Source organism: Streptomyces sp. UW30 (assembly GCF_008042075.1).
In the GTDB taxonomy this organism is placed as follows: domain Bacteria; phylum Actinomycetota; class Actinomycetes; order Streptomycetales; family Streptomycetaceae; genus Streptomyces.
In genome coordinates, this window is record NZ_RDBN01000037.1 from 425,256 (window position 1) to 482,674 (window position 57,419).

Below are 57,419 nucleotides of genomic sequence, written 5' to 3' on the forward strand. Positions count from 1 at the left end.
CTCAAGGCACTGCGCAAGGTCACCGAGGGCAAGGTGCACGTCGTGCTCGGCTGCGGTGGGGACCGCGACAAGACCAAGCGGGAGCCGATGGGCGCCGCCGCGGCCCGGCTCGCCGACACCGCCGTACTGACCTCCGACAACCCCCGCTCCGAGGCGGGTACGCCCGGTACGCTCACCGCCGTGCCACACGCTGATCAGTCCCAAACCACCCAGAAGGGGCATCCTGTGACGTATCCGGGACCGCCCAGGCCGGCGCAGGTCTCCGCCACACCCCTCGCGGAACTCGCCGACCAGTTGGGTGTCCCCGCGCCGCAGCCCACGGACGGTTCCGCCGAGGTCACGGGCATCACCCATGACTCGCGCGCCGTCCGCCCCGGCGACCTGTACGCCGCACTCCCAGGTGCCCGTATGCACGGCGCCGACTTCGTGACGCAGGCCGCGGGCCTTGGCGCGGCCGCCGTGCTGACCGACCCGACCGGCGCCGAGCGCGCCGCGCAGACCGGCCTGCCGGTCCTGGTCGTCGAGAACCCGCGCGGGCAAATGGGCGAACTGGCGGCCACGATCTACGGCCACCCCGGCCGCGATCTCCTCCAGATCGGCATCACCGGCACCTCCGGCAAGACGACGACGGCCTACCTCGTCGAGGGCGGCCTGAAGACGCTCCGGTCGACCGGGCTGATCGGCACGGTCGAGATGCGCATCGGCGACGAGCGCATCAAGTCCGAGCGCACCACCCCCGAGGCCACCGACCTCCAGGCCCTGTTCGCCGTCATGCGCGAACGCGGCGTCGAGGCGGTCGCCATGGAGGTCTCCAGCCACGCCCTGGTGCTCGGCCGGGTCGACGGCTGCGTCTTCGACGTCGCCGTCTTCACCAACCTCAGCCCGGAGCACATGGAGTTCCACTCCGACATGGAGGACTACTTCCGGGCCAAGGCGCAGCTGTTCACGCCGAAACGCAGCAGACTCGGCGTGGTCAACCTCGACGACGAGTACGGCCGCAGGCTCGCCAAGGAGGCCGCAGTCCCGGTCGTCACCTTCTCCGCAGAGGGCCACCCGGACGCCGACTGGCGCGCCGAGGACGTCGAGATCGGCCCCATGGACGCGACGTTCACGGTGATCGGCCCCAAGGACGAGCGCATCACCGCCACTTCGCCGCTGCCGGGCCCCTTCAACGTGGCGAACACCCTCGCCGCCATCGTCTCCCTGGCCGCCGCCGGCCTCGACGCGCAGACCGCCGCCGACGGCGTCGCCGCCGTGCCGGGCGTGCCGGGCCGTCTGGAGCGCGTGGACGCCGGGCAGCCGTATCTCGCGGTCGTGGACTACGCCCACAAGACCGACGCCGTCGAGTCGGTGCTCAAGGCACTGCGCAAGGTCACCGAGGGCAAGGTGCACGTCGTGCTCGGCTGCGGTGGGGACCGCGACAAGACCAAGCGGGAGCCGATGGGCGCCGCCGCGGCCCGGCTCGCCGACACCGCCGTACTGACCTCCGACAACCCCCGCTCCGAGGACCCCCTCGCGATCCTCGCAACCATGCTCCAGGGCGCGGCGTCCGTGCCAGTACACGAGCGTGGCGAGGTCCAGGTCTTCGAGGACCGGGCCGCCGCGATCGCCGCAGCCGTCGCGCGCGCCCAGCCCGGCGACACGGTGCTGGTCGCGGGCAAGGGCCATGAGCAGGGCCAGGACATCGCCGGAGTGGTCCGTCCCTTCGACGACCGCCAGGTGCTTCGCGAAGCTATCCAGAAGACCCAGGGATGAACTTGTGATCGCCCTCTCTCTCGCCGAGATCGCAGAAGTCGTCGGCGGGCAGACGCACGACATACCGGATCCGTCGGTCCGGGTCACCGGATCCGTCGTCCGGGACTCCCGTGAGGTGGAGTCCGGCAGCCTCTTCGTCGCCTTTGCCGGCGAGCGCGTGGACGGCCACGACTTCGCGGAGGCCGTCGTGGCGGCCGGCGCGGTCGCCGTACTGGGCTCGCGTCCCGTGGGTGTGCCCGCGATCGTCGTGCCGGACGTCCAGAAGGCTCTCGGCGCCCTCGCCCGGCACGTCGTACAGCGGCTCGGTACGACCCTCGTGGCGCTGACCGGCTCGGCGGGCAAGACCAGCACCAAGGACCTGATCGCCCAGGTGCTCCAGCGCAAGGCGCCGACGGTGTTCACGCCCGGCTCGCTCAACAACGAGATCGGGCTGCCGCTCACCGCCCTGACCGCCACCGAGGAGACGAAGTTCCTCGTGCTGGAGATGGGCGCCCGCGGCATCGGCCACATCCGCTACCTCACCGATCTGACGCCCCCGAAGATCGGCCTCGTGCTCAACGTCGGCACCGCCCACATCGGCGAGTTCGGCGGCCGCGAGCAGATCGCGCAGGCCAAGGGGGAGATCGTCGAGGCCCTCCCGTCGGCGAGTGAGGGCGGCGCGGCGATCCTCAACGCCGACGATCCCCTCGTACGCGCCATGGCGTCCCGTACGAAGGCGAAGGTGATCCTTTTCGGAGAGTCCGGCGAAGCGGACGTACGCGCCGAGAACGTCCGACTCACGGACAGCGGACAGCCTTCCTTCATGCTTCACACACCCTCCGGGTGCAGCGATGTGACCATGCGCCTGTACGGTGAGCACCACGTGTCGAACGCGCTCGCCGCGGCCGCCGTCGCCCATGAGCTGGGCATGTCCGTCGTTGAGATCGCCACCGCGCTCTCCGAGGCGGGCTCCCTCTCCCGCTGGCGTATGGAGGTCACCGAGCGCCCGGACGGCGTGACCATCGTCAACGACGCCTACAACGCGAACCCCGAGTCCATGCGGGCCGCCCTCAGGGCGCTGGCGGCCATGGGCCGGGGGCGGCGGACCTGGGCGGTGCTCGGCAAGATGGCCGAGCTCGGGGACGAGGCCCTCGCCGAGCACGACGCGGTCGGACGGCTCGCCGTCCGGCTCAACGTCAGCAAGCTCGTCGCGGTCGGGGACAGAGAAGCGTCCTGGCTGCAACTGGGCGCATATAACGAGGGTTCGTGGGGTGAGGAGTCGGTGCACGTGTCCGACGCACAGGCGGCGGTCGACCTGTTGCGCAGCGAGTTGCGCCCGGGGGACGTCGTACTCGTGAAGGCGTCCCGTTCGGTCGGTCTGGAGAGTGTCGCCGAGGCACTGCTCGCGGGCGGTACCGAGGGTGAGGTTGCCGCCCGATGATGAATCAGATCCTGTTCTCAGGAGTCATTGGTCTCTTCCTGACCCTGATCGGCACCCCGTTGCTGATCAAGCTGCTGGCCCGCAAGGGCTACGGCCAGTACATCCGGGACGACGGCCCGCGTGAGCATCACGCCAAGCGCGGTACGCCGACCATGGGTGGTATCGCCTTCATCCTGGCGACGATCGCCGCGTACTTCCTGTCCAAGCTGATCACCGGCAAGCCGCCGACGTTCTCCGGAATCCTGGTGATCGGTCTGATGGCCGGCATGGGTCTGGTCGGCTTCCTGGACGACTACATCAAGATCGTCAAGCGCCGCTCGCTGGGTCTGCGGGCCAAGGCCAAGATGGCCGGCCAGCTGTTCGGCGGTATCGCCTTCGCGGTGCTCTCGCTCCAGTTCGCGGACAACCGCGGCAACACCCCGGCGTCCACGAAGCTCTCCTTCGTGCAGGACTTCGGCTGGTCCATCGGCCCGGTGCTGTTCGTCGTCTGGGCGCTGTTCATGATCCTCGCCATGTCGAACGGCGTGAACCTGACGGACGGTCTGGACGGCCTCGCCACCGGCGCGTCCGTGCTGGTCTTCGGCGCCTACACCTTCATCGGCGTCTGGCAGTTCCAGGAGTCCTGCGCCAACGCGCAGATCCTGCCCAGCCCCAACGCCTGTTACGAGGTGCGGGATCCACTCGACCTCGCCGTCGTCTCTTCCGCGCTGATGGGCGCCTGCCTCGGCTTCCTCTGGTGGAACACGTCGCCCGCCAAGATCTTCATGGGTGACACCGGTTCGCTGGCCCTCGGTGGTGCGCTGGCGGGTCTCGCCATCTGCTCCCGCACCGAGCTGCTGCTCGCCATCCTCGGTGGCCTGTTCGTCCTGATCACCATGTCGGTGGTCATCCAGGTCGGCTCCTTCCGCCTCACCGGCAAGCGCGTCTTCCGAATGGCGCCACTCCAGCACCACTTCGAACTCAAGGGCTGGTCAGAAGTGCTCGTCGTGGTCCGATTCTGGATCATTCAGGGCATCTGTGTGATCGTCGGACTGGGTCTCTTCTACGCGGGATGGGCGGCGGAAAGGTGACCGACTGGCAGGGGAAGAACGTCACCGTCGCCGGACTCGGTGTCTCCGGGATCCCGGCGGCCAAGGTGCTGCACGGCCTCAGCGCGAAGGTCACCGTCGTCAACGACGGCGACGACGCACGCGCGCGTGCCCAGGCGGCCGAACTGGAGGCGCTGGGCATCGCCGTGCGCCTCGGTGACGGGGCGACCCTGCCCGAAGGCACCGAACTGATCGTCACCGCGCCCGGCTGGAAGCCGGACAAGCCGCTGTTCGCGGCGGCACGTGAAGCAGGCCTCGAGATCTGGGGCGACGTCGAACTCGCCTGGCGGCTGCGCGGCCCGGACGCCGCGCCCTGGCTCGCCGTCACCGGCACCAACGGCAAGACCACGACCGTCCAGATGCTGGCCTCGATCCTGAAGGCGGCGGGCCTGCGCACCGCCGCCGTGGGCAACATCGGCGTCTCGCTGCTGGACGCGGTGCTCGGCGAGGAGCAGTACGACGTCCTCGCCGTGGAGTTGTCCAGTTACCAGCTCCACTGGGCGCCCTCGCTGCGGGCACACTCGGCTGCCGTGCTGAACCTCGCGCCCGACCACCTCGACTGGCACGGCTCCATGGAGGCCTACGCCGCCGACAAGGGCCGCATCTACGAGGGCAACCGCGTCGCCTGTGTCTACAACGTCGCCGACAAGGCCACCGAGGACCTGGTGCGCGAGGCGGACGTCGAGGAGGGCTGCCGGGCCATCGGCTTCACGCTGGGCGCCCCGGCCCTGTCCCAACTGGGCGTCGTCGACGGCATCCTCGTCGACCGCGCCTTCGTCGAAAACCGGCAGAAGAACGCCCAGGAGCTCGCCGAGGTCTCCGACGTCAACCCGCCGGCCCCGCACAACATCGCCAACGCCCTTGCGGCGGCGGCCCTCGCCCGGGCCTTCGGGGTGCCCCCCACGGCCGTACGGGACGGCCTGCGGGCCTTCACCCCGGACGCCCACCGCATCGCGCACGTCGCGGACGTGGACGGGGTCGCCTACGTCGACGACTCCAAGGCCACCAACACGCACGCGGCGGAAGCCTCGTTGGCCGCCTACGAGTCCATCGTGTGGATCGCGGGCGGGCTCGCCAAGGGCGCCGTGTTCGAGGAGCTGGTCGCCAAGTCGGCGGGGCGCCTGCGCGCCGCCGTGCTCATCGGCGCGGATCGCGGCCTGATCCGGGAAGCCCTGGCGCGACACGCGCCGGAAGTACCCGTCGTCGACCTCGACCGGACCGACACTGGGGCGATGCTCGCGGCAGTCCAGGAGGCCCGGCGACTCGCTGTTGCCGGAGACACGGTGCTCTTGGCACCTGCTTGTGCCTCGATGGACATGTTCGCCAACTACAACCAGCGCGGTGACGCGTTCGCGGAGGCGGTTCGCGAACTCGGCGCGGGCGCCTGACGGCGGGTCTCGGCCACAGCGGGTGCTTCGGGACCCTTGGAGGGACGCGTGACTCGGATGTGGCTGGACGGTACGTACGCCCACGGCGGGGCGGTGAGCGCCGATGCCCGGTAGCCGTACGGGCCGGCCGCCCGTGCAGCGAACCGTTCGGCGGCCCGTCACCGCGGGACCGCCGCGCGACAACGCGGTACGCCGGCTCCACACGCGCCTGCAGCGGGCGTGGGACCGGCCGCTGACCGCGTACTACCTCATTCTCGGCGGCAGCCTGCTGATCACGGTGCTGGGTCTGGTGATGGTCTACTCGGCCTCGCAGGTCACCGCGCTGCAGATGTCGCTGCCCGGGTCGTACTTCTTCCGCAAGCAGGTGCTGGCCGCGCTGATCGGCGCCGGGCTGCTGTTCGCAGCCTCCCGGATGCCCGTGAAGCTGCACCGGGCGCTGGCCTATCCGATCCTCGCGGGCGCCGTCTTCATGATGGCGCTGGTGCAGGTGCCCGGGATAGGAGTCGCGGTCAACGGCAACCAGAACTGGATCGCCCTCGGCGGCTCCTTCCAGATCCAGCCCAGCGAGTTCGGCAAGCTCGCGCTGGTGCTGTGGGGCGCCGACCTGATCGCCCGCAAGCAGGACAAGAAGCTGCTGAACCAGTGGAAGCACATGCTGGTGCCGCTCGTGCCGGTCGCCTTCATGCTGCTCGGGCTGATCATGCTCGGCGGCGACATGGGCACGGCGATCATCCTGTCGGCGATCCTGTTCGGCCTGTTGTGGCTGGCGGGCGCGCCGACCAGGCTGTTCGTGGGGGTCCTGTCGGTCGCCGGTCTGATCGGACTCGTCCTGATCAAGACCAGCGAGAACCGCATGGCCCGACTGCAGTGCCTCGGCGCCACCGAGCCGCGCAGCGGCGCCGTCGACTGCTGGCAGGCCGTGCACGGGATCTACGCGCTGGCGTCCGGCGGAATCTTCGGATCCGGGCTGGGTGCGAGTGTGGAGAAATGGGGCCAACTCCCCGAAGCCCACACCGACTTCATCTTCGCCGTCACCGGTGAGGAACTGGGCCTGGCGGGGACGCTGTCGGTGCTCGCCCTCTTCGCGGCTCTAGGCTATGCGGGTATCCGCGTGGCCGGACGCACGGAGGACCCCTTCGTGAGGTACGCCGCGGGAGGCGTGACCACCTGGATCACCGCGCAAGCAGTGATCAACATCGGTGCGGTGCTCGGCCTGCTGCCGATCGCCGGCGTCCCCCTGCCGCTGTTCTCGTACGGAGGTTCCGCCCTGTTGCCGACCATGTTCGCCATCGGGCTGCTGATCGCCTTCGCACGCGACGAGCCCGCTGCGCGGGCAGCGCTTTCCGTGCGGCAACCCCGCTTTGGTAGAAAGCGTGCGGGAGGCGCCGTGCGTGACCGGGGGCCTCGGAGATGGAACACGATGCGACGGCGTGCCTCGGCGGCGCGTTCGTCCGGAGAGCGGTGAATTTCGGTGCATGTCGTACTCGCCGGTGGGGGGACCGCCGGCCACATCGAGCCCGCGCTCGCCCTCGCGGATGCCCTGCGCAGGCAGGACCCGACCGTGGGGATCACGGCCCTGGGCACGGAGCGCGGCCTGGAGACCAAGCTCGTACCGCAGCGGGGCTATGAGCTCGCGCTGATCCCTGCGGTACCGCTGCCGCGCAAGCCCACTCCCGAGCTGATCACCGTCCCGGGCCGGCTGCGCGGCACGATCAAGGCGACCGAGCAGATCCTGGAGCGCACCAAGGCGGACGCCGTCGTGGGCTTCGGCGGCTATGTCGCCCTGCCCGGCTACCTCGCCGCCAAGCGCCTCGGCGTGCCGATCATCATCCACGAGGCCAACGCCCGCCCGGGCCTGGCCAACAAGATCGGTTCGCGCTACGCCAGCCAGGTCGCCGTCTCCACGCCGGACAGCAAGCTGCGGGGCGCGCGTTACATCGGCATCCCGCTGCGCCGCACCATCGCCACCCTCGACCGGGCCGCCGTCCGCCCCGAGGCCCGCGCGATGTTCGGACTCGACCCGAACCTGCCCACGCTGCTGGTCTCCGGCGGCTCGCAGGGCGCCCGGCGGCTGAACGAGGTCGTCCAGCAGGTCGCGCCCTGGCTCCAGCAGGCCGGAATCCAGATCCTGCACGCGGTCGGTCCGAAGAACGAACTGCCGCAGGTTCATCAGATGCCGGGGATGCCCCCCTACATCCCGGTAAGTTACTTGGACCGGATGGACCTCGCGTACGCCGCGGCCGACCTGATGCTCTGCCGTGCGGGCGCGATGACCGYCGCCGAACTCTCCGCCGTCGGGCTCCCGGCCGCCTATGTCCCGCTGCCCATCGGCAACGGCGAACAGCGGCTGAACGCCCAGCCGGTGGTCAAGGCCGGCGGCGGTCTGCTGGTCGACGACGCGGAACTCACGCCCGAATGGGTGCAGCAGAACGTCCTGCCCGTGCTCGCCGACCCGCACCGGCTGTACGAGATGTCCCGCGCCGCAAGCGAGTTCGGCCGCCGGGACGCCGACGACCTGCTCGTCGGCATGGTGTACGAGGCGATCGCCTCGCAGCGCCGCAAGTAACCGTATGACGGAGGGCAGGGAGCGTGGCCGGACCGACGACCGCCGAGCGCGGTGAACGCCAGCAGGAGTCGTCCGACCCGCCCCTCGCCCGGCGGCGGTTGAGACTGCCACGCCTTCGTACGATCATCATCCTTACCGTGCTCCTCGTACTCCTGGCCGCGGGCTCCGTCTGGCTGCTGTACGGCTCCAAATACCTGCGCCTGGAGCGCGTATCGGTCGCCGGGACCCGGGTTCTGACGCCCGCGCAGGTCCGCGAGGCGGCCGATGTCCCCGTCGGGGCGCCACTGATTTCCGTCGACACGGATGCGATTGAGGCGCGACTGCGCCGGAAATTGCCCAGAATTGACGAGGTTGACGTGGTCCGTTCGTGGCCCCATGGAATCAGCCTGAAAGTGATGGAGCGCACTCCGGTTCTGGTGGTGCAAAAAGGCGGAAAGTTCATCGAAGTGGACGATGAAGGTGTCCGTTTCGCCACGGTTTCCGTGCCCCCGAAAGGTGTTCCCGCACTGGAATTGACGGTGTCCCGGTCTAGCTCCGCCGCCGCGAGCCTKCGCCGTTTCTCGGAGAGCCGTCTGGTGCGGGAGGCGGTGCGGGTCGCCGGCGCCATTCCGGCCGCCGTCGCCCGCGACACCCTGGTCGTCAAGGTCCGTTCCTACGACGACATCTCGCTGGAGTTGAGGGACGGCCGGATCGTCTCGTGGGGGAGTGGCGAGAAGGGGGCGGCGAAGGCTCGCACACTCACCGCTCTCATGAAAGCCTCGCCGCGTGCCCGGCACTTCGATGTCAGCGTTCCCACCGCCCCTGCGTCATCGGGGAGTTGACGCACATCTGCGCAGGCCAGCACCCTGGTTGGGCAGCGACATGGCTGATCACATAGGGTGAAAAGAAAAACGGGAGGTTCGGCGTGTTCGTTGAACGTGCGCCACTTGTCGACTTAGTGTCCTGTTCAGAAGACTTCAAGGAACAGACACACTGGTAACCCTAAACTTCAGGGTTAGGGTTCGGGTCGGCGCTACGGACCGTCCCATTCGGCATCAGTCGTCGGTTCACGAAGCAGAGAGCTTCCCGTGATCCGACGACCCGTAACTCGAGGCGAGAGGCCTTCGACGTGGCAGCACCGCAGAACTACCTCGCAGTCATCAAAGTCATCGGTGTCGGCGGCGGTGGTGTCAATGCCATCAACCGGATGATCGAGGTCGGTCTCAAGGGCGTCGAGTTCATCGCTATCAACACCGACGCGCAAGCTCTGTTGATGAGCGACGCCGACGTCAAGCTCGACGTCGGCCGTGAACTCACCCGCGGACTCGGCGCCGGAGCCAACCCGGCCGTCGGCCGCAAGGCCGCCGAGGACCACCGCGAGGAGATCGAGGAGGTCCTCAAGGGGGCCGACATGGTCTTCGTGACGGCCGGTGAAGGCGGCGGCACCGGCACCGGCGGCGCGCCGGTCGTGGCCAACATCGCCCGCTCCCTGGGTGCCCTCACCATCGGCGTGGTCACGCGGCCCTTCACCTTCGAGGGACGGCGCCGCGCCAACCAGGCCGAGGACGGCATCGCCGAGCTCCGCGAAGAGGTCGACACCCTCATCGTCATCCCGAACGACCGGCTGCTGTCCATCTCGGACCGCCAGGTCTCGGTGCTCGACGCCTTCAAGTCGGCCGACCAGGTCCTCCTCTCCGGTGTCCAGGGCATCACCGACCTCATCACCACCCCGGGCCTCATCAACCTCGACTTCGCCGACGTCAAGTCGGTCATGTCCGAGGCCGGTTCGGCCCTCATGGGCATCGGCTCGGCCCGCGGCGACGACCGCGCGGTCGCCGCGGCCGAGATGGCGATCTCCTCGCCGCTCCTGGAGGCGTCCATCGACGGCGCCCGGGGCGTGCTGCTCTCCATCTCCGGCGGCTCCGACCTCGGCCTGTTCGAGATCAACGAGGCCGCCCAGCTGGTCAGCGAGGCCGCCCACCCCGAGGCCAACATCATCTTCGGCGCGGTCATCGACGACGCCCTCGGCGACGAGGTCCGGGTCACCGTGATCGCCGCCGGCTTCGACGGCGGCCAGCCGCCGGCCCGCCGGGACAACGTCCTCGGCTCGACCTCTTCCTCGGCCCGCCGCGAGGAGCCCACTCCGGTACGCCAGCCCGAGTCCCGCCCGTCCTTCGGCTCGCTCGGCAGCGTCACGCCGAAGGAGGACCCGGAGCCCGCGCCGGAGCCGGTGGCCGACATCCCGGTCGCCCCGCCGGTCCCGCCGTCGCGGACCTACGCCGACAGCGCGGCGGAAGAGCTGGACGTCCCGGACTTCCTTAAGTGATCCTTCAGACGTGATAGGACAGCGCGACACCGTGAGCGGCGCGCACTTCGCTTTCACCGACCGGTGGGGCGGGGTGAGCGCCGCTCCGTATGAGGAGCTCAACCTCGGCGGAGCGGTCGGCGACGAAGCCGAGGCCGTACTGAGGAACCGAGAGCTCGCCGCCAAGTCGCTCGGGCTCGATCCGGGCGACGTCGTCTGGATGAACCAGGTGCACGGGACGGATGTCGCCGTGGTCGACGGACCATGGCGTGATCGTCCGGTGCCCGAGGTCGACGCGATCGTCACCGCGCGGCGGGGTCTCGCCCTCGCCGTTCTCACGGCCGACTGCGTACCGGTCCTGCTGGCCGACCCGGTCGCCGGGATCGCCGCCGCGGCCCACGCGGGCCGGCCGGGCATGACCGCCGGGGTCGTACCGGCCACGCTACGCGCGATGACGGAGCTCGGCGCCGACCCCGCACGGATCGTCGCCCGCACCGGCCCCGCCGTCTGCGGCCGGTGCTACGAGGTGCCGGAGGCGATGCGTGCCGAGGTGGCGGCCGGGGAGCCGACGGCGTACGCCGAAACCAGCTGGGGCACTCCGGCGGTGGACGTGGCTGCCGGGGTGCACGACCAGCTCGCGCGGCTCGGAGTGCGCGACCGGGAGCAGTCGCCGGTGTGCACGCTGGAGTCGGTCGACCACTTCTCGTACCGCCGCGACCGCACCACGGGGCGGCTCGCGGGCTATGTCTGGCTGGACTGAATGGACATGACGGACCGTAAGGACGAACTCGCCGCGAACCTGGCGAAGGTGGAGGAACGAATCGCCGCCGCCTGCGCGGCCGCCGGGCGCGCCCGCGAGGAGGTGACCCTGATCGTGGTCACCAAGACCTACCCCGCGGGCGATGTGCGGATCCTGTCGGAGCTCGGTGTGCGCCACGTCGCCGAGAACCGCGATCAGGACGCGGCACCGAAGGCCGCCGAATGTACGGATCTGCCCCTTGCGTGGCATTTCGTGGGCCAGTTGCAGACCAACAAGGTGCGGTCCGTGGTCGGTTACGCGGATCTCGTGCAGTCCGTCGATCGTTCCAAGCTGGTGACGGCCCTGTCGAAGGAGGCCGTGCAGCAGGAGCGCGAGGTGGGCTGTCTCATCCAGGTGGCCCTGGACGCGGGAGAGAGTGCGAGAGGTGAGAGGGGTGGCGTGGCGCCCGGCGGGATCGCGGAGTTGGCCGACCTCGTCGCGCAGGCTCCGGGGCTGCGGCTCGACGGGCTCATGACCGTCGCTCCGCTTACCGGGGAGTACGCAGGGCACCAACAGGCGGCGTTCGAGCGGTTGATGGATTTGTCGACCGACCTGCGCCGAGCCCATCCGACTGCGAACATGGTGTCGGCAGGGATGAGTGCGGATCTCGAAGAGGCGGTGGCGGCGGGTGCGACACATGTGCGCGTCGGCACTGCGGTACTCGGAGTCCGCCCCAGGCTCGGGTAACGTCGCCAAGAAGTCGGACCACAGCAGAAAATATGGTCAATGTCGCCGAAAGGCGGGCGTAACGACCGTGTGGATCACAGGCACTTGGCAGTCGCCGATCCACCACAGAGCGGAGGACTCAGAGCATGGCCGGCGCGATGCGCAAGATGGCGGTCTACCTCGGCCTCGTGGAGGACGATGGGTACGACGGCCGGGGGTTCGACCCCGATGACGACTTCGAGCCCGAACTGGACCCGGAGCCCGAGCGGGACCACCGACGGCACGAGCCGTCACACCAGTCGCACAGTGCACATCAGTCCCAAAGGGACGAAGAGGTGCGAATCGTCCAGCCGCCCGCGCCTCGTGAGCCTGTGGCCCGTGCGACTTCGCTACCCGCGGAATCCGGCCGTCCGGCGCGCATTGCGCCCGTGGCGTCCATCACACAAGAACGCGCAAGCCTGGAGAAGAACGCACCGGTGATCATGCCCAAGGTCGTGTCGGAACGAGAGCCGTACCGGATCACCACACTTCACCCGCGGACCTACAACGAGGCCCGTACCATCGGGGAACACTTCCGTGAAGGCACCCCGGTGATCATGAATCTGACTGAGATGGACGACACAGACGCGAAGCGACTTGTCGACTTTGCGGCTGGTTTGGTGTTTGGTCTTCACGGCAGCATCGAGCGGGTGACGCAGAAGGTGTTCCTGTTGTCGCCTGCTAACGTCGATGTCACGGCGGAGGACAAGGCCCGCATCGCAGAGGGCGGGTTCTTCAACCAGAGCTGAGACGCACCACCGGAAGAACAGCACGGAACTGGGAAACAGGGGAGAGGGACGCACCAGTCATGAGCGTGGTTATGCAGGTTCTCTACATCGCGCTGATGGTGTTCCTCATCGTGCTCATCTTCCGGTTGGTCATGGACTACGTCTTCCAGTTCGCCCGCTCATGGCAACCCGGCAAGGCGATGGTGGTCGTTCTGGAGGCCACCTACACTGTCACTGATCCACCGCTGAAGCTTCTGCGGCGGTTCATCCCGCCGCTGCGTCTCGGGGGCGTGGCGCTCGACCTGTCCTTCTTCGTACTGATGATCATCGTCTACATCCTGATCACCGTTGTACGGAGCGCGATGTGAACGATGTGACAGATACGGTCTTGCCGACTGCCGACGACTACGTTGAGGTGAAGAGATGCCGTTGACCCCCGAGGACGTGCGGAACAAGCAGTTCACGACCGTCCGCCTCCGAGAAGGCTATGACGAGGACGAGGTCGATGCCTTCCTCGATGAGGTCGAAGCCGAACTGACCCGCCTGCTCCGCGAGAACGAGGACCTGCGCGCCAAGCTGGCCGCGGCGACGCGTGCTGCTGCCCAGAACCAGCAGAACATGCGCAAGCCTCCGGAGGGTCCCGGCGGTCCGGACCAGCAGGGCGGAATGCCCCAGCAGGGCGGTATGCCCCAGGGCGGAATGCCTCAGCAGGGCGGCATGCCGCAGCAGGGCATGCGCGGTCCCGGGTCTCCCGTACCCGCCGGCATATCGGGCCCGCCGCAGCAGCAGATGGGTGGCCCCATGGGTGGTCCGCCCCAGCTGCCGAGCGGTGCCCCGCAGCTGCCCGCCGGTCCCGGCGGTCAGGGTGGCCCTCAGGGTCCCGGTCCGATGGGCCAGGGTCCGGGGCCGATGGGCCAGCCCCCCATGCAGCAGATGGGCGGCCCCATGGGCGGTCCGATGGGTGGCCCGATGGGCGGTCCCGGTCAGGGCGGCCCCGGCGGCGACAGCGCCGCGCGCGTTCTGTCGCTCGCGCAGCAGACCGCCGACCAGGCGATCGCGGAGGCCCGTTCCGAGGCCAACAAGATCGTCGGCGAGGCGCGTTCGCGTGCCGAGGGTCTTGAGCGTGACGCCCGTGCCAAGGCGGACGCCCTGGAGCGGGACGCGCAGGAGAAGCACCGCGTCGCGATGGGCTCCCTGGAGTCCGCCCGCGCCACGCTGGAGCGCAAGGTCGAGGACCTGCGCGGCTTCGAGCGCGAGTACCGCACGCGGCTGAAGTCCTACCTCGAGTCCCAGCTGCGCCAGTTGGAGACCCAGGCGGACGACTCGCTCGCCCCGCCGCGCACTCCGGCCACCGCGTCCCTCCCGCCGTCCCCGGCGCCCTCCATGGCTCCGGCCGGCGCGAGTGCCCCGTCCTACGGCGGCAACCAGACGATGGGCGGCGCCCCGTCCCCGGCTGCTCCGTCCTACGGCGGTCAGCAGCAGATGTCCCCGGCGATGACCCAGCCGATGGCGCCGGTCCGGCCGCAGGGTCCGGGCCCCATGGGCCAGGCCCCGTCGCCGATGCGCGGGTTCCTCATCGACGAGGACGACAACTGACGGTTGGTAGTACGCCGTAGGTGTCGGCAGCGTTCAGGGCGGGGCCCCGGATTTTGATCCGGGGCCCCGCCCTTTTGCTACGCCTGTGCATGGTGTTTACGGTGTTTGTTCGGAGCTGGGTGTGATGTCCGACGCACGCAACGCCGAAGGCCCGGGACCACCAAGATTCTTTGGCGGTCCCGGGCCTTCGGTCGTGCTCTGCCCTTCGGCTACACCTTGCGCAGGCGGAACGTCAGGGTCAGGCCCTCGTCCGTGAACGGGGCGCCGTAGGTGTCGTCCGCCTCGCCCTGGCCGAAGTCCGTCGCCAGGACCTCGTCGGCGATCAGCTCGGCGTGCTCGCTCAGTGCCGCGATCGTCGCCGGGTCCGTCGCCGTCCAGCGCAGGGCGATGCGGTCGGCCACGTCCAGGCCGCTGTTCTTGCGAGCCTCCTGGATCAGGCGGATCGCGTCACGGGCCAGGCCCGCGCGGCGCAGCTCCTCCGTGATCTCCAGGTCCAGGGCGACTGTGGCACCCGAGTCGGACGCCACCGACCAGCCCTCGCGCGGGGTCTCCGTGATGATCACCTCGTCCGGTGCCAGCGTGACCGTCTCGCCGTCGACCTCCACCGACGCCGTGCCCTCGCGCAGGGCCAGGGACAGCGCCGCCGCGTCCGCGTTCGCGACGGCCTTCGCCACGTCCTGGACGCGCTTGCCGAAACGCTTGCCCAGGGCGCGGAAGTTGGCCTTGGCGGTGGTGTCCACCAGGCTGCCGCCGACCTCGGAGAGGGACGCGAGCGAGCTCACGTTCAGCTCCTCCGTGATCTGCGCGTGCAGTTCACGGTCGAGGGCGTCGAAGCCCGTCGCCGCGATGAGCGCACGGGACAGCGGCTGACGGGTCTTCACGCCCGACTCCGCGCGCGTGGCACGGCCCAGCTCGACCAGCCGGCGCACCAGGACCATCTGCTTCGACAGCTCCGGGTCGATCGCCGACAGGTCCGCCTGCGGCCAGGAGGCCAGGTGGACCGACTCCGGAGCGCCGGGGGTGACCGGGACGATCAGGTCCTGCCATACCCGCTCGGTGATGAACGGGGTCAGCGGGGCCATCAGCCTGGTGACCGTCTCGACGACCTCGTGCAGCGTGCGCAGCGCCGCCTTGTCGCCCTGCCAGAAGCGGCGACGCGAGCGGCGGACGTACCAGTTCGACAGGTCGTCGACGAACGCCGAGAGCAGCTTGCCGGCGCGCTGGGTGTCGTAGGCGTCCAGGGACTGGGTCATCTGGTCGACCAGCGCGTGCAGTTCGGACAGCAGCCAGCGGTCCAGGACCGGGCGGTCGGCCGGGGCCGGGTCGGCCGCGGACGGCGCCCAGTTCGACGTGCGGGCGTACAGGGCCTGGAAGGCGACTGTGTTCCAGTAGGTGAGGAGGGTCTTGCGCACCACCTCCTGGATCGTGCCGTGGCCCACGCGGCGTGCCGCCCACGGGGAGCCGCCGGCCGCCATGAACCAGCGCACCGCGTCGGCGCCGTGCTGGTCCATCAGCGGGATCGGCTGGAGGATGTTGCCCAGGTGCTTGGACATCTTGCGGCCGTCCTCGGCGAGGATGTGGCCGAGGCACACGACGTTCTCGTACGACGACTTGTCGAAGACCAGCGTGCCGACCGCCATCAGCGTGTAGAACCAGCCGCGGGTCTGGTCGATGGCCTCGGAGATGAACTGCGCCGGGTAGCGGCTCTCGAACAGTTCCTTGTTCTTGTACGGGTAGCCCCACTGCGCGAACGGCATCGAACCCGAGTCGTACCAGGCGTCGATGACCTCCGGCACGCGCGTGGCCGTCTTGGCGCACTGCGGGCAGTCGAAGGTGACGTCGTCGATGTACGGGCGGTGCGGGTCGAGGTTCGACTGGTCGGTGCCGGTCAGCTCGGTGAGCTCCGCGCGGGAGCCGACGACCGTCAGGTGGTCGTCCTCGCAGCGCCAGATCGGCAGCGGGGTGCCCCAGTAGCGGTTGCGGGAGAGCGCCCAGTCGACGTTGTTCTGCAGCCAGTCGCCGAAGCGGCCGTGCTTGACCGTCCCGGGGAACCAGTTGGTCCGCTCGTTCTCCTCGAGGAGACGGTCCTTGATGGCCGTGGTGCGGATGTACCAGGACGGCTGCGCGTAGTAGAGGAGCGCGGTGTGGCAGCGCCAGCAGTGCGGGTAGCTGTGCTCGTACGGGATGTGCTTGAAGAGCAGACCGCGCTGCTGGAGGTCCTCGGTGAGCTGTTCGTCCGCCTTCTTGAAGAAGACGCCGCCGACCAGCGGGACGTCCTCCTCGAAGGTGCCGTCCGGGCGGACCGGATTCACGACGGGCAGGCCGTACGCGCGGCAGACCTTCAGGTCGTCCTCGCCGAAGGCGGGGGACTGGTGGACCAGACCCGTGCCGTCCTCGGTCGTGACGTAGTCGGCGTTCACCACGTAGTGGGTGCCGCCCTCGGTCTCCGGGAACTCGACCAGCTCGAAGGGGCGCTGATACGTCCAGCGCTCCATCTCGGCGCCCGTGAAGGACTGGCCGGTGGTCTCCCAGCCCTCACCGAGGGCCTTGGTGAGAAGCGGCTCGGCGACGACGAGCTTCTCTTCACCGTTCGTCGCGACGACGTAGGTGACCTCGGGGTGCGCGGCCACGGCCGTGTTGGACACGAGGGTCCAGGGCGTGGTCGTCCACACCAGGAGCGCGGCCTCGCCGGCGAGCGGGCCGGAGGTGAGCGGGAAACGGACGTACACCGACGGGTCGACGACCGTCTCGTAGCCCTGGGCCAGCTCGTGGTCGGACAGGCCGGTGCCGCAGCGCGGGCACCAGGGGGCGACGCGGTGATCCTGGACCAGCAGGCCCTTGTTGAAGATCTCCTTGAGCGACCACCAGACGGACTCGATGTACTCGGGCTCCATCGTGACGTACGCGTCGTCGAGGTCGACCCAGTAGCCCATGCGGGTCGTCAGGTCGGAGAAGGCGTCGGTGTGGCGCAGCACGGACTCGCGGCACTTGGCGTTGAACTCGGCGATGCCGAACGCCTCGATGTCCTTCTTGCCGGAGAAGCCGAGCTCCTTCTCGACCGCGAGCTCCACCGGGAGGCCGTGGCAGTCCCAGCCGGCCTTGCGGGCCACGTGGTAGCCGCGCATGGTGCGGAAGCGGGGGAAGACGTCCTTGAAGACGCGGGCCTCGATGTGGTGGGCGCCGGGCATGCCGTTGGCGGTGGGCGGGCCCTCGTAGAACACCCACTCGGGGCGGCCCTCGGACTGCTCCAGGGTCTTGGCGAAGATCTTCTGCTCGCGCCAGAAGTCGAGCACCGCGTGCTCGAGTGCGGGCAGGTCGACCTGGGCGGGCACCTGGCGGTACGTCGGCGTTGTCATCAGCGAGCTTCCTCCGGCGGACTTGCTGCCTTCCGTCCGGAGGGACGAGAGCCGAGTCTTTCGGTACGCCGGTTTCGGCGCGCTCCCGCGGTACCACCCTCCTTGGCCCTCCGACGCGGGGTGTGCGTCGGCGAGCCCCCTCATTGGGGTCGCGATGCCGGTTCTACGGCCGCTGCTGTTCGACTGCGGCTTTCTTCCGGCGGCTCCGGGGTGATCTTCACGTCGCGCTCGCCCCCGGGCTTCCACCGTCCCCGGGTCGCTCTGGGCTGCGTACGCCGCTACTCGTCCCCATCCACGCTTTTCGCTCCGCCCAGTGTACGGCGCCGCACGGACAGCGGCCGACCGGATTTCCCGGACCTGCGGCGAGGGGAGGAGGCCGGGGCGCGGTGACCCGAATGGTGCGGTACGCGTGTTCGGAATCTGGGACGTCCGGCTCTGCTGCATACCCCGCGGGGAGCTGGGCACAACGCATGCAGGTCGGCCGCGCGGCATGCGCGAGGCGGGCGAATCGGGCGGTGTGCCCCGTTGCCGCGGGACTCAAGTCGATTTATCGTCCCAGCACGATTCGCGAGCAAGATCACAATATGTGAAGGGGCCGCGGCATGGTGGCGAAGAAGACCGCCGTACAGCAGTCGGCGTCGAGCAGATCCACACATGCCGGTGCGGGCGCCTCCGGCGATGCGGCCGAGGATGTCGGCGGGAGGAAGGGCGCGCAGGGGGGTGCCGCGGAGGCGGCGAAGAAGGCTGCTGGGAAGAAAGCGGCCGGGAAGACGAAGGCCGGGAAGAAGTCGGCTGAGAAGGGGTCGGCTGAGAAGAAGACGGTCGCTGCCAGGGCGGCGGCTCCCACCGCAGTGGGCAAGAAGGTCGTGTCGAAGAAGCTGGCCAAGGAGGTCGCGGCCGAGAAGCCGGCCAGGAAGGGGCCGGAGCAGGAGGCCGGGAAAGCAGGGGCCGGCAAGGAGAGCGCCGCCAAGGAGAAGGCCGGCGTGGAAGAGGGCGCTGTCGACAGAAGCGCCTCCGAGAAGAGCGTCTCGACGAAGAGCGCTCCCGCGAAGCGTGGCTCCAGGAAGAGCGTCCCGGAGAACGGAGTCCCCGAGAGCGCCGAGAAGAGCGCCTCCGGGAAGGGCGTCGCCAAGAGCGCCACCAAGAGCACCAAGAGCACCGCCAAGAAGAGCGCGGCCGGGAAACGCACGGTCGCCGAGAGCAGGGTCAAGAAGGTGGGCGCGGCGCAGGCCGCGGAGCAGACGGGAGCCACGACGGTGGTTGCGAAGAAGACCCCTGGCACGGCCACGGCGGCCAAGACCGCCGTTCCCAAGGCACGCATCGCCGCGGCGGTGGAGCCCGGCGAGCTCGCGGTACGCCCCGGTGAGGACCCCTGGACCGAGGAGGAGGTCGAGGAGGCACGGGCCGAGCTGACGGCCGAGATGGTGCGGCTGCGCGACGAGATCACGACGTCCGAGGAGTCCCTCGTCGGCCTGATGCGCGACTCCGGGGACGGCGCGGGCGACGACCAGGCCGACACCGGCGCCAAGAACATCACGCGCGAGCACGAGCTGGCGCTCGCCGCCAACGCCCGCGAGATGCTCACCCAGACCGAGCGCGCCCTGGAACGGCTCGACGCGGGCACCTACGGTCTGTGCGAGAACTGCGGCAACCCGATCGGCAAGGCCAGGATGCAGGCGTTCCCGCGCGCGACCCTGTGCGTGGAGTGCAAGCAGAAGCAGGAACGGCGGTACTGACCGGTGCCCCGGGCCCCCGGGGACGTGCCGTACTCTCGTCCTCAGTCAGGTACCTAGGTCGAGGGACTCACGTGGCAGAGGCGGAGCGCATCATCGGTACGCCGGATACCCCAGAGCCGGCGGCGGCCGAGTCGTCGGGCGACGACGCGTCGCAGGGCGCCGCGGCCGAGCGGCCCCGGGGCAAGCGCCGGATCGCGGTGCTGTTCGGGGTCGCCGTTTTCGCGTACGCCCTCGACCTGATCAGCAAGATGATCGTGGTCGCCAAGCTGGAGCACCACCCGCCGATCGAGATCATCGGGGACTGGCTGAAGTTCGAGGCGATCCGCAACGCGGGCGCCGCCTTCGGCTTCGGCGAGGCCTTCACCATCATCTTCACGGTGATCGCGGCGGCCGTGATCGTGGTGATCGCCCGGCTCGCCCGCAAGCTGTACAGCCTGCCCTGGGCGATCGCGCTCGGCATGCTGCTCGGCGGTGCGCTCGGCAACCTCACCGACCGGATCTTCCGCTCGCCGGGCGTCTTCGAGGGCGCGGTCGTGGACTTCATCGCGCCCAAGCACTTCGCCGTGTTCAATCTCGCCGACTCGGCGATCGTGTGCGGCGGCATCCTGATCGTGCTGCTCTCGTTCCGAGGTCTGGACCCGGACGGCACCGTCCACAAGGACTGATCCCACCAGGAGCCCGAGAGGGTTTTCCACAGGCTCCGTACGGGGCTCTCGGCGCAGTCCGGCATACTCGTCGGGTGAGCACCATTCCCGAGATCCGCACCCTGCCCGTGCCCGACGGCCTGGAGGGCGAGCGTGTAGACGCCGCCATCTCCCGCATGTTCGGCTTCTCCCGTACCAAGGCCGCGGAGCTTGCCGCGGCGGGGAAGGTCACGGTCGACGGCTCGGTGGTCGGGAAGTCCGAGCGGGTGCACGGCGGGGCCTGGCTGGAGGTCGAGATGCCGGGCGCGCCCGCGCCGGTGCAGGTCGTCGCCGAGCCGGTCGAGGGCATGGAGATCGTGCACGACGACGATGACGTGGTCGTGATCGTCAAGCCGGTGGGCGTCGCCGCCCATCCGTCGCCGGGCTGGAGCGGGCCGACGGTGATCGGCGGGCTGGCCGCGGCCGGGTACCGGATCTCGACGTCCGGGGCCGCCGAGCGCCAGGGCATCGTGCACCGGCTCGACGTGGGCACCTCGGGTCTCATGGTCGTCGCCAAGTCCGAGCGCGCGTACACCTCGCTCAAGCGCCAGTTCAAGGAGCGCACGGTCGACAAGCGGTACCACACGCTCGTCCAGGGGCACCCCGACCCGACCAGCGGCACCATCGACGCCCCGATCGGCCGCCACCCGAACCACGACTACAAGTGGGCGGTCACGGCCGACGGCAAGCCGTCGATCACGCACTACGACCTGATCGAGGCGTTCCGCGCGGCCTCTCTGCTCGACGTGAAGCTGGAGACCGGGCGCACCCACCAGATCCGCGTCCACATGGCGGCCCACCGGCACCCCTGCGTCGGTGACCTGACCTACGGCGCCGACCCCACGCTCGCCAAGCGGCTGCGGCTGACCCGCCAGTGGCTGCACGCGGTGCGGCTCGGCTTCGAGCACCCGGGGGACGGGCAGTGGGCGGAGTTCGAGAGCGACTACCCGGCCGACCTCCAGCAGGCCCTGGACCAGGTGCGCGAGGAGACCTGGGGATGAGCGCACCGTCGTATGCCGTGCGGGTCGCCGAGGATCCCGCCGACCGTGAGGCGTGCTTCGCGGTGCGCAAGGAGGTCTTCGTCGTCGAGCAGGGCGTCCCGCAGGAGATCGAGTACGACGCCCATGACGCCGGTGCCGTGCATGTCCTGGCGGTCCGGGAGGACGGCCGGCCGCTCGGGACCGGGCGGCTGCTGTACGGCGAGGCGGCCGCGGCCAGGACCGACGGCGACCTGTCGGTGGGGGCGCTGGGGCGGCTCGCCGTGACGCAGGAGGCCCGCGGCCTCGGCGTCGGGGTGGCTCTGGTGCGGGCGATAGAGGACGCGGCACGCGCGCGTGGCCTCACGGCCGTGGACCTGCACGCGCAGACGCACGCCATGGGGTTCTACGAGCGGCTGGGCTATGTGGCGTACGGGGCGGAGTTCCCCGACGCGGGGATACCGCACCGGGCGATGCGGCGCGCGCTGTAGCCAAGAGGGCTCGTAGGCGCTGGTGAGAAGGGCGGCGTGGCAGGCTTGAGGCCTGCCATGTGGACGCCGATGTCACCGGAGCGCTGACCGTGGATCAGTTGGCCCTGTTGTTCGTGCTGTTGCTCGGGGCCGTGGTGAGTGTCCCGGTGGGGGAACGGTCCGGGTTGCCCGCGCCGGTGTTGATGACGCTGCTCGGGATCGTACTGGCGCTGCTGGAGTTCGTACCGAACGTCGACGTGCCGCCGGATCTGATCCTCCCGCTGCTGTTGCCGCCCCTGCTGTACGCGGCCGTACGGCGGACCTCGTGGCGGCAGTTCGCGGCGAACGTACGGCCCATCTTCCTGCTCGCCGTGGCGCTGGTGTTCGTCACGACGCTGTGTGTGGCCGCGGTCGCCCACGCGATCGTGCCGGGGCTGCCGCTCGCCGCCGCCGTGGCGCTGGGCGCGCTCGTGGCGCCGCCCGATCCGGTCGCCGCGACCGCCGTCGCCGGGCAACTCGGGCTGCCGAGGCGCCTGGTGTCCATCCTGGAGGGCGAGGGGCTCTTCAACGACGTGACGGCCATCGTGCTGTACCACGTGGCCATCGCCGCCGCCGTGAGCGGCAGCTTCACCGCGTGGGAGGCGGGACTCGATCTCGTGCTCTCCGCCGTCGTCGCGCTGGCCGTCGGGCTCGCCCTCGGGTGGGGCGCCAACAAGCTGATGGACATGCTGGGGGACGCGACCCTCCAGATCGGGCTCTCGCTGCTCGTGCCGTACGCCTCGTATGTGCTGGCCGAGGAGCTGCACGGCTCCGGAGTGCTCGCCGTGCTGGTCACGGCCCTGTTCCTCGCCGAGTACGCCACCGACGCCGACGACGTGATGACGCGGCTCGCCGGGCACACCTTCTGGGACATCGTCGACACGCTGGTCACCGGCGTCGCCTTCGGGCTGATCGGGCTCGAACTGCACATCGCGGTGCGTACCGCGTCCGGGCGCTGGGACGAGCTGCTCGGCTGGGCGGCCATGGTGGTCGGCGTCGTCGTGGTGGTGAGGCTGCTGTACCTGCTGCCGGCCACCTGGCTCACCAAGCGCATGCACGCCAAGCGGGACTACGACGAAGAGGTCCCGATGAGCTGGCGCGAGACCGTCGTGATGTGGTGGTCGGGGATGCGGGGCGTGGCGTCCGTGGCCCTGGCGCTGGCCATCCCGCTGGAGACCGACTCGGGCGATCCCTTCCCGAACCGCAACGAGATCATCTTCATCGCGTTCGGGGTGATCATGGGAACGCTGTTGGTGCAGGGGCTGACCTTGCCCTGGCTGGTGAAACGGCTCGGTGTGCGGGCCGACAGCGAGCGCGAGAAGGAGTTCGAGAAGCAGCTGGCGGTGCGTGCGGCGAAGGCGGCGAAGGGGCGGCTCAGGGAGATCGAGGCCGTCGAGGACCTGCCGGAGGAGCTGTCCGAGCAGATGCTGCGGCGGGCGTTCGACATCGGGCTGCGGATCAGCCCGGACATGGGCGAGGACGAGCGGCGGGAGGCGCATCGGCAGCGGGCGCGGCGGCTGAAGCGGGTGCGGCGGATCCAGGGCGAGATGCTCAGCGCCGCGCGGCACGAGGTGCTGGCGGCGCGCAGCGAACCGGGGGCCGACCCGGAGGTGGTGGACCGGGTGCTGCGGCATTTGGACGTGCGCAGTCTGCGCTGACCTCGCCGCGGGCGGCCCTGGCTTCGTACGATCTGATCATGGCTCGCAACGTTGTCATCAGTGGTGGCGGTACCGGAATCGGGCTCGCCGCGGCCCGGCTGTTCGCGGCGGACGGGGACCGGGTGCTCCTGCTCGGGCGGCGCGCCGAGGTGCTGGAGCGGGCGGATGTGCCCGGGGCCCTCACCTACGCGGCGGATCTGAGCAGGCCACGCGGCGTGCGGGGCGTGGAGCGGTTCGTGGCGGCGGAGCTCGGCACCGTGGACGTGCTGATCCACAGCGCCGGCGGCTCCGGGCATCGGGAGCCCAAGGTGGACAGCGACGAGCCCCTCGACGTCGTCCTGCACAACTGGACCCTCAACTTCGGCCTCAACACCCTGACCGCGGCCCTGCTCACCGAGGCCCTGAAGGACCGGCTCGCCGACCCCGGCGGGCGGGTGCTGTTCATCGGCTCCATCGCCGCCTTCCGGGGGTCCGGCAGCGGGGCGTACGCGGCGTCCAAGGCCGCGCTGCATCCGTACGCCCATGATCTGGCCCGGCAGTTGGGGCCGCGCGGGATCACCGTGAACGTGGTCGCGCCCGGCTATGTCGAGGACACCGAGTTCTTCGGCGACGGCATGGACGAGGAGCGGCGTGAGCGGCTCGTCGGGGAGACCTCGACCGGGCGGGCCGGTGCGTCGGGGGACGTCGCCGCGACCCTGCACTGGCTGGCGTCCCACGGGGCCGGGCACATCACCTCGCAGATCATCCAGGTCAACGGAGGAGCCGAGCGCGGCCACTGAGACGCTCAGGGGCGGTCCGGGCGCGCCGTCGGCTGGTGGTCGTGCTGGTGGGTGCGGCGGGCCGGGAGACGGCCCGTGACGGGGCCGGGGACGGGGAAGCCGGGCGGCAGGACCGCGTCCGTCGCGTTGACGCGCGGCAGCGCGTACGGGTGGCGCTCGGTCAGCCAGTGGATCAGCTGCTCGCGCACCGTGACCCGGACGGTCCACAGGTCGTCCGCATCCTTCGCCGTGACCAGAGCCCGCACCTCCATCGTGCTGGGCGTGGAGTCGGTGACGGCCAGGCCGTAGTCGCGGCCGTCCCACGCCGGGCAGCCGCGCAGGATGTCGCGGAGCTGCTCGCGCATGGCCTCCATGGGCGCCGAGTGGTCGACGTGGAGGAAGACGGTGCCGGTCATCTGGGCGCCGCCGCGCGACCAGTTCTCGAAGGACTTCGACGTGAAGTACGACACGGGCATCGTGATCCGGCGCTCGTCCCAGGTGCGCACCGTCAGGAACGTCAGGGTGATCTCCTCGACGGTGCCCCACTCGCCGTCCACCACGACCGTGTCCCCGATGCGCACCATGTCGCCGAAGGCGATCTGCAGCCCGGCGAACATGTTGCTCAGCGTGGACTGGGCCGCGACACCGGCGACGATGCCGAGGATGCCGGCCGAGGCCAGCAGCGAGGCACCGGCCGCGCGCATCGCCGGGAACGTCAGCAGCATCGCCGCGACCGCGACGACGCCGACGACCGCCGACACCACGCGCATGATCAACGTCACCTGGGTGCGCACCCGGCGGACCCGGGCCGGATCGCGGTGGACCCGGGCGTAACGGCTGTACGTGGTCTCCACGACCGCCGCCGCGATCCGGATCGCCAGCCAGGCCGCCGCTCCGATCAGCACCAGGGTCAGCACCCGGCCGATGCCGACATGGTGCTCCTGGAGCAGCTCGGCCTCGTCGTAGGACCCTCTGAGCAGGGCTGTGCACAGGACGAGCTGGTAGGGGAAGCGGGCGTGGCGCAGCAGACCCCACAGGGTTGTCTCACTGTGCCGTTCGTCGGCCTTGCGCATCAGACGGTCGGTGGCCCACCCGATGATCAGGGTGAGCAGGACCGAGCCGCCGATGACGATCAGCGGGCGGAGTACGTTCTCCATGCCTCGAACGTAACCAGCCGAGGGGGGTCATGAACATGGGCATCGGTGAGGCGGTGGTCACGGCGTTGTCGGACCCGGCTGGCACGATGGCCTCATGAACATCATGCTCTTCCACTCGACCTATGGCCTCAGGCCCGCGGTGCGTCAGGCCGCGGACCGGCTGCGCGGCGCCGGACACGAGGTGTGGACGCCGGACCTCTTCGAGGGGCGCACGTTCGAGACGGTCGAGGAGGGCATGGCGTTCAACGACTCGGTCGGCAAGGACGAGTTGCTGAAGCGGGCCGTGCTCGCCGCCGCGCCCTACTCGGAGCGGGGGCTGGTCTACGCCGGGTTCTCGCTCGGCGCCTCCGTCGCCCAGACCCTCGGCCTCGGTGACGAGAAGGCGCGCGGACTGCTGCTGGTGCACGGCACGTCGGACATCGCGGCGAACGCCTCGGTGGACGATCTGCCGGTGCAGCTGCATGTCGCCGAGCCGGACCCGTTCGAGACGGACGACTGGCTGAGCGCCTGGTATCTCCAGATGGGCCGGGCGGGCGCCGATGTCGAGGTGTACAGATACGCCGGGGCCGGCCACCTCTACACCGATCCCGACCTGCCGGACTACGACGAGGAGGCCGCCGAGGCCACCTGGCGGGTGGCGCTCGGCTTCCTGGAGTCCCTCTAGGCTCAGCCCGCCGCTCGGTACGCCGCCCAGTTCTGCTGCATGCGGGTCACCTGGCCCGCGGTGAACTGGTACATGCAGAGGTCGTACGTGTAGTCCATGAAGTTGTGGATCGGGTCCGCGCCCGCCTTGCGGGTGCAGGTGTCGCGTCCCTCCGGGCACTCGTACGCGGCGCTCTTCTCGGCCGGGGTGTCGTCGACGTAGTCGCCGTTGCCGTTACAGCCGCCCTGGAAGGTGTGGTACAGGCCCATCCAGTGGCCGACCTCGTGGGTCGCGGTGTCGCCCTCGTCGTAGTGGGTGGCCGAGCCGCCCGGCAGCGAGGCGTCGAGGAGGACCACGCCGTCCATGGACGGGCTCGACTTGTAGGAGCTGGGGAAGGTCGCCCAGCCGAGGAGACCGTCGCCGAGGTTGGCGGTGTAGACGTTGAGCGCGTTCGCGCCGCCCCTGCGCAGGGCGGACTTCATCGCCTTCTCCTCCGGCGAGCCGTAACCGACGCCGTACCAGGCCGCGTTGTCGGTGTAGTCGGTGCCGGCGAGGGTGAACTGGTAGCCGGAGTCGACGTTTCCGGTGCCCTGGCCGGCGTAGGCCGCGTTCAGGACGTTGATCTGGGCGTTGATGTCGGCGGAGTCGAGCTGCCCGGTCGCGCCGTCGTGGATGACGTGGAAGTAGACCGGGATGGTGGTCGAGGCGGCCGCCGCGAGGCTGCGGTTGCCGGTGGCGGGCAGCTTGTCGAGCTTCTTCCGCAGATCGGCGTCCATCGCCTGGGCCTTGGCCGCGCTGACCTCGTTGGGCTCGGCGACGGCCTCGCCGCCGTGTCCGGGGTGGGCCTCGCGGGCCGCGGCGTGGCCGCTCTCCTCGGCGCAGTCGGCGGCCGGAGCCTGGGCCGCTGCGACTGTGGTGGGCGCCGACAGAGGAGTGAGCATCAAGGTTCCGGCCACGGCAGTCGTGGCAAGAACACGTCTGCGCGTAGAGGGGGATATCCGGGCAAGTACACGCATGCTGACTCCTGGCTGATGCGTTGGGGAGGGGGCGCAGGGGTCTTCCTGGCCGTCGCCCGGAGATTACGTGGACATGCCCATGGCCGAAGAGAATCGATCAGGCCCAATCAAATACCCGGCAGATGGGGGTATTTGGGGTAAGTGAATGATCAACTGTCCGGAGTGTGAGATCGCGGCGTAACGGGTTCCGTTGCCCGGGCGGGTGGTGTGTCCGTATTCGGGACGCGACTCGCACCACCCGCCGTAGCGATGTGATCTCCGGTTAACGGCCCGCAATCGGGCCAGGAGTGGCCGAAAATCGACCATGGGGCACAGGGCTTACACAGGGTCGTAGGTGCGCTCGACCTTCTGCGTGCCGGTGCGGGTGCGGTACGAACGTGCCCAGGACGCGCTGGAGTCCTGCTTCGTCTTGTCGGACAGGACGTAGTAGTCCATCTGTGCGCGGTCGGCCGTGATGTCCAGGATGCCGTAGCCGTGGCGGTCGGTGTCGACCCAGTGGACGTGCCGGTTGGCGGCCCGGATGATCGGCGAGGCGAGTGCGGAGACGGTGCCCTCGGGGAGCTTCACGATGTCGTCGAGGTTGTCGGAGGTGACCGACGTGACGACGAACTCGGTGGCGGCGGAGGCGGACAGCGGGTAGGTACCGGCGTCGACCGGCACGTCGTTGGCCCACGCCATGTGGATGTCGCCGGTCAGGAACACGGTGTTGCGGATCGCGTTCGAGCGCAGGTGGGCGAGCAGCTCGCGGCGGTCGTCCGTGTAGCCGTCCCACTGGTCGGTGTTGAGCGCGAGGCCCTCCTGTGGCAGGCCCAGCAGCTTGGCCAGCGGCTTGAGCAGGTCCGCGGAGAGGGAGCCGATGGCGAAGGGCGAGATCATCACCGAGTTGCCGACCAGCCGCCAGGTGGTGTCGGAGGACTTCAGGCCCGCCTTCAGCCAGTCCAGTTGGGCGCGGCCGGTGAGCGTGCGGTCCGGGTCGTCGACGTCGCCGTTGCCGACCTTGACCTGCTCCGAGCGGAAGGAACGCAGGTCCAGCAGGGACAGGTCGGCGAGCTTGCCGAAGCGCAGGCGCCGGTAGGTGGTGCCCGCGATGGCCGGGCGCACGGGCATCCACTCGAAGTAGGCCTGCTTGGCGGCGGCCTGACGCGCGGCCCAGCCGCCCTCGGTGCCCTCGGTGTGGTTCTCGGCGCCGCCCGACCAGGCGTCGTTGGCCATCTCGTGGTCGTCCCAGATCGCGATGACGGGCGCCTTCGCGTGCAGGGCCTGGAGATCCGGGTCGGTCTTGTACTTGCCGTGCCGGGTGCGGTAGTCGGCGAGCGTGAGGATCTCGTGGGTGGGCGCGGTCTGCCGTACGACGGTGCCGCGCGTGCCGTACTCGCCGGAGCCGTACTCGTAGATGTAGTCGCCGAGGTGCAGCCAGGCGTCCAGGTCGCTGCGGGCGGCGAGGTGGCGGTACGACGCGAAGTAGCCGGCCTCCCAACTGGCGCAGGAGACCACGCCGAAGCGCAGGCCGGAGACGGAGGCGCTCGCCGCCGGCGCGGTGCGGGTGCGCGCCACCGGGGAGTCCGTGCCGCCGGCCGAGAAGCGGAACCAGTAGTCGGTGGCCGGTTCCAGGCCCCGTATGTCCGCCTTGACGGTGTGGTCGGAGGCGGCGGTCGCGGTGGTCGAGCCCTTGGCGACGATGCTGGTCAGCGCCTTGTCCCGGGCGACGACCCAACTGACCTCGGTGGGACGCCCGATCCCGGAGCCGGGCGTCGCCTCGGCGGTCGGCGTCACCCGGGTCCACAGCAGGACGCCGTCGGGCAGCGGGTCACCGGAGGCGACGCCGTGCAGGAAGGCGGGGCCCGCTTCGGCGGCGCCGGCGGGCAGCGCCGCGGCGAGCGGACCCGCCAGGACAGCCGTCGCCGCCGCGGCCTTGACGACCGTACGGCGGCGAGGGGCGAGGGAGTTGTGCTGCTCTGGTGATCTGTATCGACTGGTCACAGCCGATCAGGTTACTGACTGGTATGAACAAGAGCGGGCGAACTCACAAAAGTTCGCCCGCTCTTCCCCTGAAGGTTCGGTTCAGCCCTTGAGGGCCGACTCGAGCGCCTTGTTGAAGTCGACCACCGTCATCGGCGCGTTCTTCCCGTCGGCGCCGGTGAGCGTCTTGCCGTCCATCTTCAGGGTCGGCGTACCCTTCACGCCGCTGTCGTCGAACGTTGCCGACATCTCCAGCGCCCACTTGTCGTAGGTGCCGTTCTTCACGGCGTTCTGGAACTCCTTGTTGCCCTTCAGGGCGTCGACCGTGTCCGCGATCTTGATCAGGTAGGCGTCGTCCTTGAGCTTGTCGTCGGTCTCGGCCGGGTGCCACTTGGCCGAGTACATCGCGGTCTTGTACTGGAGGAACGCCTCGGGGCTGACGTTCAGCGCGGCGCCGAGGGAGCTGAGGGCGTTCTTGGAGCCCTCACCACTCAGGCCGTTGTCGAGGAAGGTCGCACCGACGTACTGGACCTTGAACTTGCCGTCCTTGACGTCCTTGTCGACGGTCGAGCCGACGGTCTGTTCGAACGTGGCGCAGACCGGGCAGCGCGGGTCCTCGTACATCACGAGGGTCTTCTTGGCGCTGTCCTCGCCGATGACGACGGTCGTGCCGTTCTTGCCGGTGGTGTTGGCCGGCTTGACCAGCTTCTCGTCCTTCGCCGCCTCCCAGTAGCCGGGCTTGTTGCCCTGGACGACCGCGTAGCTGATGCCGCCTGCTATCGCGAGGACGCCGACGATGGAGCCGGCGACGATCAGCTGGCGCTTGATCTTTGCCCGCTTCGCCTCGCGCTCGCGCTCGATGCGCAGCCGCTCTCGGGCCGCCGTCTTCGCGGCCTGGCTGTTCCGCTTGCTCATGTTGGTGATCTCCATGGGGACACGCACACGTCGTGTGCGGGATACGTATGGGTGGGCTGTGGTGCTCAGATGCTGTTCACGCGCAGGTGAAGGCGGGCGAGCACGGCGGTCCACGTCGTCCCAGGGAGTGCACGAGGAGGCGGCTGCGGGAAGTGGCCGCACGGCCGGTGGGGCGCGGCAGGCGGCGGGCCGGGGCGGTCATGGGGACCGCCACCGCGGCGACCGCCAGCAGCAGCGGCCGGAACGTCGTCGCCGCGACCGCGCTCAGCAGCTGGGCCAGGGCCCGCTCGCCGCGGCGCAGCCAGGCGGCGGCGAGGAGGCCGACGCCGATGTGGGCGCCGAGCAGAAGCCAGGCGGTGGCCGGGTCGACATGGGCCAGGAGACCGCCGAGCCGGTCGGGGTCGGTGCCGGTGACCTGGGCCAGCGGGGTGCCGACCTGGGTGCCGTCGCCGCAGAGGACGTCCCAGCCGACCGACGCCAGCGGGCCGGCGACCGGGCCGCCCGCCCTGCCGTAACAGACGTGCTGGCCGGTGGTGAGGATCGTGTCGGCGGCCAGCTCCAGCGGGATCAGGAGAACCGCGATCCGACCGAAGGTCCGCTCGCGGCCGGCCAGCGCGTAGGCGAGGACGAACACGGCGGCCGTGAGCAGGGCCACCGTGTTCAGCGGCAGGGGTGCCCGGGACAGCAGCACGTGCGACGCGGTGCTGAGCGTCACGACGAGTGACGTGAACAGCGCCGCGCGTACGGCTCGCAGCTGGGTCCCGGATATGTCCATAGCGGAGGAGAGTGTGTCACGTGGTCCTGTAAAGGACCCCTAAAGGATGCCTGTGAGTGGCCGGGGAGCGTCGGTGAGCGGCCCTTCGGTCACAGACCCGGGATCCGGCCGTTGCGGAACAGGTCCACGAAGATCTGGTGGTCGGCTCGCGCGCGTGCGCCATAGCCGTGCGCGAAGTCGACCAGGAGCTCCGCGAAGCCGTCCTCGTCGGCCGCGATGGCCGCGTCGATGGCGCGCTCGGTGGAGAACGGCACCAGGGACTCGCCGGAGGTGTCGTCCGCCGCCGCGTGCATCGTGGCCGTGGCCCGGCCGAGGTCGGCGACGACCGACGCGATCTCCTCCGGGTCGTCGATGTCGCCCCAGTCCAGGTCGACCGCGTACGGCGAGACCTCGGCGACCAGCTGGCCCGCGCCGTCCAGCTCGGTCCAGCCCAGCCACGGGTCGGCGTGCGCCTGGAGGGCGCGCTGGGAGATCACCGTGCGGTGGCCCTCGTGCTGGAAGTAGTCGCGCAGCGCCTGGTCCGTGATGTGCCGGGAGACGGCCGGGGTCTGGGCCTGCTTGATGTAGATCACGACGTCGTTCTCGAGGGCGTCGGTGTGGCCCTCCAGCAGGATGTTGTACGACGGCAGCCCGGCCGAGCCGATGCCGATGCCGCGGCGGCSGACGACGTCCTTGACCCGGTAGGAGTCGGGGCGGTCCAGGGACGCGTCCGGCAGCGTCTCCAGGTAGCCGTCGAAGGCGGCGAGCACCTTGTAGCGGGTGGCCGCGTCCAGCTCGATGGAGCCGCCGCCGGGGGCGAAGCGGCGCTCGAAGTCACGGATCTCCGTCATGGAGTCCAGCAGCCCGAAGCGGGTCAGCGCGCGGGCGTCGCGCAGCGCGTCCAGGAGCGGGCCCTGGGCGGTGTCCAGCGTGAAGGGCGGCACCTCGTCGCTCTTGGCGCCGGTCGCCAGGGCGTGCACGCGCTCGCGGTAGGCGCCCGCGTAGATCCGCACCAGCTCGCTGATCTGGTCGTCGCCGAACGCCTTGGCGTACCCGATGAGGGCGATCGAGGCGGAGAAGCGCTTGAGGTCCCAGGTGAAGGGGCCGACGTAGGCCTCGTCGAAGTCGTTGACGTTGAAGATCAGCCGGCCGTTGGCGTCCATGTACGTGCCGAAGTTCTCCGCGTGCAGGTCGCCGTGGATCCACACGCGCGAGGTGCGCTCGTCCAGGTACGGGCCGCCGCGCTTCTCGGCATCCAGGTCGTTGTAGAAGAGGCACGCCGTGCCGCGGTAGAACGCGAAGGCCGAGGCCGCCATCTTCCGGAACTTCACGCGGAACGCGGCCGGATCGGCGGCCAGGAGCTCGCCGAAGGCGGTGTCGAAGACGGCGAGGATCTCGTCGCCGCGCTGCTCGTCGTTGAGCTGGGGGACCGACATCGCTGGGTGCCTCCTGGTGCATGTGTACGACAGCGTTTCTGTCGTATCCAACGGGCGGGCCCGCGGGAAAGTGCCCGCGACCCTCGCTGTGAAGGTACGCGGGGGAGCCCCGCGAGTGTCAGTGCCGAGGCATAGACTTCGACGCTGTCCCCAGAAGTGTCCGTCCGCCTGTCACCGAGCGTTTTCCATGGAGGCCAAGCCGTGTCAAAGCCGCCGTTCACGCACCTGCACGTCCACACCCAGTACTCACTGCTGGACGGTGCCGCGCGGCTGAAGGACATGTTCGACGCGTGCAATGAGATGGGCATGACGCACATCGCCATGTCCGACCACGGCAACCTCCACGGGGCGTACGACTTCTTCCACACCGCGAAGAAGGCCGGAATCACCCCGATCATCGGGATCGAGGCGTATGTCGCCCCCGAGTCCCGGCGCAACAAGCGCAAGATCCAGTGGGGCCAGCCGCACCAGAAGCGCGACGACGTCTCCGGTTCCGGTGGTTACACCCACAAGACGATGTGGGCCGTCAACAAGACGGGCCTGCACAACATCTTCCGGCTGTCCTCGGACGCCTACGCCGAGGGCTGGCTCCAGAAGTGGCCCCGGATGGACAAGGAGACCATCGCCCAGTGGTCCGAGGGGATCGTGGCCTCCACCGGCTGCCCCTCCGGCGAGCTCCAGACCAGGCTGCGCCTCGGCCAGTACGACGAGGCACTGAAGGCGGCCGCCGACTACCAGGACATCTTCGGCAAGGACCGATACTTCCTGGAGCTGATGGACCACGGCATCGAGATCGAGCACCGGGTCCGCGACGGCCTGCTGGAGATCGGCAAGAAGCTCGGCATCCCCCCGCTGGTCACCAACGACTCGCACTACACGTACGCGCACGAGGCGACCGCCCACGACGCCCTGCTGTGCATCCAGACCGGCAAGAACCTCTCCGACCCGGACCGCTTCAGGTTCGACGGCACCGGTTACTACCTGAAGACCACGGACGAGATGTACGCCATCGACTCCTCGGACGCCTGGCAGGAGGGCTGCGCCAACACGCTCCTGATCGCCGAGATGGTCGACACCGACGGCATGTTCGAGTCCCGGAACCTGATGCCGAAGTTCGACATCCCCGAGGGCTACACCGAGGTCACCTGGTTCAAGGAGGAGGTCCGCCGCGGCATGGAGCGCCGCTTCCCCGGCGGCATCCCCGACGACCGCCAGAAGCAGGCCGAGTACGAGATGGACGTCATCATCTCGATGGGCTTCCCCGGCTACTTCCTCGTCGTCGCCGACTTCATCATGTGGGCCAAGAACAACGGCATCGCGGTCGGCCCCGGCCGAGGCTCCGCGGCCGGTTCGATCGTCGCGTACGCCATGGGCATCACCGACCTCGACCCGATCCCGCACGGTCTGATCTTCGAGCGGTTCCTCAACCCCGAGCGCATCTCGATGCCCGATGTCGACATCGACTTCGACGAGCGTCGGCGCGTCGAGGTGATCAGGTACGTGACGGAGAAGTACGGCGCCGACAAGGTCGCCATGATCGGCACCTACGGCAAGATCAAGGCCAAGAACGCGATCAAGGACTCCGCGCGCGTGCTGGGCTACCCGTACGCGATGGGTGACCGTCTCACCAAGGCCATGCCCGCCGACGTCCTCGGCAAGGGCATCGACCTGAACGGCATCACCGATCCCTCGCACCCCCGCTACAGCGAGGCGGGCGAGATCCGGGGGATGTACGAGAACGAACCGGATGTGAAGAAGGTCATCGACACCGCCAAGGGCGTCGAGGGCCTGGTCCGGCAGATGGGTGTGCACGCGGCCGGCGTGATCATGTCCAGCGAGACCATCACCGAGCACGTCCCGGTCTGGGTGCGGCACACCGACGGCGTGACCATCACGCAGTGGGACTACCCGAGCTGTGAGTCGCTCGGCCTGCTGAAGATGGACTTCCTGGGCCTGCGCAACCTGACGATCATGGACGACGCCGTCAAGATGGTGAAGTCCAACAAGGGGATCGACATCGATCTCCTCAGCCTCCCGCTGGACGACCCCACGACCTTCGACCTGCTCCAGCGCGGCGACACCCTGGGCGTCTTCCAGTTCGACGGCGGCCCCATGCGCTCGCTGCTGCGCCTGATGAAGCCCGACAACTTCGAAGACATCTCCGCCGTCTCCGCGCTCTACCGTCCCGGCCCGATGGGCATGGACTCGCACACCAACTACGCCCTGCGCAAGAACAAGCTCCAGGAGATCACCCCGATCCACAAGGAGCTCGAAGAGCCCCTCCGGGAGGTCCTGGACGTCACCTACGGCCTGATCGTCTACCAGGAGCAGGTGCAGAAGGCCGCGCAGATCATCGCGGGCTACTCGCTCGGCGAGGCCGACATCCTCCGCCGAGTCATGGGCAAGAAGAAGCCCGACGAGCTGGCGAAGAACTTCACCATCTTCCAGGCCGGCGCCCAGAAGAACGGCTACAGCGACGAAGCCATCCAGGCCCTGTGGGACGTGCTGGTCCCCTTCGCCGGCTACGCGTTCAACAAGGCGCACTCCGCCGCGTACGGACTGGTCTCGTACTGGACCGCCTTCCTGAAGGCGAACCACCCCGCCGAGTACATGGCGGCGCTGCTGACCTCGGTCAAGGACGACAAGGACAAGTCGGCCGTCTATCTGAACGAGTGCCGCCGCATGGGCATCAAGGTGCTCCCGCCGAACGTCAACGAGTCGGTGCACAACTTCGCCGCCCAGGGCGACGACGTGATCCTCTTCGGCCTGGAGGCCGTGCGCAACGTCGGCACGAACGTGGTCGAGTCGATCATCAAGAGCCGCAAGGCCAAGGGCAAGTACGCCTCCTTCCCCGACTACCTCGACAAGGTCGACGCGACCGCGTGCAACAAGCGGACCACGGAGTCGCTGATCAAGGCGGGCGCGTTCGACAGCCTGGGCCACACCCGCAAGGGCCTCACCGCACACTTCGAGCCGATGATCGACAACGTGGTCGCGGTCAAGCGCAAGGAGGCCGAGGGCCAGTTCGACCTCTTCGGCGGCATGGGCGAGGAGGAGAGCAACGAGCCCGGCTTCGGACTCGACGTCGTCTTCACCGAGGACGAGTGGGACAAGACCTATCTGCTCGCCCAGGAGCGGGAGATGCTCGGTCTGTACGTCTCCGACCACCCCCTCTTCGGCCTGGAGCACGTGCTGTCCGACAAGGCCGACGCGGGCATCGCCCAGCTCACCGGCGGTGAGCACGCGGACGGCGCGGTCGTCACCATCGGCGGCATCATCTCGGGCCTGCAGCGCAAGATGACCAAGCAGGGCAACGCCTGGGCCATCGCCACCGTCGAGGAYCTCGCCGGCTCCATCGAGTGCATGTTCTTCCCGGCGACGTACCAGCTCGTGTCGACCCAACTCGTCGAGGACGCCGTCGTGTTCGTAAAGGGCCGCCTCGACAAGCGCGAGGACGTGCCGCGGCTGGTCGCGATGGAGCTCCAGGTCCCCGACCTGTCCAACGCGGGCACCAACGCGCCCGTGATCCTCACCATCCCGGCCACCAGGGTCACCCCGCCGATGATCAACCGCCTCGGCGAGATCCTCAGCCATCACAAGGGCGACAGCGAAGTCCGTATCAAGCTCCAGGGCCCGACCAGGACGACGGTGCTGCGGCTGGACCGGCACCGTGTGAAGCCGGACCCGGCGCTGTTCGGAGACCTGAAGGTGCTGCTCGGGCCGTCCTGCCTGGCGGGCTGAGCCGCGACGGCGAGCAGAACGTGAGAAGGGCGCGTCCCGCGGGGGACGCGCCCTTCTGTGTGTGCCTGGGTCTCAACAACCCGATATGCAGATGTCAGTTGTGACCGAAGCGCTTCTGGCGCCCCTTGCGGGCCATGTCGCCGGGGGTGACCTGCGTGGCGCGCTGCTCCGTCTGCGACTCCATCGCGGACTGCTGGGCCTGCTGCTGACCACGCTCGGACTGCGGCTGCTTCCGGTCCTGCTTCTTGTTCTTGGCCATGGTGATTGCCTCCTGTGGGGAACTAGGGGCCAGGGCCGCGACCAGACTCACATAAGCTGACAAAGAACGCATTTCGGATAATTACCGTGCGTGACAGCGGTTGTCGGGGCGTGAGACATGGCGCGCCGTGGATCTCATGCCTCGAAACGCCACGCCGAAGATCGAGTTCGGCCCGTTAACCCCCGCGCGGTCGGGCAGACTCGAAGGAAGCCCGAAGCAAACCTCCCGGGAAGAGGGTGAGTCGTGTGGACCGCTGCATCGTCCTGGTGGACGCCGGGTATCTGCTGGGGGCCGCCGCCAGCCTGCTCGCCGGGGAACCCTCCCGGTCCCGGATCACCGTCGACCATGCCGCCCTCATCCAGGGGCTGCGTGAACGCGCCGAGTCAGACACCCAGCAGCCGTYGCTGCGCATCTACTGGTTCGACGGCGCCCCCGACCGCGTCCCCCAGCCCGAACACCGCAGGCTGCGCGTGATGCCTCGGGTGACCGTCCGGCTCGGCGCCCTGACCCGCAGCGACGGCCGCTGGGCGCAGAAGGGCGTGGACGCCGCGATGCACGCCGAGCTCACGGAGCTGGCCCGCAACCGCGCCTGCTCCGACGTGGTGCTGGTGACCGGCGACGGCGATCTGCTGCCGGGCATGATGGCCGCCAAGGAGCACGGAGTCGCCGTCCACCTGTGGGCCGTACAGGCCGCCGACGGTGACTACAACCAGTCCGAGGATCTCGTCGCCGAGGCCGACGAACGGCGCGTGCTGGACCGTACGTGGATCACCAAGGCCGTACGCGCCAAGGAGCTCACCGGCGTGTGCGCACCGCCGCCCGTGCCCCGGCCCGAGATCGCCGCGATCCTGTCCGCCCCGCTGCCCGACTCCGCGCTCGGCGCCGCGACCGAGCGGCGCACCGCGGAGGGCGAACACGCCGCACCGGCCACCGCCTCGGAGAACGGCACACAGGAGCGGGTGCCGGCCCCCAAGGGCGTGCCCACGCCGAAGGACCTCGCCGCCCTGCGCGCGCCCGGCGTCCAGCCCGCCCAGCACCCGACGAGCGCGACACTGCGCTGGTCCTCCGACAAAGGGTGGGTCGACCGGCCCGGGGGCACGGCGGAGTCGGCCGAGGCCGCGTCCATGCCGACGCTGGCACAGCTGACCACGGCGGAACAGCGGTGGGCCGACCGGGAGGAGGACATCACCACGGTCGGCGGCGATCCGTACGAGGTGGGGCAGGTCTTCGCCCGGCGGTGGATGGGGCGGCTGGGGGACCAGAGCCATCTCCAGCGGCTCTCCGGGATGTATCCGCGCATTCCGCACCGGATCGACGGCGAGCTGCTCCGGTACGCGGCCCGCTTCGGGCTGCTCGCCCACAAGGACGACCAGATCGACGAGCATGACCGGTATGCGATCCGGGCCGGGTTCTGGCGGGAGATCGATGTGCGGACGGCCGCGGAGCATGCGCCGGCGGGCGAGTGATCCGGCGGGTCGCGGTCCATCAGGATCCGCCGGACCGTGCCGTAGGGGTTGAGCGCCGTTGCGGCGGTTTTATGGCGGCCGGTGGATTTCGGGCGGCGAGCAGGCGATTTGTGACGACCGGCCGCCCCGGGAGCCGAGCAGGGGTCCCGACCCCGTAGTCTCGTCCCTTGTGAGTACGCGCGCGGCACAGGTATTTCGGCACGGTGGTGACGTCGTGTGTGCCGTGCGCGGGCTGACCAAGACCTATCCGGCGGTGCGCGGACGGCGCGGAGTGCCCGCGACCGACGAGGTGCGGGCCACCGACGACGTACGGCTGGACATCCGGCGCGGCGAGATCTTCGGACTGCTCGGACCCAACGGGGCCGGCAAGACCACCCTCGTGCGCCAGCTCACCGGGCTGATGCGGCCCGACACCGGCAGCGTCGAGATCCTCGGGCACGACATCGTGCGCCACCCCGAGCGGGCCGCCCGCATCCTCGCCTACCTCGGCCAGGAGTCGACCGCCCTCGACGACCTGACCGTGTCGCTCGCCGCCGAGACGACCGGGCGGCTGCGCGGCCTGGACGTGCGCCAGGCGCGGGCCGAACGGGACGCCGTGCTCGACGAGCTGGGCCTCGGTCCGCTCGCCGGGCGGCCGATCAGGAAGCTCTCCGGCGGGCAGCGCCGGCTGGCCTGCTTCGCCGCCGCGCTGGTGGGGGAGCGGCCGCTGCTCGTGCTCGACGAGCCGACCACCGCGATGGACCCGGTGGCTCGGCGGGCCGTCTGGTCGGCCGTGGACCGGCGGCGCGCCGAGCACGGGACGACCGTGCTGCTCGTCACCCACAACGTCATCGAGGCCGAGACCGTGCTCGACCGGGTCGCGGTCCTCGACCGGGGCCGTGTGATCGCCTGTGACACGCCGTCCGGGCTCAAGGAACGGGTCGCGGGCGAGGTGCGGGTCGAACTGCTGTGGCGGGACCGGGCGCCCCTGGACGTGCCCGAGGTCGCCGCGCTCCAGGACCGGGCCGTTCAGTCCGGCCGCCGCTGGACGCTGCGGCTCGCCCCCGAGGAGGCCCGCGCGGTCGTCGCCACCGTCACCGGCGGGGCCGCCTTCGCCGCGCTGGACGACTTCACGCTCGCCACGCCGAGCCTGGAGGACGTCTATCTGTCGCTGGGCGGGGCCGCGCAGCAGGGGTTGGTGAAAGCGTGAGCACGCAGACCGTCGTATCCGTACAGAACGTCGTACAGAACGCCGTACGGAACAGGGCCACCTCCCGAGTGATCCCCAGTGCGAAAGGGAGCAGCGCCACGTGAGTGTCGTACCCGCCGAGGTTCTGCCGGGCAGCGCCCTGGCCGTGGACGAGACGGCCGGCCGGGCCGCGGCCGAGCTCGGGCCGCGTGCGCGGCTGTGGCCGGCGCTGTGCGCCGTGTACCGGGCGCAGCTGTCCCGGGCGCGGGTCGCGCGTATTCCGCTGCTGTTCGTGGCGACCTTCCAGTCGATCGGGATCATGATCCTGATGCGCGGGGTCGTGGACGGCGGGGCCGAGGCGCAGGCCGTGGTCGCCGGGTCGGCGGTGCTCGTCGTGGCCTTCGTCGCGCTGAACCTGCTCGCGCAGTACTTCGGGCAGCTGCGGGCCAGCGGTGGGCTCGACCACTACGCCACGCTGCCGGTGCCGCCCGCCGCGGTGGTGCTGGGGGCGGCGGGGGCGTACGCGTCCTTCACCGTGCCCGGGACCGTGGTGACCGCCGTCTTCGGATGCGTGCTGTTCGGGCTGCCGATGGCGCATCTGTGGGTGCTCATCGCGGTGATCCCGCTGGCCGGAGCCGCGCTCGCCGGACTGGGGGCGGCGCTCGGACTGCTCGCGCCGCGCCCCGAACTGGCCACACTGCTCGGCCAGCTGGGCATGTCGGCGGCGCTGCTGCTGGGTGTGCTGCCCGCCGACCGGATGCCGGAGGCGGTGCGCTTCACGCGGGACCTGCTGCCCTCGACATACGGCGTGGAGGCCTTCGCGCGGACCTTCGGGGAGCGGCCCGACTGGGCGTTCGTGCTCGCTGACCTGGCCGTGTGCGGGGTCGTCGGCGTCGTCTCGCTGGCCGTCGCCACCTGGGCGTACCGTCGGGCGGCCGTCCGGTGACGCGCCGCACAGGTCGGCCTGGCACGATGGCAGGGTGACCGCTCCGCTGACTCCTCCACCGCCGCCGCGTGAACCGTCCCCGAACGGGGGGTGGCAGCAGCCCGCTGCCCGGCACGCGGCCGCCGTGCCGCCGCATGACGTCATATCCGGTGCCCCGGGCGGGGTACCGGGCCACCACGGTCCTCATGGCCCGTACGGCGGTATATATGGCTCGTACGAACAGGACGGTCCCGGTATGAAGACCGAGCTCCGAGAGGCCGCCGTGGTCACGGTGGTCGTGGCGCTCTTCGGCGCGCTGCTCGGGGTGCTGTGGTGGTGGCTCGCGCCGAGCGTGCCGCTGGTCGGGGACGTCGTCGACAACGGCTGGGTCGTCTACTTCAAGGATTCCGAGGGGGAGCAGGCCATCGGGGTGGATGGAACGTTCACTCTGCTCGCGCTCGCGTTCGGCCTGGTCAGTGCGGTCGCCGTCTTTCTCTGGCGGCGGCGCGGGGGTGTGCCGTTGGTGATCGGGCTGGCCGTCGGGGGATTCCTCGGGGCGCTGCTGGCCTGGTGGCTCGGGGTGCGGCTCGGACCCACGCAGGATGTGATCGCCCACGCGAAGGAAGCGGGGAAGGGAGTCGCCTTCTCGGCGCCGCTGAAGCTGGGCGCCAAGGGCGCGCTGCTGGCCTGGCCGCTGGCCGCGCTGGTCGTCCACCTCGGGCTGACGGCGCTGTTCGGGCCCCGGGACGCGGACCCGTATCAGCAGCACCCGCCGCAGGGGCAGCCGAAGGACCCGTACGGGGCGCCGCAGGCCTGAAGCCGCGGAACGCCCAGGGGGCTCGGCCCCCTGGAGCGATGGATCGTCATGCCGGGCGGCGTCCGTGGTTCGAGCGGCCCTTCTTGATGCGCCACTTGCGTTTCCGCGTTTTCTTCGACATGTCCCTCGTACTTAACCGAGGACACCCCCGCCGTCGAGGGGTCACGCACGCCCGATGGGAGCGAGGACCGCTTCCGTGAGCTCGGCGAGGTCCTCGGGGGAGAGCTCGACCTCCAGGCCGCGACGGCCCGCCGAGACGCAGATCGTGGCGTGGGCGCGGGCGGAGTCGTCCAGGACCGTGCGGAGCTTCTTGCGCTGGCCCAGGGGGGAGATGCCGCCCCGCACATAGCCCGTGGTGCGTTCCGCCAGGGCCGGGTCGGCCATCGCCGCGCGCTTGCCGCCGACCGCCGACGCCAGGGACTTGAGGTCCAGCTGGCCGGCCACCGGGACCACCGCCACGGTCAGGCCGCCGTCCACGTCCGCCACCAGCGTCTTGAAGACCCGGTCGGGGGACACGCCCATCGCCTCCGCCGCCTCCTCGCCGTACGAGGGGTGGGCGGGGTCGTGGTCGTAGGAGTGGACGGTGTAGGCGACACCCGCGGCCGTGAGGGCGACCGTCGCGGGAGTGCCTCCCGCCTGCTGGTTCTTCTTGGACTTCTTCGCCATGGTGGCCGGTTCCCCAGAGGTCGTACGTCAGTTGAGACTCGTCGGGCCGCGCGTCAGGTCGGACGACGGCAGCGACGGCAGGCTACGGATGATCGAGGTCTCGGTGCGAAGGAGTTTCAGCTCGTCGCGCAGCCGGGACGCGGTGTCCGGGGACTGGAGCAGACGCTGCTTCGTCGGGGTGTCCAGCATCATCGCGGCCGCCACCAGGTAGGAGACCACCGAGGGCTGGTCCGGCAGGTCGGTCGTCGTGGACAGGGAACGTTCACGGGCGCCGGCCAGACGCTTCTGGTACTGCCGGAACGCGCGTAGCACCCCCTCGGCCAGCGCTCCCGCCTCGTCGCCCGGCTCCTCCGGCAGCTCCTCCAGCTCGGCCGTCAGGAACGGGCCCGAGGCGTCCACCGACACCAGGCGCACCCGCGTCGTGCCGGTCGCCAGCACCTCGAAGGTGCCGTCCTCCCGCTCCCGGATCGTCGCCGCGTCCGCCACACAGCCCACCCCGTGGAAGGCCTTGACCGGGTCGGGGCCGAAGCCCGCGGTGGGCCCGCGCTCGGGCAGGGCCGTGGGGTCGGGCATGCCGGGAGCGCTCTGGGCCACCTCGTGGCCGTCGCGGATCGTCACGACGGCGAATCGGCGCGGCTCCTCCTCGGGGGTCTTCAGCAGCTCGCGCATCATGGCGCGATACCGCTCCTCGAACACGTTGAGCGGCAGCACGAGTCCCGGGAACAGCACCGAGTTCAGGGGAAACAGCGGAAGGCGGACGGTCACGGCGCCAAAGCCTAATGGTCGCCGGAGTGAACGCGTCCGCCGCGCCCACTCCGTGGATGCTCGCCGCGCGTGCTGCCCTCGGCGTCGGTGGCCGTGCGCCGCCGGACCTCCTCGCGCATCTTCAGGAACCGGTCCAGCGGATCCTCCGAGAGCCTGCTCCACGGGAAGGAGGTGGCGTACGGCCCGATCAGCCGCAGTTGCTCCAGGGCGTCCTCCCAGCGGCCCAGCCGCACCAGCACATACGTCAGCTTGTTACGGATCGCGGCGGGCCACAGGTCGGCCGCGGGGAACCGGGCGGACAGCGTGACGGCCCGGTCGGCCGCCGTCTCCAGCCGCTCGCGCGGCACGCCCGGACCGCAGTCGTCGTCCAGGTAGGCGAGGACGGCCCGGGTCGGCAGCGCCTGGACGAGGGAGTCGGCCGGGGCGTCCTGCGCGGCCCGGTCGGCGAAGTCCAGGCACTCGCGGTGGGAGCCGTGCCAGGACGAGGCCAGGTAGCGCAGGGCCGCCACATGGCAGCCGTAGTGGCGCGGAGCGCGGCGCAGCGCCGCCTCCCACAGCTCGCCGAAGTAGGTGTGCCCGGCGCGTGAGCCGCGCGCGTGGTCCAGGGCGATCCGCCAGGGCACCGGGTCGCGGTCGTCGGCGCGCGCGGCGGCGGTGATCAGCGGGCTCACCCCGCGCAGCACCTCGGCCCGGGCCGGTGACCGCCAGGCGTGGTCCACCGCGAGCTGGGCCCTGATCAGCAGCGCGTCCGGATCCTGCGGGGCGGCCGCGTACCAGCTCTCCAGCCACTCCGTGCGTGAGCGTGCGAAGGCCGCCAGGTGCAGCGTGTAGCGGTCGCGGTACTCCCACTGCGCCTGCTGTCTCGTGTGGGCGAGCAGTGCGGCGGCGGGCCCGTACGCGCCGCTCCCGGCCGCGACCAGCGCGGGGCCGAGGCGGTCGTCGGGGGCGTCGAGGAGCACCTCGTCGTCGGCGGGGAGCGCGACGAGGTGCTCGGCGGTCCTTGTCGTCCGGGACGCACGGCCGAACGGAAGCATCAGAGCCATGGTGTCGACCATTGAAAGACCGCTGGTCATGCCGCGCCAGAGGGAACGGCCAAGACGTCGAAAGTTGTACGCGGGGAGGTCAAGAACCGGTAAAGGTCAACTGTTCAACAACTGTCCGACATCAATACTTTCGACACTTTTCGAAGCAGTGGTCCCAAGGCCCCAATGACCCACTGACCTCACCGACCCCGCAGGCCCCATCGTCAGTTCCGCCGCAGCGTGCGCGTCGCCCCCGCCGCCACGGTCGTCGCCAGGATCCAGCCGAGCAGGATCATCGCGGCGGCCAGCCACTGCCAGGCCCCGCTCAGTTGCCAGAACCCGACCTGGCCCAGGTCGATGACCGGCAGCAGCAGATCGAGGGCGAACAGCGGCGGGTTCCAGGTCGGATGCTCGCCGCCCTTGATCGGCGGATGGTCGGCGTGGGCGAAGGCCAGCGAGCTCGCCGCCCACAGCACCGCCATCCACACGGCGGCCCGGCCGGGCCGATATCCGTAGGCGACCATCCAGTCCTGTGCGTAGCCCCACATCTTGGCCGCGGGCGGCAGCGTCTCGCGGCGGCGGCGCTGCTTGGCGAGCAGTACCTCGCGCGCGTCCTCGTCCTCACCGCCGTTGCGCAGGACTGCGGCCAGCCGTTCGTACGGCTCCGGGTTGTACTCGGCGGTCGCGGCGGCCACCCACGCCAGCCGCCGCTCCAGCGGGAACGGGCCGCGCGGCACGAGGTTCTCGTAGGTGAAGCCGCTCATGTGCAGCAGCCCCGGGTCCGGCCAGGCGTCCGCGCGGTCCATCAGGTTCACGGTCCGCGCCCCCGACAGCACCACCCCGCCGCGCTCCGGCCGCTCCCCGAGGAAGCGCAGCTCCGGCGTCTGGATCCGGCGCAGCGACAGCTCCTGCTCGTCGGTGAAGGTGAACCGGGCCCGCTCCAGGTCGACCGCGTCCCCGAACCGCCCGTCGTCCAGGCGCACCCCGCCCTGGCACTCGAAACGCTGGATGCGGGTCCCGCGCGCGGGAGTACGGCCGCTCAGCAGCGGACTTCCGACGCCGGCCGGGGTCAGGTACAGCGTGCGCCCGACGGTCAGCTGGGGCGCGTTCAGCGCGAGCCGGGTGTACGGGTTGACCAGCCGTGCGCCGCGCAGGCTCAGCGACACGCCGATGCTGGCGCCGCGCAGGCTCAGCTCGCCGTGCGACTCCAGCATCTCGGCCTGGAGGTCCTGGCCGACGCTGATGCCGTCCGCGGCGATGGAGCGGCCGCTGCGGTCGCGGTAGACGATCGCCTGGTTGAGCAGCAGGTCCGTGCCTATGTGGGCGTCGGTGAGCCGTACGCCGTTGTGGAACCGGCAGCGCGGCAGATGCAGATCGCCCTCGGTGTGCACCCGGGCCGCCTCCAGGCGCGGCACCGCGCAGTCCACCAGCCGCACGGTCGTGAAGCGGGCCTCCGGCAGCCGGACCTCCTGGTCGAAGCGGCAGCCCCGCAGCTCGACGTACGGCACCACAGTGCCGCCCGCCAGGTCCATCGTGTCGCTGATCCGCACGCCCACCAGCTTCAGCGAGGACACCCGGCCCGCGAGGGCGGGCGGACCGTCCAGCAGCAGCCAGCAGATGATCCGCGCGCGCACGGTCCGGTCCGCGCCCCAGGGATGCCCGCCGTGCGGGTCGTCGACGACCGTGTCGCCGCTGCTCAGGTCGTACACGCTGCCGTTGCGGAAGGCCTGCCACATGCCGAGCTCGGCGGCGGTCAGGTCGCTGGGCAGGTCGTCCGGCAGGTCTCCGTCGCGAAGACCGCCCCGTTCGGTCACGTTGCGCCCATCCCCCTCAGCTACTCGTGGGTTTAGTACAACCGTTCATGCCCGCTGAGTGACGCCCCGAACGCTAGACGTGAAGAAGATCTTCCGGGTTCCGCCGACGATCTGTATCAGCCATTGATACGCGCGAACGACGCCGGAGCAGGGTCTGAGAGAATTGCACCCGTGATCTCCCGAATCGATCTGCGCGGCGACGCCCTCCCCGAGGGCCCCGCCCTGCGCGACCTGCTGCCCCGAGCCGACTTCGACGTTTCGGCCGCCCTGGAGAAGGTGCGTCCGATCTGCGAGGCCGTGCATCATCGGGGTGACGCGGCGCTGATCGACTTCGCGGAGACGTTCGACGGGGTCAGGCTCGACCAGGTACGGGTGCCCGCCGAGGCGCTCACCAAGGCCCTCGCGGAACTCGACCCGGCCGTGCGCGCGGCTCTGGAGGAGTCCATCCGCCGCGCCCGTCTCGTCCACCGCGAGCAGCGCCGTACGACCCACACGACCCAGGTCGTGCCCGGCGGCTCGGTGACCGAAAAGTGGCTGCCGGTCGACCGCGTCGGGCTGTACGCGCCCGGCGGCCGGTCCGTCTACCCGTCCTCCGTGATCATGAACGTGGTGCCCGCCCAGGAGGCCGGCGTCGAGTCCGTCGCGCTCGCCTCTCCGGCCCAGGCCGAGTTCGGCGGCCTGCCCCACCCGACGATCCTCGCCGCGTGCGCGCTGCTCGGCGTCGACGAGGTGTACGCCGCCGGCGGCGCCACCGCGGTTGCGATGTTCGCGTACGGCACCGAGTCCTGCCCGCCCGCCAACATGGTCACCGGCCCCGGCAACATCTGGGTCGCCGCCGCCAAGCGCTACTTCACCGGCAGGATCGGCATCGACGCCGAGGCGGGCCCGACCGAGATCGCGATCCTGGCCGACTCCACGGCCGACCCGGTGCACGTCGCCTCCGACCTGATCAGCCAGGCCGAGCACGACCCGCTGGCCGCCGCCGTCCTCGTCACCGACTCCGTCGAGCTCGCGGACGCGGTCGAGAAGGAGCTGGAGCCGCAGGTCGAGGCCACCAAGCACATCGACGACCGCATCGTGCCCGCCCTCAAGGGCAGGCAGTCCGCGATCGTCCTGGTCGACGGCGTCGACGAGGGCCTTCGGGTCGTCGACGCCTATGGCGCCGAGCACCTGGAGATCCAGACGGCCGACGCGGCCGCCGTGGCCGACCGGGTGCGCAACGCAGGCGCGATCTTCATCGGCCCCTGGGCGCCGGTCTCGCTCGGCGACTACGCGGCCGGCTCCAACCACGTGCTGCCCACCGGCGGCTGCGCCTGCCACTCCTCGGGCCTGTCCGTGCAGTCCTTCCTGCGCGGCATCCACATCGTCGACTACACGAAGGACGCGCTGGCCGAGGTCGCGCATCACGTGGTCACGCTGGCGGAGGCGGAGGACCTGCCGGCGCACGGCGCGGCGGTCAAGGCGAGGTTCGGCTGGAAGGTACCCGAGAGCAAGTGAGCGACGTACGCATCGACGATCTCCCCGTCCGTGCCGAGCTGCGCGGCAAGTCCCCCTACGGCGCGCCCCAGTTGGACGTCCCCGTACGGCTGAACACCAACGAGAACCCCTACCCGCTGCCCGAGCCGCTGGTCGAGCGCATCGCCGAGCGCGTCCGCGAGGCCGCCCGCAACCTCAACCGCTACCCGGACCGGGACGCGGTCGAGCTGCGCACCCAGCTCGCCAAGTACCTGACGGACACGTCCGGTCACGAGGTCGGCCTGGCCAACGTCTGGGCGGCCAACGGCTCCAACGAGGTCATCCAGCAGCTGCTGCAGACCTTCGGCGGACCCGGGCGCACGGCGATCGGCTTCGAGCCGTCGTACTCGATGCACGGGCTCATCTCGCGCGGCACCGGCACGGGCTGGATCTCCGGTCCGCGGGGCGACGACTTCACGATCGACGTCGAGGTGGCCGCGAAGGCGATCGCCGAGCACCGGCCCGACGTCGTTTTCATCACGACGCCCAACAACCCCACGGGCAACGCGGTCCCGCGCGAGACCGTGCTCGCGCTGTACGAGGCCGCGCAGGCGGCGAAGCCGTCGATGGTCGTGGTCGACGAGGCGTACATCGAGTTCAGCCACGGCGACTCGCTGCTGCCGCTGCTCGAAGGCCGGCCGAATCTCGTCGTCTCCCGGACGATGTCGAAGGCCTTCGGCGCCGCGGGCCTGCGCCTCGGCTATCTCGCCGCGCACCCGGCGGTCGTGGACGCCGTCCAGCTCGTACGGCTGCCGTACCACCTGTCGGCCGTCACCCAGGCGACCGCGCTGGCCGCCCTGGAGCACACGGACGTCCTGCTGAAGTACGTCGAGCAGCTCAAGTCCGAGCGGGACCGGCTGGTCGCCGAGCTGCGGGCCGCCGGATACGAGGTCGTCGAGTCCGACGCGAACTTCGTGCAGTTCGGCAGGTTCGAGGACTCGCACACGGCCTGGCAGAAGATCCTCGACCGGGGTGTCCTGGTCCGGGACAACGGCATCCCGGGATGGCTGCGGGTGTCCGCCGGAACTCCCGATGAGAACGACGCGTTCCTCGACGCGGTACGTGAACTGAAGAAGGAGCAGAGCGCATGAACCGCGTAGGCCGCATAGAGCGGGTGACGAAGGAGACCTCGGTCCTCGTCGAGATCGATCTCGACGGGTCCGGCAAGGTCGATGTGTCGACAGGCGTCGGCTTCTACGACCACATGCTCGACCAGCTCGGCCGGCACGGTCTGTTCGACCTGACCGTGAAGACCGAGGGCGACCTGCACATCGACTCGCACCACACCATCGAGGACACCGCCCTCGCGCTGGGCGCCGCCTTCAAGCAGGCCCTCGGCGACAAGGTGGGGATCTACCGCTTCGGCAACTGCACGGTCCCGCTGGACGAGTCCCTCGCCCAGGTCACCGTCGACCTGTCCGGCCGCCCCTACCTCGTGCACACCGAGCCCGAGAACATGGCGCCGATGATCGGCGAGTACGACACCACGATGACCCGGCACATCCTGGAGTCCTTCGTCGCCCAGGCCCAGATCGCCCTGCACGTGCACGTGCCCTACGGGCGCAACGCGCACCACATCGTGGAGTGCCAGTTCAAGGCGCTGGCGCGGGCCCTGCGCTACGCCTCCGAGCGCGACCCGCGCGCGGCCGGCATCCTTCCCTCGACGAAGGGCGCGCTGTAACCCATGAACGGGCTGTCCACCATCCTGATCGTCGTCGGCCTCTTCCTGGTCGGCGGCATCATCTCCTTCGCCAAGCAGCAGATGCCCAAGAGCCTCATCGTGCTGCTCTCGATAGGCGCAGCGATGTGTCTTCTCGCGGGCGTCCTGAGGCTGGAGGTGTGGAATTGACCGACTCCAAGAAGGTCGTGGTCTTCGACTACGGCTTCGGCAATGTGAGGTCCGCCGAACGCGCCCTCGCGCGCGCGGGCGCCGACGTCGAGATCACCCGTGACTTCGACAGGGCCATGAACGCCGACGGTCTGCTGGTGCCGGGCGTCGGTGCCTTCGAGGCCTGCATGAAGGGGCTGACCGCGGCCCGCGGCGACTGGATCATCGAGCGTCGGCTGTCCGGTGGACGCCCCGTGATGGGCATCTGCGTCGGCATGCAGATCCTGTTCGCGCGCGGCATCGAGCACGGCGTCGAGACCGAGGGCCTCGGCGAGTGGCCGGGCTCGGTGGAGCCGCTGCAGGCCGACATCGTGCCCCACATGGGCTGGAACACCGTGGACGCGGCGCCGGGCACCGAGCTGTTCGCCGGCCTGGACGCGGACGCGCGCTTCTACTTCGTGCACTCCTACGCCGTCCACGACTGGACGCTGGAGATCCACAACCCGGCGATGACCGCACCCAAGGTCACCTGGTCGACGCACGGCAAGCCCTTCGTCGCGGCCGTGGAGAACGGCGCCCTGTGGGCCACGCAGTTCCACCCCGAGAAGTCCGGCGACGCCGGAGCGCAGCTGCTCACCAACTGGATCGGAACCCTGTAGAGACATGGCCAAGCTCGAACTCCTCCCCGCCGTAGACGTCCGCGACGGCCAGGCCGTCCGCCTCGTGCACGGCGAGTCCGGCACCGAGACCTCCTACGGCTCGCCCCTGGAGGCCGCCCTGGCCTGGCAGCGCTCGGGCGCCGAGTGGCTGCACCTGGTCGACCTCGACGCCGCGTTCGGCACCGGCGACAACCGCGAGCTGATCGCCGAGGTCGCCAAGGCGATGGACATCAAAGTCGAGCTGTCCGGCGGCATCCGCGACGACGCCTCCCTCACCGCCGCGCTCGCCACCGGCTGCACCCGCGTGAACCTGGGCACGGCAGCCCTGGAGACCCCGGACTGGGTCGCCAAGGTCATCGCCGAGCACGGCGACAAGATCGCCGTCGGTCTCGACGTACGCGGCACGACGCTGCGCGGCCGCGGCTGGACCCGTGACGGCGGCGACCTCTACGAGACGCTGGAGCGCCTCAACAACGAGGGCTGCGCCCGCTACGTCGTCACGGACATCGCCAAGGACGGCACCCTCCAGGGCCCGAACCTGGAGCTGCTGAAGAACGTGTGCGCGGCGACCGACCGCCCGGTGGTCGCCTCCGGCGGGGTCTCGTCCCTGGACGACCTCCGCGCGATCTCCGAGCTGGTGCCCCTCGGTGTCGAGGGCTCCATCGTCGGGAAGGCCCTGTACGCGAAGGCGTTCACCCTGGAAGAGGCCTTGGAGGCTGTGTCGTCATGAGCGATGCCGTACGGCGCGTGCAGAGTGGAAGTCCCTGGGAAGAGTCCTTCGGGTTCGCGCGCGCCGTGGCGGCCGGCGACCGTGTGCTGGTCGCGGGCACGACGTCGTTCAAGGGCGATGTGCTGTACGGCGAGGGCGACCCGTACGAACAGGCCAAGGCGGCCTTCGCCAACGCGATCGAGGCGATCGGCGAGTTCGGGCTCGGGGTCGAGTCCGTGGTCCGTACGCGGTTGTACCTGACCCACGCGCGGGACGTGGACGCCGTGGGCCGGGCCCACAAGGAGGTCTTCGACACGGCGCGCCCGGTCTCGACGCTGCTGGTCGTCGAGGGATTCGTGGACTCGCGCATCCTGGTCGAAGTGGAAATAGAAGCATTCAGAGGACGTTAGAGGAGCCGGTTTCATGACCCTGGCGGTCCGAGTCATTCCCTGCCTGGACGTGGACAACGGCCGGGTCGTCAAGGGCGTGAACTTCCAGAACCTGCGCGACGCGGGCGACCCCGTCGAGATGGCCAAGGTGTACGACGCCGAAGGCGCCGACGAGCTGACGTTCCTGGACATCACGGCCTCGTCGGGCAACCGCGAGACGACGTACGACGTGGTGCGCCGTACCGCCGAGCAGGTGTTCATCCCGCTGACGGTCGGCGGCGGCGTCCGTACGGCCGAGGACGTGGACAAGCTGCTGCGCGCGGGCGCGGACAAGGTGGGCGTCAACACGGCGGCCATCGCCCGTCCCGACCTGATCCGCGAGATCGCCGAGCGCTTCGGCCGGCAGGTGCTGGTCCTTTCGGTCGACGCGCGCCGCACTCCCGAAGGCACCTTCGAGGTCACCACCCACGGCGGCCGCAAGGGCACCGGCATCGACGCCGTCGAGTGGGCGCACCGCGCGGCCGAGCTGGGCGCGGGCGAGATCCTGCTCAACTCGATGGACGCGGACGGCACGAAGGACGGCTACGACCTGGAGATGATCCAGGCCGTACGCAAACACGTGACGGTCCCGGTGATCGCCTCCGGCGGCGCCGGCAAGCTCGCCGACTTCCCGCCCGCCATCGAGGCGGGGGCGGACGCGGTGCTGGCGGCGTCCGTGTTCCACTTCGGCGATCTGCGGATAGGCGAGGTCAAGGACGCGCTGCGGGGGGCGGGACACCCCGTCCGCTGACATCGGGCTGAGCCCCGGCCGTGCTGGAAGCGGCCGGGGCTTTCTCACGAGCAGATGCGAAAGGAAAGTTGCGCAAAATCTGTTGTGCAAGTTTTCTTTTGTATCTAGGGTGAGGGCATGACGGACAAGGAGAGAGACCGCCGCATCACTGACCTGGGCACGCTCAAGGCGCTCGCCCACCCCTTGCGGATGCAGCTGCTCCGCGGGCTGACGGTCGCCGGGGTCGCCACCGCCTCACAGCTGGCCGAACAGGTCGACGAGGCCGTGTCACTGGTCAGCTACCACCTGCGCAAGCTCGCCGAGCACGGGCTCATCGAGGAGGCCGAGCCGCGCAGCGCCGACGGCCGCGAGCGCTGGTGGCAGCCCGCCTCGGACGGGGTGCGCATCCACGACGAGGACTTCCGCGACGCCCCCGAGAAGGCCGCCGCGCACACGGCGGCCAGCAGGCTCTTCGTGCAGCAGCGCACGGACATGTACCGGCGCTGGCTCGACGAGCGCACCCACTGGGGCCCCGAGTGGAACCGGGCCGCCGAGTCCTCCGAGTCCCACCTGCGGCTCACCGCGGACGAACTGGCCGAGCTGACCAAGGACATGCTCGCCCTGCTGCGCCGGTACGACGAGCAGGGCGTGGCCGCCGACGCCGCAGGCGACACCGAGGGCCGCGAGAGCGTCGCGGTGCACACCTATGCCTTCCCGTTCCGGATCTGAGAGGACAGACGTGCCCACGACACAGACCGGCAACGCGCCCGCCGCCGAGGCGGAGCGCCCCGCCCACCGCGACCCCGACGTCCGGCGCTGGCTCGGCGCCTACGCCTCGTCGGCCGTCGGCGACAACGTCTACTACCTCGCCCTGTCCTGGGCCGCCGTCCAGGCCGGTACGCCCGCCCAGGCGGGACTGGTCACCGCCCTCAGCGCGGTGCCGCGGGCCGCACTGATGCTGGGCGGGGGAGTGATCGCCGACCGGTTCGGCCCCCGCAGGGTGCTGATCAGCAGCGACGCCCTGCGCTGCGCGGCGGTCCTCGCGGTCGCCGCGCTGCTGCTCGTGAGCAGTCCCGGCCTGTGGCCGCTGGCCGCGCTGGCGCTGGTCTTCGGGGCCGTCGACGCCGTGATGATGCCCGCCCTGGGCGCCCTGCCCACCCGGATCACCTCACGCGGACAGCTCGCCCGGGTGCACGGCATGCGGGGTCTCGTCGTCCGGCTGGCCAACGTCGTCGGGGCCCCGCTCGGCGGCCTCGCCGTGGCCCTCGGGGGCACCGGGGCGGCGTTCGGGCTGGCCGGGCTGCTGTTCGCGGCCTCCCTGCCGCTCCTGATCGCCCTGCGGGTGCGCAGGCTGCCCGCCGACGACGCACGCGCGCGTGGCAGCGCCTGGAGCGATCTGACCGGCGGCCTGCGCTACATACGCGGCCACCGGGTCCTGCTGCCGCTGATCCTCGTCATCGCACTCAGCGACCTCGGCTTCGTCGGCCCGCTCAACGTCGGCCTGACCCTGCTCGCCGACGAACGCGGCTGGGGAGCCGGCGGCGTCGGATGGGTGCTCGCCGGGTTCGGCACCGGCGCGGGGGCGGCCTCCCTGCTGCTCACCGCCCGTGGCCGCGTCCCGCGCGCGGGGCTCGTGCTGTCCACGTCCGGCGTGCTCAGCGCGGCCTCGATCGGCGCGCTGGCCTTCGTACCGCAGATCGGGGTCGCCGTCGCCGTGGCCCTGTCCATCGGGCTGATCTCGGGCCTGAACGGCGTCCTGTGCGGGGCGCTGCTCCAGGCCGAGTCCGACCGGGCCTACGTCGGCAGGGTCACGTCCGTGTCCACCTTCTTCAGCCTCGGCCTCGCCCCGCTCACCTTCCCCCTGACCGGCGCCGCGATCGGCCAGTGGGGCACCGGACCGGTCTTCGTGGCCAGTGCCGCACTCTGCGGGCTCGGCGGGATGGTCGGACTGTGCGCACGGGACCTGCGCCGGGCCGAACTGCCGGGCTGAGCTCAGACTTCTTCAGCCTCGGCCTCGCCCCGCTCACCTTCCCCCTGACCGGCGCCGCGATCGGCCAGTGGGGCACCGGACCGGTCTTCGTGGCCAGTGCCGCACTCTGCGGGCTCGGCGGGATGGTCGGACTGTGCGCACGGGACCTGCGCCGGGCCGAACTGCCGGGCTGAGCTCAGATGCCGAGCTGCTTCGACTCGTGCAGCTTGGCGATGGCGTTCTCGTCGCCGTCCAGCTCGACCTTGGCGGCGTTCTGCCGGCCGTAGGCGAACAGCAGCAGCTCCGACGGCTCCCCGGTCACCGTGACGACCGGCGTGCCCTTGTGGGCGACCGCCGTCTGTCCGTCGGGGCGGCGCAGCACCAGGCCGGTCGGGGCGCTGCGGCCCACCAGACGCGCGGAGCGCTCCAGACGGGACCACAGGGCGTCCTGGAAGACCGGATCGAGTTCGCGCGGCGTCCAGTCCGGCTGGGCGCGGCGGACGTCCTCGGTGTGGACGTAGAACTCGAGCGTGTTGGACGCCTCGTCGATCTGCTTGAGCTGGAAGGGCGAGAAGCGCGGCGGGCCGGTGCGGATGAGCTGGATCAGCTCCTCGTACGGCTTGGCCGCGAACTCCTCCATCGCCTTGTCCAGGCGCGACGCGAGCGGCTTGATCAGCAGACCGGCGGCGGCGTCGGGGCGGCGCTCGCGCACCACCACGTGCGCGGCCAGATCACGAGTGGCCCAGCCCTCGCAGAGGGTGGGGGCTTCCGGGCCCTCGGCCTCCAGGAGGTCGGCCAGGAGAAGTCGTTCACGCTGCGCGAAGGTCGACATACAGTCAGCCTACGACCACGCATCCGGTCCGCCCACCCGGTCGCCCGGCCACCGGCGCTGCACACCGTCCCCATCCACCCAGTGGACACCGCGCCGTCACTGTCAGTTGTGCGCGGCACAATGGCAGACATGACCACGAGCACGCCCCGTCAGCCCAGCCCGCTGGACCCCGAGATCGCCGCGCGCCTCAAGCGCAGCGCGGACGGGCTCCTGCCCGCCATCGCCCAGCAGTACGACACCGGAGAGGTGCTGATGCTCGGCTGGATGGACGACGAGGCGCTGCATCGCACGCTCACCACCGGCCGCTGCACCTACTGGTCGCGCAGCCGCGGGGAGTACTGGGTCAAGGGCGACACCTCCGGCCACTTCCAGTGGGTGAAGTCGGTCGCCCTGGACTGCGACGCGGACACCGTGCTCGTCAAGGTCGACCAGGTCGGCGCCGCCTGCCACACGGGCGCGCGGACCTGCTTCGACGAGGACGTGCTGCTCAAGGACGCCGATTCCGGCGTACCGGCAGTGGATCAGTAAGGTCAGCCGCCATGGACCTCGAGACCTTCCGCAAGCTGGCCACCGACCGCCGCGTCATTCCCGTCACCCGCAAGCTCCTCGCCGACGGCGACACCCCGGTCGCGCTCTACCGCAAGCTCGCAGCCGAGCGCTCCGGCACCTTCCTGCTGGAGTCCGCGGAGAACGGCCGCTCCTGGTCCCGCTACTCCTTCGTCGGCGTCCGTTCCGCGGCGACGCTGACCGAGCGCGACGGGCAGGCCCACTGGCTCGGCTCCCCGCCCGTCGGCGTCCCCGCCGAGGGCGACCCGCTGGCCGCCCTGCGCGCCACCATCGAGGCCCTGCACACCCCGCACGACCTCGCCCACGACCTGGGCCTGCCGCCCTTCACCGGCGGCATGGTCGGCTATCTCGGCTACGACATCGTGCGCCGCCTGGAGAAGATCGGCCCCGGCGAGCGGGACGACCTGGGGCTGCCCGAGCTGACCATGCTGCTCACCAGTGACCTCGCCGTCATGGACCACTGGGAGGGCTCCGTCCTGCTGATCGCCAACGCGATCAACCACAACGACCTCGACACCGGAGTCGACGAGGCCCACGCCGACGCGGTCGCCCGCCTCGACGCCATGGAGGCCGACCTCTCCCGCCCGGTGGCCCAGCCCCCGGCCGTCCTGCCGCCCTCGGAGCTGCCCGAGTACACCGCGCTGTGGGGCGGCGAGGACTTCCAGGAGGCCGTCGAGGACATCAAGGAGCGCATCCGCGCGGGCGAGGCCTTCCAGGTGGTGCCCTCCCAGCGCTTCGAAACGCCGTGCACGGCGAGCGCGTTGGACGTCTACCGGGTCCTGCGGGCGACCAATCCCTCCCCGTACATGTACCTGTTCCGGTTCGACGGCTTCGACGTCGTCGGCTCGTCCCCCGAGGCCCTGGTGAAGGTCGAGGACGGCCGGGCCATGGTCCACCCCATCGCCGGCACCCGCTGGCGCGGCGCGACCCCGCAGGAGGACCAGGCCCTCGCCGACGAGCTGCTCGCCGACCCCAAGGAGCGCGCCGAGCACCTGATGCTGGTCGACCTCGGGCGCAACGACCTGGGGCGGGTCTGCGAGCCGGGTTCCGTCGAGGTCGTCGACTTCATGTCCATCGAGCGGTACTCCCACGTGATGCACATCGTCTCGACGGTGACCGGACGCGTCGCGCAGGGCCGCACGGCCTTCGACGTCCTGACGGCCTGCTTCCCGGCCGGCACCCTCTCCGGCGCCCCCAAGCCCCGCGCGATGCAGATCATCGACGAACTCGAACCGTCCAGGCGCGGGCTGTACGGCGGCTGCGTCGGCTACCTCGACTTCGCGGGCGACTCCGACACCGCCATCGCCATCCGTACGGCCCTGCTGCGCGACGGCACGGCCTACGTCCAGGCGGGCGCGGGCATCGTCGCCGACTCGGACCCGGTCGCCGAGGACACCGAGTGCCGGAACAAGGCGGCGGCGGTCCTGCGTGCGGTACACACCGCGAACCGGCTGAAGTGAGCCCGGTGACGGCTGGGTCCGCAGGGACATGGCCGTCTCCTATGCACCCCGGGTGACTGATCGCCCGGGGTTCGGGTGATAGTGGAGTACGTGACTGCCGTACCGCACCCCCGTTCCGAAGCCCCCGGTTCCGCCCGGGCCGGCCGCATGAGCCTCGCCGTAGCCCTGCTGTGCGGGGCGCTCGGCGCGGCCGTGGCGCTGCTCGCCACCCGGCAGCGCTGGTCGGAGGGCACCGCCACGGTGGCGGGCGGCGCGTTCCCCCTGACCGCCAAGGGCAGTGACGTCACGGGCGTCCCCGCGGCCCTGGCCATAGTGGGACTCGCCGCGCTCGTCGCCGTCTTCGCCGTCCGCCGCGCAGGCCGCTTCATGGTCGCCGCTCTGCTCGCGCTCTCCGGCGCCGGCACCGTCGCCGCCGCCCTGCTCGGCGCCTCCGACAGCACCGCGCTCGACGAGAAGGCCGCGCGGGCCTCCGGCGACACCGCGGCCACCGTCGACGCCCTCACCCATACCGCCTGGCCGTACGTCGCGGCCGTCGGCGGCGGCCTGCTCCTGCTCGCCGGACTGCTGGCCCTGCGCTACGGCCGGCTCTGGCCCGGCATGTCCGGCCGCTACGAGCGCGGCGGCACACCCCGGCCGCGCCGCAGGACCCGGGCCGCCGTCGACCCCGACCGGCCCGAGGAACTCTGGAAGGCCCTCGACCGGGGCGAGGACCCGACCGGAGCCTGAGCGCACAGGGCGCGCCGTGACCCCCGATCACCGCAGCCGCACGCGTGCGGGACAATGACACCGAGCTACCGGCTCACCCACGTACAACCCGTACACAGCAACGAGGAGCAAGCAATGGCGGGCAGCAGCCACGGTCACACCCCGGCCGCCTGGACCGGTGTCACGATCGCCTTCATCGGTTTCTGCGTCTCGGGCGCCTTCATGGTGCTCGACCAGCCCGCGGGCTTCTGGGCCGGCCTGGGCGTCGTGGGCCTCGGCGGCGTCATCGGCTGGGTCATGAGCGCGATGGGCATGGGGCAGCCGAAGGACGCCCACAAGGCGCTGCTCATGTCGCAGGAGCGCGAGGCGGCGGGCGTCAAGGGCTGACAGCCGTAAGACTTCGCTGAGGGGCGACCCGGCACCGATGTGTGCCCGGGGGCGCCCCTCACGCGCGTGCGGGGCACAATGCATGACGTGAACGCCGACAGCCAGAGGGTGACACAGCCCGGTACCGGCGCCGTGTGGGGGCGGCTGGCCGTCCCCGCGGGCGTGCTCGCGGCCGTCGCCGGGGCCTTCGCCTACGTCGGTGCCGTGGACCCGAACGAACCCGGCCACTACCCCGCCTGCCCGCTCCTGCAGGTCACCGGTATCTACTGCCCCGGCTGCGGCGGCCTGCGCAGCGCGCACGCCGTGGTCCACGGGGACTTCGCGGCGGCGCTCCAGGACAACGCACTGGCCGTCGCCGGCTACGCGGTCTTCGCCGTGGTGTGGACCGTCTGGGTGGTCCGCGCGGTACGCGGCCGGCCACTGAGGATCGATCTCGGGCCGGTGCAGCTGTGGGCCGCGGGCGCGTTGCTGCTGGTCTTCACCGTTGTCCGGAACCTGCCGTTCGGTGGCTGGCTCCACCCTTGATCAACGGGTGAACGTCCAGGTACTGGGACCGGCGTCAACCGGATGTGAGGCCTACGCCCAGCTCCGGATACCATCGCAGTGACCACCTGTTTCGTACCGCTTTCACTTCCACAGTCTGAAAGGGGGCCGCTCGCGTGAGTGTGCTCGACGAGATCATCGACGGAGTCCGTGCCGACCTCGCGGAGCGGCAGGCGCGCGTCAGCCTCGACGAGCTCAAGGAGCGCGCGGCGAAGGCTCCCGCGGCCAAGGACGGGGTCGCCGCCCTCAAGGGCGACGGCGTCAAGGTCATCTGTGAGGTCAAGCGCTCCAGCCCCTCCAAGGGCGCGCTGGCCGCGATCGCCGACCCGGCGGGGCTCGCCGCGGACTACGAGGCGGGCGGCGCGGCCGTCATCTCCGTCCTCACCGAACAGCGCCGCTTCGGCGGCTCGCTCGCCGACCTGGAGGCCGTCCGCGCGAGCGTCGACATCCCGGTCCTGCGCAAGGACTTCATCGTCACGTCGTACCAGCTGTGGGAGGCCCGCGCGTACGGCGCCGACCTCGCGCTGCTGATCGTCGCGGCCCTCGACCAGTCGGCGC

At 70.4% G+C, this 57,419-nt stretch carries 55 protein-coding genes (1 of these 55 only partly in view); 42 read left to right on the forward strand and 13 right to left on the reverse strand.

All coding sequences use genetic code 11. The features are described from left to right. The 13 genes from EAO75_RS20545 to EAO75_RS20605 all read left to right on the forward strand — a co-directional run. Positions 1–1,755, forward strand: a 1,755-nt coding sequence (locus EAO75_RS20545; RefSeq protein ID WP_147996528.1) for a UDP-N-acetylmuramoyl-L-alanyl-D-glutamate--2,6-diaminopimelate ligase, incomplete at its 5' end; no start/stop codon positions are given. A 4-nt stretch (positions 1,756–1,759) separates the two neighbouring features. After that, positions 1,760–3,175, forward strand: coding sequence for a UDP-N-acetylmuramoyl-tripeptide--D-alanyl-D-alanine ligase (gene murF, locus EAO75_RS20550; protein WP_147996529.1), 1,416 nt, complete (start codon positions 1,760–1,762; stop codon positions 3,173–3,175). After that, entirely contained in the window at positions 3,172–4,245 is a 1,074-nt protein-coding gene (gene mraY, locus EAO75_RS20555) for a phospho-N-acetylmuramoyl-pentapeptide-transferase (protein WP_147996530.1), read from the forward strand. The genes murF and mraY overlap by 4 nt, the downstream gene beginning before the upstream one ends. Then, positions 4,227–5,651, forward strand: a complete 1,425-nt coding sequence (gene murD, locus EAO75_RS20560) for a UDP-N-acetylmuramoyl-L-alanine--D-glutamate ligase (RefSeq protein ID WP_147996531.1) — start codon at positions 4,227–4,229, stop codon at positions 5,649–5,651. Before mraY ends, murD begins: the two co-directional genes overlap by 19 nt. Positions 5,652–5,754: 103 nt before the next feature. Then, the gene (gene ftsW / locus EAO75_RS20565; RefSeq protein ID WP_147996532.1) at positions 5,755–7,116 is read left to right on the forward strand and encodes a putative lipid II flippase FtsW; all 1,362 of its coding nucleotides are present in this window, start codon (positions 5,755–5,757) and stop codon (positions 7,114–7,116) included. A 6-nt stretch (positions 7,117–7,122) separates the two neighbouring features. Next, entirely contained in the window at positions 7,123–8,217 is a 1,095-nt protein-coding gene (gene murG, locus EAO75_RS20570) for an undecaprenyldiphospho-muramoylpentapeptide beta-N-acetylglucosaminyltransferase (RefSeq protein WP_147996533.1), read from the forward strand. Positions 8,218–8,240: 23 nt separating this feature from the next. Then, positions 8,241–9,038, forward strand: coding sequence for a cell division protein FtsQ/DivIB (locus tag EAO75_RS20575; RefSeq protein ID WP_147996534.1), 798 nt, complete (start codon positions 8,241–8,243; stop codon positions 9,036–9,038). Between the two features lie 287 nt (positions 9,039–9,325). Continuing rightward, positions 9,326–10,522, forward strand: a complete 1,197-nt coding sequence (ftsZ, locus tag EAO75_RS20580) for a cell division protein FtsZ (protein WP_147996535.1) — start codon at positions 9,326–9,328, stop codon at positions 10,520–10,522. 10 nt (positions 10,523–10,532) lie between these two features. After that, a complete protein-coding gene (gene pgeF, locus EAO75_RS20585; protein WP_147996536.1) occupies positions 10,533–11,261 on the forward strand; it encodes a peptidoglycan editing factor PgeF in 729 nt (242 codons plus the stop codon). 6 nt (positions 11,262–11,267) lie between these two features. Beyond that, positions 11,268–11,987: a YggS family pyridoxal phosphate-dependent enzyme gene (locus EAO75_RS20590; protein ID WP_147996537.1), complete on the forward strand. Its 720-nt coding sequence runs from the start codon at positions 11,268–11,270 to the stop codon at positions 11,985–11,987. Between the two features lie 125 nt (positions 11,988–12,112). Further along, the gene (locus EAO75_RS20595; protein WP_030950524.1) at positions 12,113–12,754 is read left to right on the forward strand and encodes a cell division protein SepF; all 642 of its coding nucleotides are present in this window, start codon (positions 12,113–12,115) and stop codon (positions 12,752–12,754) included. A gap of 59 nt (positions 12,755–12,813) precedes the next feature. Continuing rightward, entirely contained in the window at positions 12,814–13,101 is a 288-nt protein-coding gene (locus EAO75_RS20600) for a YggT family protein (protein WP_147996538.1), read from the forward strand. Between the two features lie 55 nt (positions 13,102–13,156). Further along, positions 13,157–14,329, forward strand: coding sequence for a DivIVA domain-containing protein (locus EAO75_RS20605; RefSeq protein ID WP_147996539.1), 1,173 nt, complete (start codon positions 13,157–13,159; stop codon positions 14,327–14,329). A 209-nt stretch (positions 14,330–14,538) separates the two neighbouring features. On the opposite strand, the gene ileS is transcribed toward EAO75_RS20605, so the two are convergent. After that, entirely contained in the window at positions 14,539–17,685 is a 3,147-nt protein-coding gene (gene ileS / locus EAO75_RS20610) for an isoleucine--tRNA ligase (protein WP_147996540.1), read from the reverse strand. A gap of 602 nt (positions 17,686–18,287) precedes the next feature. On the opposite strand from ileS, the gene EAO75_RS20615 reads away from it, so the two are divergent. The 6 genes from EAO75_RS20615 (at position 18,288) to EAO75_RS20640 (ending at position 24,027) form a co-directional block, all read left to right on the forward strand. Beyond that, positions 18,288–19,421, forward strand: coding sequence for a TraR/DksA family transcriptional regulator (locus EAO75_RS20615; protein WP_147996541.1), 1,134 nt, complete (start codon positions 18,288–18,290; stop codon positions 19,419–19,421). A gap of 71 nt (positions 19,422–19,492) precedes the next feature. Continuing rightward, complete coding sequence (lspA, locus tag EAO75_RS20620; RefSeq protein ID WP_147996542.1) at positions 19,493–20,086, forward strand: signal peptidase II; 594 nt, start codon at positions 19,493–19,495, stop codon at positions 20,084–20,086. A gap of 74 nt (positions 20,087–20,160) precedes the next feature. Continuing rightward, positions 20,161–21,105, forward strand: coding sequence for an RluA family pseudouridine synthase (locus tag EAO75_RS20625; RefSeq protein WP_147996543.1), 945 nt, complete (start codon positions 20,161–20,163; stop codon positions 21,103–21,105). Continuing rightward, positions 21,102–21,572: a GNAT family N-acetyltransferase gene (locus EAO75_RS20630; RefSeq protein WP_147996544.1), complete on the forward strand. Its 471-nt coding sequence runs from the start codon at positions 21,102–21,104 to the stop codon at positions 21,570–21,572. Before EAO75_RS20625 ends, EAO75_RS20630 begins: the two co-directional genes overlap by 4 nt. 89 nt (positions 21,573–21,661) lie before the next feature. Then, complete coding sequence (locus tag EAO75_RS20635) at positions 21,662–23,248, forward strand: Na+/H+ antiporter (protein ID WP_147997991.1); 1,587 nt, start codon at positions 21,662–21,664, stop codon at positions 23,246–23,248. Between the two features lie 38 nt (positions 23,249–23,286). After that, the gene (locus tag EAO75_RS20640) at positions 23,287–24,027 is read left to right on the forward strand and encodes an SDR family NAD(P)-dependent oxidoreductase (RefSeq protein WP_147996545.1); all 741 of its coding nucleotides are present in this window, start codon (positions 23,287–23,289) and stop codon (positions 24,025–24,027) included. Between the two features lie 5 nt (positions 24,028–24,032). Here EAO75_RS20640 and EAO75_RS20645 read toward each other — a convergent pair whose 3' ends face one another. Continuing rightward, positions 24,033–25,163 carry a mechanosensitive ion channel family protein gene (locus EAO75_RS20645; RefSeq protein ID WP_147996546.1) on the reverse strand — a complete coding sequence of 377 codons (1,131 nt, stop codon included), beginning with the start codon at positions 25,161–25,163 and terminating at the stop codon, positions 24,033–24,035. A gap of 94 nt (positions 25,164–25,257) precedes the next feature. Here EAO75_RS20645 and EAO75_RS20650 point away from each other — a divergent pair, with 94 nt between their 5' ends. Continuing rightward, entirely contained in the window at positions 25,258–25,827 is a 570-nt protein-coding gene (locus EAO75_RS20650; RefSeq protein ID WP_147996547.1) for a dienelactone hydrolase family protein, read from the forward strand. Positions 25,828–25,829: 2 nt separating this feature from the next. Here the strand turns inward: EAO75_RS20650 and EAO75_RS20655 are convergent, their stop codons facing one another. The 5 genes from EAO75_RS20655 to EAO75_RS20675 all read right to left on the reverse strand — a co-directional run bounded on the left by EAO75_RS20655 (position 25,830) and on the right by EAO75_RS20675 (position 31,886). Beyond that, the gene (locus tag EAO75_RS20655) at positions 25,830–26,822 is read right to left on the reverse strand and encodes a zinc metalloprotease (protein ID WP_147996548.1); all 993 of its coding nucleotides are present in this window, start codon (positions 26,820–26,822) and stop codon (positions 25,830–25,832) included. Positions 26,823–27,140: 318 nt separating this feature from the next. Continuing rightward, the gene (locus tag EAO75_RS20660; RefSeq protein WP_147996549.1) at positions 27,141–28,802 is read right to left on the reverse strand and encodes an alkaline phosphatase D family protein; all 1,662 of its coding nucleotides are present in this window, start codon (positions 28,800–28,802) and stop codon (positions 27,141–27,143) included. An 81-nt stretch (positions 28,803–28,883) separates the two neighbouring features. Beyond that, positions 28,884–29,696, reverse strand: coding sequence for a thioredoxin domain-containing protein (locus EAO75_RS20665; RefSeq protein WP_147996550.1), 813 nt, complete (start codon positions 29,694–29,696; stop codon positions 28,884–28,886). Between the two features lie 76 nt (positions 29,697–29,772). Beyond that, positions 29,773–30,471, reverse strand: a complete 699-nt coding sequence (locus EAO75_RS20670; RefSeq protein ID WP_147996551.1) for a hypothetical protein — start codon at positions 30,469–30,471, stop codon at positions 29,773–29,775. A gap of 89 nt (positions 30,472–30,560) precedes the next feature. Next, the gene (locus tag EAO75_RS20675) at positions 30,561–31,886 is read right to left on the reverse strand and encodes a DUF2252 domain-containing protein (protein ID WP_147996552.1); all 1,326 of its coding nucleotides are present in this window, start codon (positions 31,884–31,886) and stop codon (positions 30,561–30,563) included. A gap of 201 nt (positions 31,887–32,087) precedes the next feature. Between EAO75_RS20675 and dnaE the strand changes: the two genes are divergently transcribed. Further along, on the forward strand, positions 32,088–35,627 hold the full coding sequence (dnaE, locus tag EAO75_RS20680; protein ID WP_147996553.1) for a DNA polymerase III subunit alpha: 3,540 nt from the start codon (positions 32,088–32,090) through the stop codon (positions 35,625–35,627). Between the two features lie 94 nt (positions 35,628–35,721). Here the strand turns inward: dnaE and EAO75_RS45980 are convergent, their stop codons facing one another. After that, positions 35,722–35,886, reverse strand: coding sequence for a hypothetical protein (locus tag EAO75_RS45980; RefSeq protein WP_187284526.1), 165 nt, complete (start codon positions 35,884–35,886; stop codon positions 35,722–35,724). 245 nt (positions 35,887–36,131) lie between these two features. Here EAO75_RS45980 and EAO75_RS20685 point away from each other — a divergent pair, with 245 nt between their 5' ends. From EAO75_RS20685 to EAO75_RS20700, 4 genes are all read left to right on the forward strand, one after another. Continuing rightward, the gene (locus tag EAO75_RS20685) at positions 36,132–37,352 is read left to right on the forward strand and encodes an NYN domain-containing protein (RefSeq protein WP_147996554.1); all 1,221 of its coding nucleotides are present in this window, start codon (positions 36,132–36,134) and stop codon (positions 37,350–37,352) included. A 214-nt stretch (positions 37,353–37,566) separates the two neighbouring features. Further along, entirely contained in the window at positions 37,567–38,541 is a 975-nt protein-coding gene (locus EAO75_RS20690; protein ID WP_147996555.1) for an ABC transporter ATP-binding protein, read from the forward strand. 100 nt (positions 38,542–38,641) lie between these two features. After that, positions 38,642–39,466 (forward strand): ABC transporter permease, encoded by an 825-nt coding sequence (locus EAO75_RS20695; protein WP_147996556.1) that lies wholly within the window; start codon positions 38,642–38,644, stop codon positions 39,464–39,466. Positions 39,467–39,500: 34 nt separating this feature from the next. Further along, the gene (locus EAO75_RS20700; RefSeq protein ID WP_147996557.1) at positions 39,501–40,262 is read left to right on the forward strand and encodes a DUF2567 domain-containing protein; all 762 of its coding nucleotides are present in this window, start codon (positions 39,501–39,503) and stop codon (positions 40,260–40,262) included. A 162-nt stretch (positions 40,263–40,424) separates the two neighbouring features. Here EAO75_RS20700 and ybaK read toward each other — a convergent pair whose 3' ends face one another. The 4 genes from ybaK to EAO75_RS20720 form a co-directional block, all read right to left on the reverse strand. Continuing rightward, complete coding sequence (ybaK, locus tag EAO75_RS20705) at positions 40,425–40,928, reverse strand: Cys-tRNA(Pro) deacylase (RefSeq protein ID WP_147996558.1); 504 nt, start codon at positions 40,926–40,928, stop codon at positions 40,425–40,427. A 27-nt stretch (positions 40,929–40,955) separates the two neighbouring features. Beyond that, positions 40,956–41,693 (reverse strand): LON peptidase substrate-binding domain-containing protein, encoded by a 738-nt coding sequence (locus tag EAO75_RS20710; protein ID WP_147996559.1) that lies wholly within the window; start codon positions 41,691–41,693, stop codon positions 40,956–40,958. Positions 41,694–41,704: 11 nt separating this feature from the next. Continuing rightward, positions 41,705–42,748: a hypothetical protein gene (locus tag EAO75_RS20715; protein WP_147997992.1), complete on the reverse strand. Its 1,044-nt coding sequence runs from the start codon at positions 42,746–42,748 to the stop codon at positions 41,705–41,707. Between the two features lie 191 nt (positions 42,749–42,939). After that, positions 42,940–44,529 (reverse strand): oxidoreductase, encoded by a 1,590-nt coding sequence (locus EAO75_RS20720; protein ID WP_147996560.1) that lies wholly within the window; start codon positions 44,527–44,529, stop codon positions 42,940–42,942. A gap of 171 nt (positions 44,530–44,700) precedes the next feature. Between EAO75_RS20720 and hisD the strand changes: the two genes are divergently transcribed. The 11 genes from hisD (at position 44,701) to EAO75_RS20770 (ending at position 52,561) form a co-directional block, all read left to right on the forward strand. Then, positions 44,701–46,026, forward strand: a complete 1,326-nt coding sequence (gene hisD, locus EAO75_RS20725; protein ID WP_147996561.1) for a histidinol dehydrogenase — start codon at positions 44,701–44,703, stop codon at positions 46,024–46,026. Beyond that, positions 46,023–47,135 (forward strand): histidinol-phosphate transaminase, encoded by a 1,113-nt coding sequence (locus tag EAO75_RS20730; RefSeq protein WP_147996562.1) that lies wholly within the window; start codon positions 46,023–46,025, stop codon positions 47,133–47,135. Before hisD ends, EAO75_RS20730 begins: the two co-directional genes overlap by 4 nt. Further along, positions 47,132–47,725, forward strand: coding sequence for an imidazoleglycerol-phosphate dehydratase HisB (gene hisB, locus EAO75_RS20735; protein WP_062719038.1), 594 nt, complete (start codon positions 47,132–47,134; stop codon positions 47,723–47,725). Before EAO75_RS20730 ends, hisB begins: the two co-directional genes overlap by 4 nt. Positions 47,726–47,728: 3 nt before the next feature. Then, positions 47,729–47,893 (forward strand): hypothetical protein, encoded by a 165-nt coding sequence (locus EAO75_RS45985; RefSeq protein WP_187284527.1) that lies wholly within the window; start codon positions 47,729–47,731, stop codon positions 47,891–47,893. After that, positions 47,890–48,531 (forward strand): imidazole glycerol phosphate synthase subunit HisH, encoded by a 642-nt coding sequence (gene hisH, locus EAO75_RS20740; protein WP_187284528.1) that lies wholly within the window; start codon positions 47,890–47,892, stop codon positions 48,529–48,531. The genes EAO75_RS45985 and hisH overlap by 4 nt, the downstream gene beginning before the upstream one ends. A gap of 4 nt (positions 48,532–48,535) precedes the next feature. Then, positions 48,536–49,261 carry a bifunctional 1-(5-phosphoribosyl)-5-((5-phosphoribosylamino)methylideneamino)imidazole-4-carboxamide isomerase/phosphoribosylanthranilate isomerase PriA gene (gene priA, locus EAO75_RS20745; protein ID WP_147996564.1) on the forward strand — a complete coding sequence of 242 codons (726 nt, stop codon included), beginning with the start codon at positions 48,536–48,538 and terminating at the stop codon, positions 49,259–49,261. Beyond that, positions 49,258–49,650 carry a RidA family protein gene (locus EAO75_RS20750; protein ID WP_147996565.1) on the forward strand — a complete coding sequence of 131 codons (393 nt, stop codon included), beginning with the start codon at positions 49,258–49,260 and terminating at the stop codon, positions 49,648–49,650. Before priA ends, EAO75_RS20750 begins: the two co-directional genes overlap by 4 nt. 13 nt (positions 49,651–49,663) lie before the next feature. Next, complete coding sequence (gene hisF / locus EAO75_RS20755) at positions 49,664–50,419, forward strand: imidazole glycerol phosphate synthase subunit HisF (protein WP_147996566.1); 756 nt, start codon at positions 49,664–49,666, stop codon at positions 50,417–50,419. Between the two features lie 117 nt (positions 50,420–50,536). Continuing rightward, the gene (locus EAO75_RS20760) at positions 50,537–51,127 is read left to right on the forward strand and encodes an ArsR/SmtB family transcription factor (protein ID WP_147996567.1); all 591 of its coding nucleotides are present in this window, start codon (positions 50,537–50,539) and stop codon (positions 51,125–51,127) included. A gap of 10 nt (positions 51,128–51,137) precedes the next feature. Next, entirely contained in the window at positions 51,138–52,388 is a 1,251-nt protein-coding gene (locus EAO75_RS20765; RefSeq protein WP_261989365.1) for an MFS transporter, read from the forward strand. Further along, positions 52,349–52,561, forward strand: coding sequence for a hypothetical protein (locus tag EAO75_RS20770; protein ID WP_147996569.1), 213 nt, complete (start codon positions 52,349–52,351; stop codon positions 52,559–52,561). Before EAO75_RS20765 ends, EAO75_RS20770 begins: the two co-directional genes overlap by 40 nt. 2 nt (positions 52,562–52,563) lie before the next feature. Here the strand turns inward: EAO75_RS20770 and EAO75_RS20775 are convergent, their stop codons facing one another. Next, the gene (locus EAO75_RS20775; RefSeq protein WP_147996570.1) at positions 52,564–53,199 is read right to left on the reverse strand and encodes a TIGR03085 family metal-binding protein; all 636 of its coding nucleotides are present in this window, start codon (positions 53,197–53,199) and stop codon (positions 52,564–52,566) included. Between the two features lie 129 nt (positions 53,200–53,328). Between EAO75_RS20775 and hisI the strand changes: the two genes are divergently transcribed. From hisI to trpC, 6 genes are all read left to right on the forward strand, one after another. Further along, on the forward strand, positions 53,329–53,727 hold the full coding sequence (gene hisI, locus EAO75_RS20780; protein ID WP_147996571.1) for a phosphoribosyl-AMP cyclohydrolase: 399 nt from the start codon (positions 53,329–53,331) through the stop codon (positions 53,725–53,727). A gap of 11 nt (positions 53,728–53,738) precedes the next feature. Continuing rightward, complete coding sequence (locus tag EAO75_RS20785; RefSeq protein ID WP_147996572.1) at positions 53,739–55,226, forward strand: anthranilate synthase component I; 1,488 nt, start codon at positions 53,739–53,741, stop codon at positions 55,224–55,226. An 81-nt stretch (positions 55,227–55,307) separates the two neighbouring features. After that, positions 55,308–55,952 carry a TIGR02234 family membrane protein gene (locus EAO75_RS20790; RefSeq protein WP_147996573.1) on the forward strand — a complete coding sequence of 215 codons (645 nt, stop codon included), beginning with the start codon at positions 55,308–55,310 and terminating at the stop codon, positions 55,950–55,952. Positions 55,953–56,066: 114 nt separating this feature from the next. Continuing rightward, a complete protein-coding gene (locus EAO75_RS20795; protein ID WP_147996574.1) occupies positions 56,067–56,318 on the forward strand; it encodes an HGxxPAAW family protein in 252 nt (83 codons plus the stop codon). A gap of 78 nt (positions 56,319–56,396) precedes the next feature. Continuing rightward, positions 56,397–56,843: a DUF2752 domain-containing protein gene (locus EAO75_RS20800; RefSeq protein ID WP_147996575.1), complete on the forward strand. Its 447-nt coding sequence runs from the start codon at positions 56,397–56,399 to the stop codon at positions 56,841–56,843. Positions 56,844–56,977: 134 nt separating this feature from the next. After that, a protein-coding gene (gene trpC, locus EAO75_RS20805; protein ID WP_147996576.1) for an indole-3-glycerol phosphate synthase TrpC crosses the window boundary here: on the forward strand, positions 56,978–57,419 show its 5' portion. The gene runs 368 nt beyond the window's last position; only the first 442 of its 810 coding nucleotides appear in the window; the start codon lies at positions 56,978–56,980; its stop codon lies beyond the right edge, outside the window.

Coding starts and splice junctions, on each gene's coding strand:
- EAO75_RS20630 (WP_147996544.1), top strand. CDS start 21,102: ATGAGCGCACCGTCGTATGCCGTGCGGGTCGCCGAGGATCCCGCCGAC.
- hisF (WP_147996566.1), top strand. CDS start 49,664: ATGACCCTGGCGGTCCGAGTCATTCCCTGCCTGGACGTGGACAACGGC.
- EAO75_RS20670 (WP_147996551.1), bottom strand. CDS start 30,471: ATGGACATATCCGGGACCCAGCTGCGAGCCGTACGCGCGGCGCTGTTC.
- EAO75_RS20600 (WP_147996538.1), top strand. CDS start 12,814: ATGAGCGTGGTTATGCAGGTTCTCTACATCGCGCTGATGGTGTTCCTC.
- EAO75_RS20760 (WP_147996567.1), top strand. CDS start 50,537: ATGACGGACAAGGAGAGAGACCGCCGCATCACTGACCTGGGCACGCTC.
- EAO75_RS20645 (WP_147996546.1), bottom strand. CDS start 25,163: ATGGAGAACGTACTCCGCCCGCTGATCGTCATCGGCGGCTCGGTCCTG.
- EAO75_RS20590 (WP_147996537.1), top strand. CDS start 11,268: ATGACGGACCGTAAGGACGAACTCGCCGCGAACCTGGCGAAGGTGGAG.
- hisI (WP_147996571.1), top strand. CDS start 53,329: ATGACCACGAGCACGCCCCGTCAGCCCAGCCCGCTGGACCCCGAGATC.
- EAO75_RS20795 (WP_147996574.1), top strand. CDS start 56,067: ATGGCGGGCAGCAGCCACGGTCACACCCCGGCCGCCTGGACCGGTGTC.
- EAO75_RS20785 (WP_147996572.1), top strand. CDS start 53,739: ATGGACCTCGAGACCTTCCGCAAGCTGGCCACCGACCGCCGCGTCATT.
- EAO75_RS20595 (WP_030950524.1), top strand. CDS start 12,113: ATGGCCGGCGCGATGCGCAAGATGGCGGTCTACCTCGGCCTCGTGGAG.
- EAO75_RS20615 (WP_147996541.1), top strand. CDS start 18,288: ATGGTGGCGAAGAAGACCGCCGTACAGCAGTCGGCGTCGAGCAGATCC.
- EAO75_RS20800 (WP_147996575.1), top strand. CDS start 56,397: ATGCATGACGTGAACGCCGACAGCCAGAGGGTGACACAGCCCGGTACC.
- EAO75_RS20665 (WP_147996550.1), bottom strand. CDS start 29,696: ATGAGCAAGCGGAACAGCCAGGCCGCGAAGACGGCGGCCCGAGAGCGG.
- ileS (WP_147996540.1), bottom strand. CDS start 17,685: ATGACAACGCCGACGTACCGCCAGGTGCCCGCCCAGGTCGACCTGCCC.
- EAO75_RS20750 (WP_147996565.1), top strand. CDS start 49,258: ATGAGCGATGCCGTACGGCGCGTGCAGAGTGGAAGTCCCTGGGAAGAG.
- priA (WP_147996564.1), top strand. CDS start 48,536: ATGGCCAAGCTCGAACTCCTCCCCGCCGTAGACGTCCGCGACGGCCAG.
- EAO75_RS20775 (WP_147996570.1), bottom strand. CDS start 53,199: ATGTCGACCTTCGCGCAGCGTGAACGACTTCTCCTGGCCGACCTCCTG.
- EAO75_RS45980 (WP_187284526.1), bottom strand. CDS start 35,886: ATGGCCAAGAACAAGAAGCAGGACCGGAAGCAGCCGCAGTCCGAGCGT.
- EAO75_RS20655 (WP_147996548.1), bottom strand. CDS start 26,822: ATGCGTGTACTTGCCCGGATATCCCCCTCTACGCGCAGACGTGTTCTT.
- hisB (WP_062719038.1), top strand. CDS start 47,132: ATGAACCGCGTAGGCCGCATAGAGCGGGTGACGAAGGAGACCTCGGTC.
- ftsW (WP_147996532.1), top strand. CDS start 5,755: ATGCCCGGTAGCCGTACGGGCCGGCCGCCCGTGCAGCGAACCGTTCGG.
- EAO75_RS20650 (WP_147996547.1), top strand. CDS start 25,258: ATGAACATCATGCTCTTCCACTCGACCTATGGCCTCAGGCCCGCGGTG.
- murD (WP_147996531.1), top strand. CDS start 4,227: ATGGGCGGCGGAAAGGTGACCGACTGGCAGGGGAAGAACGTCACCGTC.
- EAO75_RS20605 (WP_147996539.1), top strand. CDS start 13,157: ATGCCGTTGACCCCCGAGGACGTGCGGAACAAGCAGTTCACGACCGTC.
- mraY (WP_147996530.1), top strand. CDS start 3,172: ATGATGAATCAGATCCTGTTCTCAGGAGTCATTGGTCTCTTCCTGACC.
- EAO75_RS45985 (WP_187284527.1), top strand. CDS start 47,729: ATGAACGGGCTGTCCACCATCCTGATCGTCGTCGGCCTCTTCCTGGTC.
- EAO75_RS20640 (WP_147996545.1), top strand. CDS start 23,287: ATGGCTCGCAACGTTGTCATCAGTGGTGGCGGTACCGGAATCGGGCTC.
- ybaK (WP_147996558.1), bottom strand. CDS start 40,928: ATGGCGAAGAAGTCCAAGAAGAACCAGCAGGCGGGAGGCACTCCCGCG.
- EAO75_RS20715 (WP_147997992.1), bottom strand. CDS start 42,748: ATGGTCGACACCATGGCTCTGATGCTTCCGTTCGGCCGTGCGTCCCGG.